General features: G+C 56.6%; 31 protein-coding genes (2 of these 31 running past the window's edge). 22 read left to right on the plus strand and 9 right to left on the minus strand.

Annotated features, from left to right (window positions below; all coding sequences use genetic code 11):
- From nuoG to nuoN, 8 genes are all read left to right on the plus strand, one after another.
- Positions 1–278 carry the end of an NADH-quinone oxidoreductase subunit NuoG gene (gene nuoG / locus GN242_RS06400; protein ID WP_154753936.1) on the plus strand. 2,449 nt of this gene lie to the left of the window's left edge, so 278 of the gene's 2,727 nt are visible here — the last part of the coding sequence; its start codon lies off the left edge, out of view; the stop codon is at positions 276–278.
- The gene (gene nuoH / locus GN242_RS06405) at positions 275–1,252 is read left to right on the plus strand and encodes an NADH-quinone oxidoreductase subunit NuoH (protein ID WP_154753935.1); all 978 of its coding nucleotides are present in this window, start codon (positions 275–277) and stop codon (positions 1,250–1,252) included. The genes nuoG and nuoH overlap by 4 nt, the downstream gene beginning before the upstream one ends.
- Positions 1,253–1,265: 13 nt before the next feature.
- On the plus strand, positions 1,266–1,808 hold the full coding sequence (gene nuoI, locus GN242_RS06410; protein WP_154753934.1) for an NADH-quinone oxidoreductase subunit NuoI: 543 nt from the start codon (positions 1,266–1,268) through the stop codon (positions 1,806–1,808).
- Positions 1,809–1,818: 10 nt separating this feature from the next.
- Complete coding sequence (nuoJ, locus tag GN242_RS06415; protein WP_154753933.1) at positions 1,819–2,373, plus strand: NADH-quinone oxidoreductase subunit J; 555 nt, start codon at positions 1,819–1,821, stop codon at positions 2,371–2,373.
- Positions 2,370–2,672, plus strand: coding sequence for an NADH-quinone oxidoreductase subunit NuoK (gene nuoK / locus GN242_RS06420; protein WP_048915457.1), 303 nt, complete (start codon positions 2,370–2,372; stop codon positions 2,670–2,672). The genes nuoJ and nuoK overlap by 4 nt, the downstream gene beginning before the upstream one ends.
- Entirely contained in the window at positions 2,669–4,507 is a 1,839-nt protein-coding gene (gene nuoL / locus GN242_RS06425) for an NADH-quinone oxidoreductase subunit L (protein WP_154753932.1), read from the plus strand. Before nuoK ends, nuoL begins: the two co-directional genes overlap by 4 nt.
- A gap of 213 nt (positions 4,508–4,720) precedes the next feature.
- On the plus strand, positions 4,721–6,241 hold the full coding sequence (nuoM, locus tag GN242_RS06430; protein WP_154753931.1) for an NADH-quinone oxidoreductase subunit M: 1,521 nt from the start codon (positions 4,721–4,723) through the stop codon (positions 6,239–6,241).
- A 6-nt stretch (positions 6,242–6,247) separates the two neighbouring features.
- The gene (gene nuoN, locus GN242_RS06435) at positions 6,248–7,705 is read left to right on the plus strand and encodes an NADH-quinone oxidoreductase subunit NuoN (RefSeq protein ID WP_154753930.1); all 1,458 of its coding nucleotides are present in this window, start codon (positions 6,248–6,250) and stop codon (positions 7,703–7,705) included.
- Between the two features lie 77 nt (positions 7,706–7,782).
- On the opposite strand, the gene GN242_RS06440 is transcribed toward nuoN, so the two are convergent.
- Entirely contained in the window at positions 7,783–9,441 is a 1,659-nt protein-coding gene (locus GN242_RS06440; protein WP_154753929.1) for a glucan biosynthesis protein D, read from the minus strand.
- Positions 9,442–9,774: 333 nt separating this feature from the next.
- Between GN242_RS06440 and elaB the strand changes: the two genes are divergently transcribed.
- From elaB to GN242_RS06480, 8 genes are all read left to right on the plus strand, one after another.
- Positions 9,775–10,086 carry a stress response protein ElaB gene (gene elaB, locus GN242_RS06445; protein WP_154753928.1) on the plus strand — a complete coding sequence of 104 codons (312 nt, stop codon included), beginning with the start codon at positions 9,775–9,777 and terminating at the stop codon, positions 10,084–10,086.
- A gap of 134 nt (positions 10,087–10,220) precedes the next feature.
- Entirely contained in the window at positions 10,221–11,477 is a 1,257-nt protein-coding gene (locus GN242_RS06450; RefSeq protein ID WP_156287078.1) for an isochorismate synthase, read from the plus strand.
- Positions 11,478–11,562: 85 nt separating this feature from the next.
- The gene (gene menD, locus GN242_RS06455) at positions 11,563–13,230 is read left to right on the plus strand and encodes a 2-succinyl-5-enolpyruvyl-6-hydroxy-3-cyclohexene-1-carboxylic-acid synthase (RefSeq protein WP_154754043.1); all 1,668 of its coding nucleotides are present in this window, start codon (positions 11,563–11,565) and stop codon (positions 13,228–13,230) included.
- Entirely contained in the window at positions 13,227–13,994 is a 768-nt protein-coding gene (gene menH / locus GN242_RS06460; protein ID WP_195918390.1) for a 2-succinyl-6-hydroxy-2,4-cyclohexadiene-1-carboxylate synthase, read from the plus strand. Before menD ends, menH begins: the two co-directional genes overlap by 4 nt.
- A 9-nt stretch (positions 13,995–14,003) precedes the next feature.
- Positions 14,004–14,861, plus strand: coding sequence for a 1,4-dihydroxy-2-naphthoyl-CoA synthase (menB, locus tag GN242_RS06465; protein WP_156287079.1), 858 nt, complete (start codon positions 14,004–14,006; stop codon positions 14,859–14,861).
- Positions 14,861–15,829, plus strand: a complete 969-nt coding sequence (menC, locus tag GN242_RS06470) for an o-succinylbenzoate synthase (protein WP_156287080.1) — start codon at positions 14,861–14,863, stop codon at positions 15,827–15,829. The genes menB and menC overlap by 1 nt, the downstream gene beginning before the upstream one ends.
- Positions 15,811–17,196, plus strand: a complete 1,386-nt coding sequence (menE, locus tag GN242_RS06475; protein WP_309547449.1) for an o-succinylbenzoate--CoA ligase — start codon at positions 15,811–15,813, stop codon at positions 17,194–17,196. Before menC ends, menE begins: the two co-directional genes overlap by 19 nt.
- Positions 17,197–17,281: 85 nt before the next feature.
- Positions 17,282–18,472, plus strand: coding sequence for a nicotinamide mononucleotide deamidase-related protein YfaY (locus tag GN242_RS06480; RefSeq protein ID WP_154753925.1), 1,191 nt, complete (start codon positions 17,282–17,284; stop codon positions 18,470–18,472).
- Between the two features lie 36 nt (positions 18,473–18,508).
- Here GN242_RS06480 and yfaE read toward each other — a convergent pair whose 3' ends face one another.
- The 4 genes from yfaE to ubiG form a co-directional block, all read right to left on the minus strand.
- Entirely contained in the window at positions 18,509–18,766 is a 258-nt protein-coding gene (gene yfaE / locus GN242_RS06485; protein WP_154753924.1) for a class I ribonucleotide reductase maintenance protein YfaE, read from the minus strand.
- Between the two features lies 1 nt (position 18,767).
- Positions 18,768–19,898 (minus strand): class Ia ribonucleoside-diphosphate reductase subunit beta, encoded by a 1,131-nt coding sequence (nrdB, locus tag GN242_RS06490; protein ID WP_154753923.1) that lies wholly within the window; start codon positions 19,896–19,898, stop codon positions 18,768–18,770.
- A gap of 91 nt (positions 19,899–19,989) precedes the next feature.
- The gene (nrdA, locus tag GN242_RS06495) at positions 19,990–22,275 is read right to left on the minus strand and encodes a class 1a ribonucleoside-diphosphate reductase subunit alpha (RefSeq protein WP_154753922.1); all 2,286 of its coding nucleotides are present in this window, start codon (positions 22,273–22,275) and stop codon (positions 19,990–19,992) included.
- Between the two features lie 499 nt (positions 22,276–22,774).
- Complete coding sequence (gene ubiG, locus GN242_RS06500; RefSeq protein ID WP_156287081.1) at positions 22,775–23,506, minus strand: bifunctional 2-polyprenyl-6-hydroxyphenol methylase/3-demethylubiquinol 3-O-methyltransferase UbiG; 732 nt, start codon at positions 23,504–23,506, stop codon at positions 22,775–22,777.
- A gap of 206 nt (positions 23,507–23,712) precedes the next feature.
- Here ubiG and gyrA point away from each other — a divergent pair, with 206 nt between their 5' ends.
- Positions 23,713–26,349, plus strand: coding sequence for a DNA topoisomerase (ATP-hydrolyzing) subunit A (gene gyrA / locus GN242_RS06505; protein ID WP_154753920.1), 2,637 nt, complete (start codon positions 23,713–23,715; stop codon positions 26,347–26,349).
- Positions 26,350–26,422: 73 nt separating this feature from the next.
- Here gyrA and GN242_RS06510 read toward each other — a convergent pair whose 3' ends face one another.
- Entirely contained in the window at positions 26,423–27,430 is a 1,008-nt protein-coding gene (locus GN242_RS06510; protein WP_156287082.1) for an alpha/beta hydrolase family protein, read from the minus strand.
- Between the two features lie 79 nt (positions 27,431–27,509).
- Here GN242_RS06510 and GN242_RS06515 point away from each other — a divergent pair, with 79 nt between their 5' ends.
- Complete coding sequence (locus GN242_RS06515) at positions 27,510–28,493, plus strand: helix-turn-helix domain-containing protein (protein ID WP_156287083.1); 984 nt, start codon at positions 27,510–27,512, stop codon at positions 28,491–28,493.
- 105 nt (positions 28,494–28,598) lie between these two features.
- The gene (rcsC, locus tag GN242_RS06520; RefSeq protein WP_154753917.1) at positions 28,599–31,451 is read left to right on the plus strand and encodes a two-component system sensor histidine kinase RcsC; all 2,853 of its coding nucleotides are present in this window, start codon (positions 28,599–28,601) and stop codon (positions 31,449–31,451) included.
- 47 nt (positions 31,452–31,498) lie between these two features.
- On the opposite strand, the gene rcsB is transcribed toward rcsC, so the two are convergent.
- The 3 genes from rcsB to GN242_RS06535 are packed head-to-tail and all read right to left on the minus strand — an operon-like array spanning position 31,499 to position 35,978.
- Positions 31,499–32,146 (minus strand): response regulator transcription factor RcsB, encoded by a 648-nt coding sequence (rcsB, locus tag GN242_RS06525; protein WP_062742930.1) that lies wholly within the window; start codon positions 32,144–32,146, stop codon positions 31,499–31,501.
- Between the two features lies 1 nt (position 32,147).
- The gene (gene rcsD / locus GN242_RS06530) at positions 32,148–34,808 is read right to left on the minus strand and encodes a phosphotransferase RcsD (protein ID WP_154753916.1); all 2,661 of its coding nucleotides are present in this window, start codon (positions 34,806–34,808) and stop codon (positions 32,148–32,150) included.
- Between the two features lie 15 nt (positions 34,809–34,823).
- Positions 34,824–35,978 carry an MFS transporter gene (locus tag GN242_RS06535; protein WP_154753915.1) on the minus strand — a complete coding sequence of 385 codons (1,155 nt, stop codon included), beginning with the start codon at positions 35,976–35,978 and terminating at the stop codon, positions 34,824–34,826.
- A 799-nt stretch (positions 35,979–36,777) separates the two neighbouring features.
- Here GN242_RS06535 and GN242_RS06540 point away from each other — a divergent pair.
- From GN242_RS06540 to GN242_RS06550, 3 genes are all read left to right on the plus strand, one after another.
- Positions 36,778–54,699, plus strand: a complete 17,922-nt coding sequence (locus GN242_RS06540) for an Ig-like domain-containing protein (protein ID WP_156287084.1) — start codon at positions 36,778–36,780, stop codon at positions 54,697–54,699.
- A gap of 447 nt (positions 54,700–55,146) precedes the next feature.
- The gene (locus GN242_RS06545) at positions 55,147–57,573 is read left to right on the plus strand and encodes a BapA prefix-like domain-containing protein (RefSeq protein WP_154753913.1); all 2,427 of its coding nucleotides are present in this window, start codon (positions 55,147–55,149) and stop codon (positions 57,571–57,573) included.
- A 67-nt stretch (positions 57,574–57,640) separates the two neighbouring features.
- Positions 57,641–57,671, plus strand: partial view of a TolC family outer membrane protein gene (locus GN242_RS06550; protein ID WP_154753912.1) — the beginning only. The gene runs 1,319 nt beyond the window's last position; 31 of the gene's 1,350 nt are visible here — the first part of the coding sequence; it begins with the start codon at positions 57,641–57,643; its stop codon lies off the right edge, out of view.

Below are 57,671 nucleotides of genomic sequence, written 5' to 3' on the forward strand. Positions count from 1 at the left end.
ACCTGTTCGGTAGCGAAGAAATGACCCAACGGGCACCGGTTATCCAGCAGCGTATGCCAGAAGCCTACGTAATGGTGAACCCGGATGATGCCGCCAGACTTGGCGTGAATGCCGGAACGGCGGTTGAATTTAACTGCCAGGGTGAAACGCTGCGTCTGCCAGTTCGTTTCTCCAGCACGTTGCAGGCAGGGCAGGTGGGTCTGCCGCTCGGTTTACCGGGCATTCCACCGTTCCTGGCGGGTAGCGTCATCGACAATCTGCGGGAGGCAGTACAATGAGCTGGCTGACACCGGAAGTTATCGACGTGCTGATTGCCGTCGGCAAAGCGCTGGTTATCCTGTTAGTTGTGGTGGGATGCGGCGCATTTATGAGCTTTGGCGAGCGTCGTCTGCTCGGCCTGTTCCAGAACCGATACGGGCCAAACCGTGTCGGCTGGGGCGGATCGTTGCAGCTGGTCGCTGATATGATCAAGATGTTCTTTAAAGAGGACTGGATCCCACCGTTTACCGACCGTGTGATCTTTACCCTCGCTCCAATGATCGCTTTTACTTCGCTGCTGCTGGCGATGGCGATTGTGCCAGTCACCTCCACCTGGATGGGCGCTGACCTCAATATCGGTCTGCTGTTCTTCCTGATGATGGCGGGTCTGGCGGTATATGCGGTGCTATTCGCGGGCTGGTCGAGTAATAACAAATACTCGCTGTTGGGTGCGATGCGTGCCTCAGCCCAGACCCTGAGCTACGAAGTGTTCCTCGGCCTGTCGCTGATGGGCGTAGTGGCGCAGGCTGGCTCGTTCAACATGGTTGACATTGTTAACAGCCAGGCGCACCTGTGGAACGTGATCCCTCAGTTCCTGGGCTTTATCACCTTCTGCATTGCCGGTGTGGCAGTGTGTCACCGCCATCCATTTGACCAGCCAGAAGCCGAGCAGGAGCTGGCCGATGGTTACCACATTGAATATGCCGGGATGAAATTCGGTCTGTTCTTCGTGGGGGAATACGTCGGGATCGTGACCGTATCATCGCTGATCGTTACGCTGTTCTTCGGCGGATGGTATGGCCCGTGGCTGCCACCAATTTTCTGGTTCGCGATTAAAACGGCATTCTTCATGATGATGTTCATCCTGATTCGTGCTGCGTTACCGCGTCCGCGCTATGACCAGGTGATGTCGTTCGGCTGGAAAGTTTGTCTGCCGTTGACGCTGTTGAATCTGCTGGCTACCGCCGCAGTCATTCTGTACACGGCGCAGTAAGGGGTTAAAGAACATGACATTGAAAGACCTTGTCGTTGGTTTCGGGACAACCGTACGCAGTATCTGGCTGATAGGCCTTAACGCCTTCGCCAAACGCGAAACCATGATGTATCCGGAAGAGCCGGTTTATCTGCCACCACGCTATCGTGGGCGCATCGTGCTCACGCGCGACCCGGACGGACAGGAGCGCTGCGTTGCCTGCAACCTGTGCGCTGTTGCCTGCCCTGTGGGCTGTATCTCGCTGCAAAAAGCAGAGATGGCCGATGGCCGCTGGTATCCGGAGTTCTTCCGTATTAACTTCTCGCGCTGCATTTTCTGTGGCCTGTGTGAAGAGGCTTGCCCGACCACTGCGATTCAGCTTACCCCAGATTTCGAACTGGGTGAGTTCAAGCGTCAGGATCTGGTGTATGAAAAAGAACACCTGCTGATTTCCGGCCCGGGTAAATACCCGGAATATAATTTCTACCGGATGGCGGGTATGGCGATCGACGGCAAAGAGAAAGGCGACGCAGAAAACGAAGCCAAACCCATCGACGTCAAGGGCTTGTTACCTTAAGGAGCCAGGCATGGAATTTGCTTTTTATGTTTGTGGGCTGGTAGCCGTGCTGGCGACGTTACGCGTCATCACACATACCAACCCGGTACATGCGTTGCTGTACCTGATTATTTCTCTGCTGGCGGTTGCCGGGGTGTTCTTCTCGCTCGGAGCGTATTTCGCCGGAGCGCTGGAAATCATCGTTTATGCCGGTGCGATCATGGTGCTGTTCGTCTTCGTGGTCATGATGCTGAACCTGGGCGGAGCGGAAGTTGAACAGGAGCGTCAGTGGCTGAAGCCGGGAATGTGGATTGGCCCGGCCGTGCTCTCACTGGTGTTACTGGTGGTGCTGGTTTATGCCATTCACGGCATTAACGACCAGGGCATCGACGGTAAGATGATCGATGCAAAAGCCGTTGGTATCAGCCTGTTTGGCCCGTATGTTCTGGCCGTTGAGCTGGCCTCGATGCTGCTGCTGGCAGGTCTGGTGGTGGCATTCCACATCGGTCGCGAGCAGCGTTCCGGTGAGGTTCTGAGCAACCGCCCGGGTGATGCGGCGAAAAGTAATAAGGAGGAGCGGGTATGATCCCTCTACAGCATGGTCTTATTCTGGCAGCCATTCTGTTTGTCCTCGGACTGACGGGTGTGGTGATCCGGCGCAATCTGCTGTTTATGTTGATTGGTCTCGAAATCATGATTAACGCCGCAGCACTGGCGTTTGTGGTGGCGGGAAGCTACTGGGGACAGGCGGACGGGCAGGTGATGTATATCCTGGCAATCAGCCTGGCCGCGGCCGAGGCCAGCATTGGCCTGGCGCTGCTGTTGCAGCTCCATCGCCGCAGCCAGACCCTCAACATTGATAAAGTGAGCGAGATGCGCGGATGAACCTTCTCTATTTAACAATCCTGTTTCCGCTGATTGGCTTTTTACTGCTGGCCTTCTCCCGTGGCCGCTGGTCAGAAAACCTTTCTGCCACCGTGGGGATGGGATCTGTCGGCCTGGCGGCGCTGGTTGCTGCCTATGCAGGAATTGACTTCTTCAATAACGGGCAGCAGGTGTTTAACCAGGCCCTGTGGACGTGGATGCAGGTTGGTAACTTCAAGATTGACGTTAACCTGACGCTGGATGGCCTGTCGCTGACTATGCTGTCGGTAGTCACTGGCGTTGGCTTCCTGATCCATATGTTTGCCTCCTGGTATATGCGCGGAGAAGAGGGCTACTCGCGCTTCTTCGCCTATACCAACCTGTTTATCGCCAGCATGGTTGTTCTGGTGCTGGCCGATAACCTGATGCTGATGTATCTCGGCTGGGAAGGCGTGGGTCTCTGCTCTTATCTGCTGATCGGCTTCTATTACACCAACCCGAATAACGGCGCGGCGGCAATGAAAGCCTTTATCATCACCCGCGTGGGCGATGTGTTCCTGGCGTTTGCGTTGTTTATTCTCTACAACGAGCTGGGTACGCTGAACTTCCGCGAGATGATGGAGCTGGCACCTGCGCACTTTGCGGCAGACAACCATATGCTGCAATGGGCAACCCTGATGCTGTTAGGCGGTGCGGTAGGTAAATCTGCACAGCTGCCGCTGCAAACATGGCTGGCCGATGCGATGGCAGGCCCGACGCCGGTTTCGGCATTGATTCACGCCGCAACCATGGTGACAGCAGGTGTTTACCTGATTGCCCGTACTCATGGCCTGTTCCTGATGACGCCGGAAGTGCTGCATCTGGTCGGTATTATTGGTGCGGTAACGCTGGTGCTGGCAGGTTTCGCTGCGCTGGTGCAGACCGATATCAAGCGCGTGCTGGCTTACTCGACGATGAGTCAGATCGGCTATATGTTCCTGGCGCTGGGTGTACAAGCCTGGGACGCGGCGATCTTCCATCTGATGACTCATGCGTTCTTTAAAGCGCTGCTGTTCCTCTCTTCAGGTTCGGTTATTCTTGCCTGCCATCATGAACAGAACATCTTCAAGATGGGCGGCCTGCGCAAAAGTATCCCTCTGGTGTATGTCTGCTTCCTGGTCGGGGGGGCCGCACTGTCAGCGCTGCCGCTGATCACCGCAGGCTTCTTTAGTAAGGATGAGATTCTGGCGGGTGCGCTGGCTAACGGTCATCTGAACCTGATGATCGCGGGGCTGGCAGGGGCGTTTATGACCTCCCTCTACACCTTCCGTATGATCTTTATCACTTTCCACGGGGAAGAAAAAATTCACGCTCATGCAGGCAAGGGTATTACTCACCATCTGCCGCTGATTGTGCTGTTAATTCTCTCAACCTTTATTGGCGCGATGATTGTGCCTCCGCTGAAAGGCGTATTACCGGAAACCAGTGAACTGGCGCACGGTAGTGTGCTGACGTTAGAGATCGCGTCAGGCGTGGTGGCAATTGTTGGCATCCTGCTGGCGGCGGCACTGTGGCTGGGTAAACGTACCCTGGTAACAGCGATTGCCAACAGTGCGGTGGGCCGTTTCTTCAGTACCTGGTGGTTTGCCGCATGGGGCTTCGACTGGCTGTATGACAAAGTCTTTGTTAAGCCTTATCTCGGTGTTGCCTGGCTGCTGTCGCGCGATCCGCTGAATTCATTGATGAATATCCCTGCTTTGCTGGCGCGTGGCGCCAACAAAGGGCTGGTTGTCAGTGAAAACGGCTATCTGCGCTGGTATCTCGCCTCCATGAGTATCGGTGCCGTGGTGGTGCTGGCGCTGCTGCTGGCGATTTAAAGGTTAGTGAGTGGGGTGGGGAGTACGATCCACCCCGGTTTAAAGAATGTTGATAATTACCTGAAGGCTGGGCGTCATCGGCGCAGTTAGTTTTGTCACCGCCAGCGCGGAGCAAGCGCAGCATACTGTTGTATGTGAGCATTGCGAGCACTGCCGGGGGCAAAAATGGCAAGCAAGATAGCCCATTCAGGCTTATAAAGGGAACAAATCGCCATGTTATTACCTTGGCTAATATTCATCCCGTTTGTCGGTGGGTTACTGTGCTGGCAGCTGGAGCGCTTCGGGCCTAAGCTGCCACGCTGGATCGCACTGATCGCAATGGGGTTGACGTTTGTACTCTCTTTGCAACTGTGGCTGCAAGGTGACTACTCTCTCACGCAGGCGGCGGGTATTCCGCAGTGGCAATCTGAGTTCTCTGTGCCTTGGATCCCACGCTTCGGAATTGAGTTCCATCTGGCACTCGATGGCCTGTCGCTGCTGATGGTGGTGCTGACGGGACTGCTGGGCGTCATGGCGATCCTCTGTTCGTGGAATGAGATTGAGAAGTGGCAGGGTTTCTTCCACCTGAACCTGCTGTGGATCCTGGGCGGCGTTATCGGCGTGTTCCTTGCCGTTGACCTGTTCCTGTTCTTCTTCTTCTGGGAGATGATGCTGGTTCCGATGTACTTCCTGATTGCTCTCTGGGGCCACAAAGCCTCCGACGGGAAGACCCGAATCACCGCCGCAACCAAGTTCTTCATCTATACCCAGGCCAGCGGTCTGATCATGCTGATTGCCATTCTGGCGCTGGTGTTTGTGCACTATAACGCCACCGGCGTGTGGACATTCAACTACGAACAGCTGTTAAAAACGCCAATGTCGCACACCGTCGAGTATCTGCTGATGCTGGGCTTCTTTATCGCCTTCGCGGTAAAAATGCCGGTAGTGCCGCTGCATGGATGGTTACCCGATGCCCACAGTCAGGCACCAACCGCAGGTTCTGTTGACCTGGCGGGGATCCTGCTGAAAACCGCTGCTTATGGTCTGTTGCGTTTTGCGCTGCCGCTGTTCCCGAATGCGTCAGCCGAATTTGCACCGATTGCCATGTGGCTGGGGATTATTGGTATCTTCTACGGCGCATGGATGGCGTTCTCGCAGTACGATATTAAACGCCTGATTGCCTATACATCGATTTCCCATATGGGCTTTGTGCTGATTGCTATCTACACCGGCAGCCAGCTGGCCTTCCAGGGTGCGGTGATCCAGATGATCGCTCACGGGCTTTCCGCTTCGGCGCTGTTTATTCTGTGCGGGCAGCTGTATGAGCGTCTGCATACCCGTGATATGCGTCAGATGGGTGGCCTGTGGTCACGTATCAAATGGCTGCCGGGTCTGTCGCTGTTCTTCGCCGTGGCTAACCTCGGGATGCCGGGTACCGGTAACTTCGTCGGTGAATTTATGATCCTGACGGGCAGCTTCCAGACGGTGCCGGTGATTATTGTTATCGCCACCTTTGGTCTGGTGTTCGCCTCGGTTTACTCGCTGATCATGATGCAACGCGCATACTACGGCGCACCAAAATCAGAAACGCCGCTGCGCGGGATGTCAGCGCGTGAGTTCCTGATGATTATGGTGCTGGTGGTTCTGTTGGTGTTGCTGGGTGTTTATCCGCAGCCGATTCTGGATACCTCGCATGCTGCGATGAGCAATATTCAGCAGTGGTTTACTGCTTCAATTTCAACTACAAGGCCGTAATTCGCCATGACAATAACTCCTCAACAATTGATCGCGCTTCTACCGCTGCTGATCGTCGGATTGACGGTGGTAGTTGTGATGCTGTCCATTGCGTGGCGACGCAACCACTTCGTCAATGCGACGCTGGCAGTCGTTGGCCTTAACCTGGCGCTCTGTTCGCTTTACTTTGTCGGCCAGGCAGGGCCAATGGATGTCACCCCGCTGCTGCGGGTGGACAGCTACTCGATGCTGTATACCGGACTGGTGATCCTTGCCAGCCTGGCAACCTGTACCTTCGCCTATCCATGGCTGGCGGGCTACCCGGATAACCGTGAAGAGTTCTATCTGCTGGTGCTGATTGCCGCCCTGGGTGGCGTGGTGCTGGCCAGTGCGAACCACCTCGCGTCGCTGTTCATTGGTATTGAGTTGATTTCACTGCCGCTGTTTGGCCTGGTCGGTTATGCCTTCCAGCAGAAACGCTCGCTGGAAGCTGCCATTAAGTACACTATCCTTTCAGCTGCGGCCTCATCGTTCCTGCTGTTTGGTATGGCGATGGTCTATGCCGATTCCGGTAACCTGGGCTTTGCTTCCCTTGGTAAGAGCCTGAACGACGGGGTGATCAACCAGCCGCTGTTGCTAGCGGGCCTCGGTATGATGATCGTTGGCTTTGGCTTTAAACTGTCGCTGGTGCCGTTCCATCTCTGGACGCCGGACGTATACCAGGGCGCACCTGCTCCGGTTTCCACCTTCCTGGCTACCGCCAGCAAGATCGCCATCTTTGGCGTGCTGATGCGTCTGTTTATGTATGCGCCAATGGCTGATAACGAAGGGGTTCGTACTGTTCTCGGCATTATTGCCGTGGCATCGATGCTGTTTGGTAACCTGATGGCGATTTCGCAGAGCAATATCAAACGTCTGCTGGGGTACTCCTCAATCGCACATCTCGGTTACCTGCTGGTTGCTCTGATTGCGGTGCAAACTCATCAGCTGTCGATGGAAACCGTTGGCGTGTATCTGGCCGGTTATCTGTTCAGCAGCCTGGGTGCATTCGGCGTGGTCAGTCTGATGTCCAGCCCGTACCGTGGCCCGGATGCAGACTCGCTGTACTCTTATCGTGGTCTGTTCTGGCATCGTCCGATTCTTGCCTCAGTGATGACAGTGATGATGCTGTCGCTGGCGGGTATTCCGATGACGCTGGGCTTTATCGGTAAATTCTACGTGATTGCTCTGGGCGTCAGCGCGCACCTGTGGTGGCTGACCGGGGCAGTGGTACTGGGGAGCGCCATCGGTCTCTATTACTACCTGCGTATGACCGTCAGCCTGTATCTGTCACCGCCGGAACTGTTGCAGCGTGATACCCCTGCCAACTGGGCGTTTACCGCTGGTGGTGTGGTGGTGCTGATTTCAGCGATTCTGGTGCTGGCGCTGGGTATCTATCCTCAGCCGTTGATTTCGCTGGTTAAGCTTGCACAGCCGCTGATGTAAGCCAGTGCGCTATGCAAATAAAAAATCGGGCCCTGGTGGCCCGATTTTTTTTGCCTGCATTTCTGCCTGCGACGAGATTAACCGGCGGTCATCACACGGTCATCCACGTATTTACGCTTATCCGGCGGCGGCGGGAAATACTGATATAGCCAGGTTTCGCTTAACGTCTCATCTTTGGTACGCAGGAACAGACGCATATTTACCGGCTCGACCGAGTCGCTGTTCGGATACCAGTCGAACAGAATCCGGTAGCCGTCAATCGGTTCAACATAGAGGATCTCAACCTGCTTCAGCGTGCCGGAGGTGACGTTAATCACCGGCTCAATCCCTTTCGGCGCTGCGGCTTTGAGGTCACCGCCGACAAAGTCCACCGCGAAGCGGCGCGCCCAGACGTTCGGATAGTGCTCGCCCGGTGCCCAGCCTTCCGGGAATCCACCCATACCGGTACGGGTGGCGTTAACGCGTGCCAGACCGCTGCGAACCGGAGGCAGGCCGCTCCAGTAAAGCTTGTAGGAGAAGCTGTGCTCGCTGCCAGCTTTAATCGCCTCAGCAGGCTGCCAGAAGCAGACGATGTTATCCAGCGTCTCACCGGTGGTCGGGATCTCCATCAGGTTAATAGCACCTTTGCCCCATTTCCCTACCGGTTCCACCCACAGACTCGGGCGCTTGTTGTACCAGCCAATCACATCCTGATAATCCTGGAAGTCATGATTGAGCTGCAACATACCAAAGCCGCGTGGATTTTCATCCTGGTAAGCATTGAATGTCAGGCGCTGCGGATTGTTCAGCGGACGGCAGATCCACTCACCGCTACCCGTCCACATCGCCAGACGATCGGAGTCATGGATCTGAGGATGGATAGTGTCACACATGCGGCGTTCATTATTGCCACAGCTGAACATCGTGGTCATTGGCGAGATACCCAGCTGCTGGATATCTTTACGCGCATAGATGTGGTTTTCCACTTCCATCACTACGCGTTTCTCTTCGCAGTGAATGGTAAATTTAAACGCACCGGTGCAGCTCGGGCCATCCAGCAGGGTGTACACCACAAACGTCGTGTCTTCTGCTTTAGGGGTTTCGAACCAGAAGGCGGTAAAGTCCGGGAACTCTTCCTTACCGTTACTGAAGGTATCGATAGCCACGCCACGGGCGGACAGGCCGTACTGGAAGGTTTCATCTACTGCGCGGAAATAGCTGGCCCCCAGGAAAGAGACGATATCGCGCTTTGCCAGTTCAGGTTTTTTGAACGCACGAAAACCCGCAAAGCCGAGGTCGGTTTTCCCTTCGAGCTGTTTGGTATCAACGTGGGCATTGTTGTAGTTGAACAGCTCAGGGCGGAAGTGAATTTCACGCGCTTCACGGCTGGCACCATCAACAGAAAACATGCGAATACGGCGTTTAAAGCCCATGCCCACATGGAAAAACTGAACGTCAAGCTGACGGTTGTCGATGCCGTTCCACAGCGAGTGGTTCGCGTCGTACTGGATTTCGTTGTAAGCCTGCGGCGTCAGCGTTGCCAGCGTTTCAGGCAGCGGAGCGGGAGCGCCACCGTAGGCCTGTTTTGCCATATCGGCAGCCATTTTTTTTAGCACATCAAAATCAAATCGCTTTGCGGAACCATCGGCAATCCCGTCTTCCGCCCAGGCCGCCTGGGAGAACAACGTGGATAAACCCGACATCCCACTGAGGGTTGCGAATGCCATTGACGCTTTCATAAACATTCTTCGATTCATGCCGGAAATAATTTCCTCAGGTGAACGGAGTTTGTAGTGACTGTCGTGCGTTTGCACGCATTCGCTTCACCGGATTTAGCCCGGTTACAGGGAGTTACGACAGCTTGCCTTGGTAATGATTCATTTCACGCAAAATTTATCAGATAAATCTAACAACCGCAGTGGTTTCGCGTGTGAATTAACGTAAATGTCAGAAAAATAAGCACGCTCAGGACAATATGGTATGCCGGGAGTATGTGATTCTCAGTCTATTCCTGGCGGCTTTAATCAAACAGAACGGTTAAAACTGTCTATAGTTACTTAACGAGTATTATTCGCCCAAGGAGACTGGAAATGGCAACAACGACTGAACCACATGAAACCCGCCTGGATGACGATCTGGCGCTGCTCACTGAAACTCTGGAAGAAGTGCTGAAGTCGTCGGGCGATCCGGCCGATCAGAAATATGTTGAGCTGAAAGCAAAAGCGGAAAAATCACTGAACCAGGTGAAATCTCGCATCAGCGATGCCTCGGATACCTACTATGTGCGTGCCCGCCAGGCGGTCACCCGCGCTGATGAGTATGTGCATGATAAACCGTGGCAGGGGATTGGCGTTGGTGCCACCCTTGGCCTGGTCATCGGGCTGCTGCTGGCTCGTCGCTGATTTAGCACCGCAATTCAGCACCACAACAGGCGTCCCTGCGGGCGTCTGTTTCATTTTCTGCCCCTGTTCGATCAATATTCCCCCTTCTTGATATCGTTAATATAAGACTCCTTCCGTTTTCAGCTGAGGTCAGCGTGCCATTTGATCAGGCCATAGAACAGCTACGCGATCGGCTCGCACAGATCGCCGACACCGTTCCCGGAATGCGGCAAATCTGCGTTAATTTCTCCCCCGACACCGATGCGCTGAACTGGCTGGCTTCCCAGCGCTGCTGGCCCCAGTTTTACTGGCAGTCGCGCTGCGGTGAGCAGAGCGTTGCGGCCTGCGGAGCCGTTGAGCGCTATTATTCCATGGCGCAGGCTACCCGGCGCTTAGGCCAGCTCCCGTCGGGGTGGCGACTGTTTGGTGCCAACAGTATCGATGGCGACAGCTACCTGTTTCTGCCCGTACTGCTGTGGCAGCAGGATAGTGACGGACAGCGGCTGATCCTCAATCTGATTAGCGACATTTCAGTGCAGCAGGAGGCAAAGCGGCTGCTGCGCTGGCTGGATGAACTGCGACCGATGGAGCCTGCGGCGCAATTGCCTCACTATCAACGTGCGCATCATGCCCCGGACAAAGACGGCTGGTTGCAGCAGGTTAACCAGGCGCTGAAAGCTATCACGGGTGGTGAGCTTGATAAGGTCGTACTGGCACGTGTTACGGATTTCAGCCTGAGCGGCCCCCTCTCTCCCGCTGCGCTACTGGCCGCCAGCCAGCGCATTAACCCGCGTTGCTACCATTTTATGCTGGCAACTGAACCTCAGCAGGCGCTGGTGGGATCAAGCCCTGAGCGGCTGTATGCCCGGCGGGGTCGGGAGATGGATACTGAAGCGCTGGCCGGAACGGCAGATCTCGATCAGCCGGGATTGCTGGATGATGCGAAGAACCAGTGGGAAAACAGCCTGGTGGTAGCGGATATTCACCAGCGTCTGACGGATATCGTTGATGAAATGGCGGTGATGCCGGTAGAACTGGTGCCGCTGCGCCATCTGCAACATTTACGGCGGCGTATTTCTGCCCGGCTGTTGCAGGCTGATGATGCGCAGTGCGTTGCACGGCTACAGCCAACGGCGGCGGTGGGGGGGCTACCGCGTGCGGCGGCGCTGGATTTTATCCATCAGCATGAACCCTTTGCTCGCGGCTGGTACAGCGGCTCGGTGGGCTATCTGTCGCAGGATGAAAGTGAATTCAACGTGGTGCTGCGCTGTGCGCAGACAGGCGGCGAACAGATTCGTCTCTATGCCGGAGCGGGCATTGTCAGTGGCTCCGATCCTGAGCTGGAGTGGCAGGAGGTGGAGCGCAAAGCCGCCACGCTGGGCACATTACTCACGGCGGAAAACCAGGGCTAAAGCTGGCCCAAATCAAAAAGAGCAGGAAAGCGGCTGATTATAATGGCACGAGGATTTTTGATCTGGAGTGGCTATGCAGCAAGAAATGTCGCACGCAACGTTCAATCGCCGCTGGGCTACCGTACTGCTGGAAACGCTAACGCGCCACGGTGTGCGGCATATCTGCATCGCTCCAGGTTCCCGCTCTGCTCCGCTGGCACTGGCAGCGGCATCCAGCGATAAATGGGTGTGTCATACCCACTTTGATGAGCGGGGCCTCGGATTTCTGGCCCTCGGTCTGGCAAAAACCACCCATCAGCCGGTGGCGGTTATCGTCACCTCCGGCACGGCGGTCGCCAACCTCCACCCCGCGCTGGTTGAAGCGCATCTTACCGGCGAAAAACTGATTGCCATCAGTGCCGATCGTCCTCCCGAACTGATTAACTGCGGTGCAAATCAGGCGATTGAACAGCCTGGTATTTTTGCCCCTCATGTATCCGCTTCACTCAATCTTCCCCGTCCTTCTCCGGCTATACCGGCGCGCTGGCTGGTCTCTGCTGTTGATACGCTGCTGGCACAGCAGCAGCACGGCGGAGTACATATCAACTGCCCGTTTGCCGAGCCGCTGTACGGTGCAGACAGTGCAGATTATCTCTCCTGGCAGGATGAACTGGGCAGCTGGTGGCACAGCGGTAAACCCTGGTTAAGCTATCCGCAGCAGAGTCATGCAGCCACCGAAGAGGACTGGCCGCAATGGCGTGAGAAGCGCGGGGTAGTGATTGTCGGGCGCGTCAGCGCAGAGCAGGGCAAACAGCTGGCCGCATGGGCTGCTACGCTGGGCTGGCCTCTGCTGGGCGATGTGGTATCGCAAACCGGGCAGCCGTTGCCCTCCGCCTCCCTGTGGCTCGCGCACCCGATGGCACAGCAGGCGCTGGCCGATGCGCAGATTGTGGTGCAGTTTGGCGGCAGCCTGACGGGAAAAAACCTGCTCAATTATCAGAACCGCTGCCGCCCGGAGATGTACTGGCTGGTGGATCAACTGCCGGGCCAGCGCCATCCGGGCAGCGTCGGCGGGCGGCGTATCCAGGCCGATATTTCCGACTGGTTACAGCGTCATCCGGCGGTGGTACACCAGCCCTGGTGTCCGCAGCTGGCAACGCTGGCTCAACGTACCACTCACTATCTGCAACAGCATCTGCAACAGTTTGGCGAAGCGCAGCTGGCGCATCGGCTGACGGCGCTGCTGCCAGAAAACGGCGCGCTGTTTATCGGTAACAGCCTCTCGATACGCCTGGCAGATGCTTTTGCGCAGCTGCCTGCTGGCTATCCGCTCTACTGCAATCGTGGTGCCAGCGGCATTGACGGACTGCTGGCCACGGCGGCGGGAGTACAGCGGGGCACCGGCCAGCCGCTGCTGATCCTGCTGGGGGATCTCTCGGCGCTGTACGATCTGAACAGCCTGGCGCTGCTCCAGCAGGCCACCGCGCCGGTGGTGGTGGTGGTGGTGAACAACCAGGGCGGCCAGATCTTCTCCATGCTGCCAACGCCCGTCTCTGAGCGTGAGCGTTTTTTCACCATGCCCCCACGGGTAGATTTTTGCCATGCGGCGGCGCTGTTTGGCCTGCGTTTTGCGCAGCCAGCTGGCTGGCATGAGCTCAGGGATGCGGTTGCTGAGGGTTTCAAAGCGGGCACCACGCTGATTGAGGTGGTGGTAAACGGTGACGACGGGGCGCAAACGCTGGCACGCTGCGCCAGCGAGGTGGTTCATTTATGATGCTGCATGCGCACTGGCAGGGGCACCATCACAGTACGCGTCCGGTACTGGTGTGGCTGCATGGTTTTCTCGGCAGCGCAGCGGACTGGGAGCCGGTGCAGCGCCACTTTGGCCACTGGCCGCTGCTGAGTATTGATCTGCCCGGCCACGGTGGTTCACGTGCGCAGACCGTCAGCGGCTTTGACGATTTATCCCTGCGGCTGAATGCCACGCTGAACTATCACCAGGTCGATCGCTACTGGCTGATTGGCTACTCCCTCGGCGGGCGGCTGGCGCTCTATCACGCCTGCCGCCACGCAGGAGACGGGCTGGTGGGGCTGCTGGTGGAAGCCGGACATTTTGGCCTCAGCAGCGCCAGTGAACGAGCCAGCCGTCAGGCGCACGATCGCGGCTGGGTGCAGCGCTTCCGCCAGCAGCCGCTGGAAGAGGCGCTGAACGAATGGTATCAGCAGCCGGTGTTTGCCGAACTGACCGCCATACAGCGCCAGCGCCTGATTGCCCGGCGGCTGAATAATCGCGGCGAAGATCTGGCGGCGATGCTGGAGGCGACATCGCTCTCAACCCAGCCCGATCTGTTGCCGGAACTGCGCGAAAAAACCTTCCCGTTCCGTTATCTCTGCGGCGAATGGGATCAAAAATTTTTGCAGCTTGCCCGTCAGGCTGCGCTTCCCCCGGCGGTGATCCCCGCTGCGGGTCACAACTCACACCTGGCGAATCCTCAGGCATTTGCCCATCAGCTTGCCCGTGTGCTCAATCATAATTAAGGAGCTTTGATGTTGTATCCAGATGAAAGCCTGCTGTATGCCCCGGCGCAGTGGCGGGATTGCGGCGCTGAGTTCAGCGATATTCGCTATCACAAAACCGATGACGGCATCGCCAGAATCACTATAAATCGTCCGGAAGTGCGTAATGCATTCCGCCCGTTAACGGTGAGTGAAATCCAGCAGGCGCTGGATAATGCCCGGCGCGATCCGGCGGTAGGCGTTATCGTACTGACCGGCGAAGGGGATCTTGCCTTCTGCTCTGGCGGCGACCAGAAAGTGCGCGGCGATTACGGCGGCTATCAGGATGACGCCGGGGTTCATCACCTTAATGTCCTCGACCTGCAACGCCAGATCCGTACCTGTCCAAAGCCGGTAGTGGCGATGGTGGCGGGCTATGCCGTCGGCGGCGGCCATGTGCTGCATATGATGTGTGACCTGACGATCGCCGCAGACAATGCGCGGTTTGGTCAGACCGGGCCAAAAGTTGGCTCTTTTGACGGCGGCTGGGGCGCTGCGTATATGGCACGCATTGTCGGCCAGAAAAAAGCACGTGAAATCTGGTTTCTCTGCCGCATGTATAACGCCCAACAGGCGCTGGATATGGGGCTGGTGAATACCGTAGTACCGCTGGCGGAGCTGGAAAAAGAGACGGTACGCTGGTGCCGCGAGATGCTGCAAAACAGCCCGATGGCTCTGCGCTGCCTGAAAGCGGCGCTTAATGCTGACTGTGACGGTCAGGCCGGTCTTCAGGAGCTGGCGGGCAACGCCACGATGCTGTTCTATATGACTGAAGAGGGGCAGGAAGGGCGCAATGCATTTAATGAAAAGCGCCAGCCTGATTTCAGCAACTTCCGGCGTAATCCATAATGCGCAGCGCCACGCTTTACGGATACCAGGTCGCGCTGGATGCCGGGGTAGTGCTGCGCCATCAGCGGCTCAAGGCGCGTCAGGGGCTGCTGGTTAAACTCTCTGATGAGCAGGGAGAAGGCTGGGGAGAGATTGCCCCGCTGCCGGAGTTCAGCGTCGAAACGCCGGAGCAGGCACAGCAGCAGGCCGTTGTGTGGCTGACACAGTGGTGCGCAGGCAAAGAACCTCTGGAAAGCACCCTGCCTTCGGTGGCCTTTGGCATCAGCTGTGCGCTGGCAGAGCTGACGAACCGGCTGCCTGCTGAGGGGGAATATCGTCTGGCACAATTGTGCAGCGGCGATCCGGATGCCCTGTTCCAGCAGCTGCTGAAGCAGCCCGAGCCGCTGGCTAAAATGAAAGTGGGTTTGTATGAGGCGATACGCGATGGAATGCAGGTCAACCTGCTGCTGGAGGCGCTGCCACAGCTGACTTTACGGCTGGATGCTAACCGCAGCTGGACGCTGGAAAAAGCGCTGAGTTTCGCTCGTTACGTTTCGCCAGAGCTGCGATCACGGATTGCCTTTATCGAGGAGCCGTGCCGGGACAGAGAGCAAAGCCTCGCCTTTGCCGCTGAAACCGGCATTAACATTGCCTGGGATGAAACCCTGCGTGAGCATGAGGATGCCCTGACCGCCGCTCCCGGCGTGGTGGCGGTGGTGATAAAACCGATGCTCACCGGCACTATTCAGCGTGTGCAGCAGCAGGTATTGCACGCGCAGATGCTGGGATTAACGCCGGTGATTAGCAGCGCGCTGGAGTCCAGCCTCGGGCTGACACAGCTGGCGCGGCTGGCACACTGGCTGACGCCGGGCGTGCTGCCGGGGCTAGATACGCTGCAACTGATGCAGCAGCAGGTGCTGCGTGCGTGGCCGGGCAGCCATTTGCCCATGCAGGATCATGAGGCGCTGCAATGTCTCTGGCAGCGATAGCCGACTGGCCCTGGCGCCGCTGGCAGCGCTCTCAGCCTGATGCGCTCGCTATCGACAACGGTGATAAAAGCCTGAACTGGCAGCAGCTCGCACAGGCAATCGACGAGCAGGCAGCGGGCTTTCGCTTGCAGGGAGTGTCTGCGGGTGACCTGGTTGCGGTGCGCAGCGGCAACAGCCTGACGGCGCTGCTGGCGTGGCTTGGGCTGCTGGCCTGTGGGGCGCGGGTGCTGGGGCTGAATCCTCAGCTGCCGGAGCCGCAGTTACACCAGCTGCTGCCGGGGCTGGGACCTGATTTTGTGCTCAACCTGAGTGATTCAGCCTGTCTGGATTTTCCCGCGCTGGCGCTACTTCCGGCAGCGGGTCACGGCTGTGAGCGGTGGCAGCCGGAAAAAATTGCCACGCTAACCTTAACTTCTGGATCTACCGGGCTTCCCAAAGCGGCGGCTCACACCTTTGCTGCTCATCTGCACAGCGCGGCGGCGGTAGTCGGGCTGATGTCATTTACCCGTGACGATCGCTGGCTATTGTCGCTGCCGCTGTTTCACGTCTCCGGGCAGGGAATACTCTGGCGCTGGCTGCTGGCCGGAGCCACGCTGGTGATCCCTGATGATGGCGGATTTAATCAGGCGCTGGAGCGCAGTAGCGTGGCATCGCTGGTGCCGACGCAGCTCTGGCGTTTGCTGCATCAGCCCGCGCTACCCGCCAGCCTGCGTGCCGTGCTGTTGGGGGGCGCGCATATCCCCGCAGAACTGACGCGCCGGGCGGAGGCCGCAGGGTTGCACTGCTATTGCGGCTACGGAATGACGGAAACCGCTTCGACCCTGTGTGCCCGACGTGCGGGCGATCTTCCGGGGGTTGGCGCACCGCTGACGGGCCATCAGGTGCGCGTGGTGGCAGGGGAAATCTGGGTACGTTCGCCGGCGCTGGCTGCGGGATACTGGTTAAACGGATCGCTCAGGCCGCTGGCCGGTGGTGATGGCTGGCTGCATACCGGCGACGTCGGGCGCTGGCATCGGGGCGAGCTGCTGCTGGAAGGGCGGCGCGATAATCTGTTTTTCTCCGGCGGAGAGTCGGTGCAGCCTGAACAGATTGAACGGATAATGCTGACGCATCCGGCGGTGACGCAGGTATTTGTGGTACCCCGTGCCGATAGTGAATACGGCCAGCGTCCGGTGGCTCTGGTGGAAAGCACGGCGTCACTGGAGGAGCTGGCGGACTGGGCTGCGCCAAAGCTGGCCGGGTATCAGCGCCCCGTGGCCTGGTATCCGCTGCCGCCCGCCAGCAGCGGGGGGATTAAACGCTCACGCCATCAGCTGCGGGAGTGGGTGGCAAACCAGGCGCAGCTCTGTTTAAGGTCGCTGGCCTGAACGATTGAAATGAACTGGAAAATCACGTTGTGTTTCTGCCGGGGGCTTTCTACAGTGTGAGGACATGAGTACACCGGAGAATAAGATGATAAGAGTGGAAATGCTCTCAACCGGCGACGAAGTTCTGCACGGGCAGATCGTCGACACCAACGCCGCCTGGCTGGCTGGCGTACTGTTCGAGCAGGGCCTGCCGATGACCAGTCGTCAGACGGTAGGGGACAACCTGCAAGATCTGGTGACGGTGCTGACAGAGCGCAGCAAGGTGGCTGATGTATTAATCGTTAATGGCGGTCTTGGCCCCACCAGCGATGATCTGAGTGCGCTGGCGGCGGCGACCGCAGCTGGAGTTGAGCTGGAAGTTCATACTGAGTGGCTGGAAAAAATGACCGCGTACTTTGCCAGCCGTGGCAAGGTGATGGCCGCCAGCAATCGCAAGCAGGCTGAAATTCCGCAGGGCGCGGAGATGCTCGATAATCCGGTGGGCACCGCCTGCGGTTTTGCGATGCAGCTTAATCGCTGCTGGATTTTCTTCACCCCCGGTGTCCCTTCTGAATATCAGGTGATGGTGAACGATCAGATTTTACCGCGCCTCAAAACCCGCTTTCCGCTACAGGATCCGCCGGTATGTCTGCGCATGACCACTTTTGGTCGCGGTGAAAGCGATCTGGCTTCAGAGATTGAACCGCTGCCGCTGCCGGAAGGCGTGGTGATGGGCTATCGCGCATCGATGCCAATTATTGAGCTGAAGCTGAATGGCCCGGTCTCAAAACTGCCTGAGATGGAGCAGTTCTGGCAGCAGGTGCGGGAGATTGCCGGTGAGAGCGTGATCTTTGAAGGCGTTGAAACACTGCCTGAGCAGCTGGCGCGTCGTCTGAAAGAGCATAAGCTGTCGCTGGCAGTCAGCGAGCAGTTCAGCGCCGGGCTGCTGCAGTGGCAGCTGGTCTCAGCCGGGGCACCGCTGGCGGTAGGTAATGTGCTGCCTGCTCAGAGTGAGTCGCTGGGCCTGCTGGCCGCGCGCAGTCAGCAGCTTGCCAAACAAAACCACGCCCGACTTTCGCTGGTGGTAGGGGGGCTGGACGACGATCGCCTGGGCTTTGCCCTGCATACGCCGGACGGTACCTATGCGCAGAAAGTGAAGTTCAACGTCGGCCGCTATAGCCTGAAAGCCCGTCAGGAGATGGTGGCGATGCTGGCGATGAATATGCTGCGTCGCTGGCTGAATGGTCAGTCGGTCAGTACCGGGCACGGCTGGATCAATGTAGTGGAGACGTTATAAAACGCATTGATGGCGGGGCGGATTTTCCACCCCGTACTACAGTTCGATCTCGATATCCCCGTTAGCTTTGCAGCAGCAGGGTAAAATTTCACCCGGCTGCACAAAAGCCAGCGGTTTTGCGCTGTAGCTGACTTTGCCCTTCAGCAGGCGAGTACGGCAGGAGCCGCAGTAGCCCTCGCGACACTGGTACTCCACGCAAACGCGATGGGATTCCAGCGTGGCAAGCAGGGATAGCTGCTCATCATCGCGGCACTCAATCTGCGTACCTGAAGTACGCAGTTTAATGCTGGCCATCTTACAGCTCGAAGTCGCTGAGGTCGTCGGCGTTGACTTCAGAATCAATCTGACCGACCAGATACGAGCTGACTTCTACTTCCTGCGGCGCAACCTGCACGTTATCGGAAACCAGCCATGAGTTGATCCATGGGATCGGGTTTGAGCGGGTTTTAAACGGCAGATCCAGACCTACAGCGTTCATGCGGATATTGGTGATGTACTCAATGTACTGCCACAGAATGTCTTTGTTCAGGCCGATCATTGAACCGCCGCTGAACAGATATTCTGCCCACTCTTTTTCCTGCTCGGCTGCCAGTACAAACAGGTCGTAGCACTCCTGGCGACACTCGCTGGCAATTTCTGCCATTTCCGGATCGTCTTCACCGCTGCGCAGCAGGTTCAGCATATGCTGAGTTCCGGTCAGGTGCAGTGCTTCATCACGGGCGATCAGCTTGATAATTTTGGCGTTGCCTTCCATCAGTTCGCGCTCGGCAAAGGCAAACGAGCAGGCAAAGCTGACGTAGAAGCGGATAGCTTCCAGCGCATTGACGCTCATCAGGCAGATATAGAGCTGCTTTTTCAGCGCGCGCAGGCTGACTGTAACGGTTTTGCCGTTAACTTCATGGGTACCTTCACCCAGCAGATGCCAGTAGCTGGTCATCTCAATCAGATCGTCGTAGTAGCCGGAGATATCTTTGGCGCGGGACAGGATCTGCTCGTTGGTCACGATATCGTCAAAGACCAGCGACGGATCGTTCACAATATTACGGATGATATGGGTATAAGAGCGTGAGTGAATGGTTTCCGAAAACGCCCAGGTTTCAATCCAGGTTTCCAGCTCAGGAATGGAGATCAGCGGCAACAGCGCCACGTTAGGACTACGGCCCTGAATAGAATCCAGCAGCGTCTGATACTTCAGGTTGCTGATAAAAATGTGCTTTTCGTGATCCGGCAGAGCCTGATAGTCGATACGGTCGCGGGAGACGTCAACTTCTTCCGGACGCCAGAAGAAAGAGAGCTGTTTTTCAATCAGCTTTTCAAAGATGTCATACTTCTGCTGGTCAAAACGCGCCACGTTTACCGGCTGACCAAAGAACATCGGTTCTAACAGCTGATTGTTTTTATTCTGCGAAAATGTGGTGTAAGCCATGATTTATTCCAGATGCGTTCAGGGTCGGGCATGCCCGACCCTACTGAGTCAATGTTGCGCGCAGTAGCCGGGCAGGCCCGGCCTACGGAGATTAGATCTTGCAGGCACCGCTTTCGCAGCCATCATCCTGAATAGATGGTGCCAGGTCTTCCTGGGTATCTTCAGCACCGTCACGCGTGTTCTGATAGTAAAGCGTTTTCACGCCAAACTTATAAGCAGTCAGCAGGTCTTTCAGCAGCTGCTTCATCGGCACCTTACCATTGGCAAAGCGCGTTGGGTCATAGTTGGTGTTCGACGAAATTGCCTGATCGATAAACTTCTGCATCAGGCCGACCAGTTGCAGGTAGCCGTCGTTATTTGGCATATCCCACAGCAGTTCGTAGTTATCTTTCAGACGCTCATATTCCGGCACCACCTGACGCAGTATACCGTCTTTAGACGCTTTAATACTGATATGGCCGCGTGGCGGTTCAATCCCGTTGGTGGCGTTAGAAATCTGCGAAGAGGTTTCAGACGGCATCAGTGCAGAAAGGGTGGAGTTACGCAGACCGTGTTTTTTAACGGATTCGCGCAGTGCTTCCCAGTCGAGCAGCAGCGGGGTATTGCAGATCGCGTCCAGGTCTTTCTTATAGGTATCGATCGGCAGAATGCCCTGTGAATAGGTGGTTTCGTTGAACCACGGGCAGGCACCCTGTTCGATAGCCAGATCGTTGGACGCTTTCAGCAGCCAGTACTGGATCGCTTCGAAAGTCTGATGAGTCAGTATGTTGGCGCTGCCGTCAGAGTAACGCACGCCGTTTTTCGCCAGGTAGTAAGCGTAGTTAATTACGCCAATACCCAGAGTACGACGACCCATTGCACCGCGTTTTGCCGCCGGGATCGGGTAGTCCTGATAGTCGAGCAGGGCATCCAGCGCACGCACCGCCAGCGTCGCCAGCTCTTGCAGATCGTCCAGGCTCTCAATCGCGCCGAGGTTAAATGCTGACAGCGTACACAGGGCGATTTCGCCGTTTTCGTCGTTAATATCCAGCAGCGGCTTGGTTGGCAGGGCAATTTCCAGGCACAGGTTAGACTGGCGCACCGGAGCAATCGCCGGGTCAAACGGGCTGTGGGTGTTGCAGTGGTCAACGTTCTGGATATAGATACGGCCAGTAGAGGCGCGTTCCTGCATCATCAGCGAGAAGAGATCCACAGCTTTGATACGCTGTTTGCGAATGCTGTCGTCTTTCTCATATTTGGTGTAAAGACGCTCGAACTCTTCCTGATTAGCGAAGAAGGCATCGTACAGACCCGGCACATCAGACGGGCTGAACAGGGTAATATCTTCGCCCTTCAGCAGGCGCTGGTACATCAGCTTGTTGATCTGAACACCGTAGTCCATATGACGTACGCGGTTACCTTCCACGCCACGGTTGTTTTTCAGCACCAGCAGGCTTTCTACTTCCAGATGCCACATCGGATAGAACAGCGTGGCTGCCCCGCCGCGTACGCCGCCCTGAGAGCAGGATTTAACCGCAGTCTGGAAATGCTTATAGAACGGGATACAGCCGGTGTGGAAGGCTTCGCCGCCACGAATCGGGCTGCCCAGAGCACGAATACGGCCCGCGTTGATGCCGATACCGGCACGCTGAGAAACATATTTCACAATGGCGCTGGAGGTGGCATTGATAGAGTCAAGGCTGTCGCCACACTCAATCAGTACGCAAGAGCTGAACTGGCGCGTTGGGGTACGCACGCCGGACATAATTGGCGTAGGCAGTGAGATCTTAAAGGTTGAGATCGCATCATAGAAACGCTTCACATAGTCCAGACGGGTGTCGCGCGGGTAGCCGGAGAACAGGCAGGCGGCGACCAGAATGTAGAGGAACTGGGCGCTTTCATAGATTTCACCGCTTACGCGGTTCTGCACCAGATACTTACCTTCTAACTGCTTAACTGCCGCATAGGAGAAGTTCATATCGCGCCAGTGGTCGATAAAGCCGTCCATCAGCTCAAACTCTTCCGCGCTGTAGTCTTCCAGCAGGTGACGGTCATATTTGCCCATCTCAACCATACGGGTAACCTGGTCGATCAGTTTTGGCGGCTCGAACTGACCATACGCTTTTTTGCGCAGGTGGAAGATGGCCAGACGGGCGGCCATATACTGATAGTCAGGGGCATCCTTGGAGATCAGGTCAGCAGCGGACTTAATGACAGTTTCATGGATATCAGAAGTGCGGATACCTTCGTAGAACTGGATGTGGGATCGCAGTTCAACCTGAGAGACGGAGACGTTTTGTAGTCCTTCGGCAGCCCAGTCGAGAACACGGTGGATTTTATCGAGATCGATACGCTCGGTGCGACCATCGCGTTTGGTTACAAGCAGACTCTGATTCATGTCGCGTTTTACCTGTCCTTAACAAATAATCCCCACGTTTATACACAGATTTCTCATTGTGAGTAACTCTGTGGATAAACACTACATATAGGGGGTGAGGGAAATCTTTATAACTAGATGGTGAGTATTCTAGTAATTTCCACGTGCTTAACAAGGCTTGATTTTCACTGAAAACTACTGTCGCAGGGCTGGCCCTTTTCCTAAGTCCGCGTTTCTCAAGGCCCGCAGTCAATGTCAATGGGTAGATAAATTTTTTCGAATTTTGATCGAGCGCGGGTTTCTTGTTCAGCATGAAAACTTCCAGCTTTTAGTTGCTGGAAAAGTACCCATAATAAGACGCCTCACCGCCAGAGTGGCGTGATGCTGCAAGACTAACCTGAACGTCGCGGAAGGGGTAAGATGAAAAAGATATATACCTGTACTCTTCGCACTTCGGGCCCCCGGTGGGAACCCGTACTATTTTGGATATCAGACCCGACTGAAATAGCGCGAACAGCGATTACGCATCAATAGCTCTGTGCGTATGCACCATATAATTCACGTCAACGCCCGGTGCCAGTTTGAAGTGGTTGGTGACCGGGTTGTAGTGCAGGCCGATGATGTGGCGCTCGCGCAGCGGCGTTTCATCAACCCAGTTCAGCAGCTCTGCCGGGCGGATAAACTTTTTAATGTCGTGGGTACCGCGCGGCACCATCCGCAGCACGTATTCTGCGCCGATAATCGCCATCAGCCAGGATTTGCTGTTGCGGTTAAGGGTGGAGAAGAACACCTCACCGCCCGGTTTAACCAGGCGAGCGCAGGCGTGAACCACTGAGCGCGGATCCGGCACGTGCTCCAGCATCTCCATACAGGTCACCACATCGTACTGCCCGGCGAACTGCTCTGCGTGTTCTTCTACCGTCTGCTGCACATAGTCAATAGTGACGCCGCTTTCCAGCGCGTGCAGGCGTGCTATCTGCAATGGCTCTGCGCCCATATCCAGCCCGGTAACATTGGCACCTTCACGGGCCATGCTTTCTGCAAGAATGCCGCCGCCGCAGCCTACATCCAGCACTTTTTTACCAAACAGCCCGTCAGCATGCTGGGCAATCCAGCCAAGGCGCAGGGGATTAATCCGGTGCAGGGGCTTAAATTCGCCTTCCAGATCCCACCAGCGCGACGCTACTGCTTCGAATTTCGCAATTTCACCGTGATCAACGTTCTGCGCGCCCGCGTTTTGTTCTGCTTTCATTGGGTTATTACCATGAGGTTATTACTCCAGCTAAAGTTTGTCGCAGTATACATGTTTACGGGTTGGGGTGGGCAGGGCTGGATATCTGGAAAGCAGCAGAATGCAATAAAGCGGCCAATGCGATGCTTTCCATTCACCACCTGGACGCAATGTGATATACTTTCGCACCTTTGAATCCGGGAATAATACAGAAGGAAAGCGCCTCCATGAGCGACCTGGCCCGCGAAATTACACCGGTCAATATCGAAGAAGAGTTAAAGAACTCCTATCTGGATTATGCAATGTCGGTCATTGTTGGCCGTGCGCTGCCAGATGTCCGTGATGGCCTGAAGCCGGTTCACCGCCGTGTGCTTTACGCTATGAACGTGCTCGGTAATGACTGGAACAAAGCTTATAAAAAATCCGCCCGTGTTGTCGGCGACGTCATCGGTAAATATCACCCTCATGGCGATACCGCCGTGTATGACACCATCGTGCGTATGGCCCAGCCTTTCTCGCTGCGCTACATGCTGGTGGACGGTCAGGGTAACTTCGGCTCCGTCGACGGCGACTCCGCTGCTGCGATGCGTTACACCGAAGTTCGCATGTCCAAAATCGCTCACGAATTGCTGGCCGATTTGGAAAAAGACACCGTTGACTTTGTGCCAAACTATGATGGCACAGAGCAGATCCCGGAAGTCATGCCGACCCGCGTTCCAAACCTGCTGGTTAACGGTTCCTCGGGGATCGCAGTCGGGATGGCGACCAACATTCCGCCGCACAACCTGACCGAAGTGATCAACGGCTGTCTGGCCTTTATCGACGACGAAAACATTACCGTCGAAGGCCTGATGGAGCACATCCCAGGGCCGGACTTCCCGACCGCCGCGATCATCAATGGTCGTCGTGGTATTGAAGAAGCCTATCGTACCGGCCGTGGTAAAATTTACATCCGCGCCCGTGGCGAAGTGGAAGTGGATGCTAAAACCGGGCGCGAAACTATCATCGTGCACGAAATTCCGTATCAGGTGAACAAAGCGCGCCTGATCGAGAAAATCGCCGAGCTGGTAAAAGAAAAACGTCTGGAAGGTATCAGCGCCCTGCGCGATGAGTCTGACAAAGACGGTATGCGCATCGTGATCGAAGTGAAGCGCGACGCCGTTGGCGAAGTGGTGCTTAACAACCTTTACTCGCTGACCCAATTGCAGACTTCTTTCGGCATCAACATGGTGGCACTGCACCAGGGCCAGCCGAAGATTATGCCGCTGAAGGATATTCTTGAAGCCTTCGTGCGTCACCGTCGTGAAGTGATCACTCGTCGTACCATTTTCGAACTGCGTAAAGCGCGCGACCGTGCTCATATCCTCGAAGCACTGGCGGTAGCGCTGGCGAATATCGACCCGATTATCGAGCTGATTCGTCGTGCAGACTCTCCGGCTGAAGCGAAAGCGGGCCTGATTGCACGTCCGTGGGAGCTGGGTAACGTTTCAGCGATGCTGGAACGTGCCGGTGATGATGCCGCCCGTCCTGAGTGGCTGGAAGATCAGTATGGTATCCGCGATGGTCAGTATCATCTGACCGAGCAGCAGGCTCAGGCGATCCTTGATTTACGCCTGCAAAAACTGACCGGCCTTGAGCATGAAAAACTGCTCGACGAGTACAAAGAGCTGCTGGAGCAGATCGCAGAACTGTTGCGTATTCTGGGCAGCTCCGAGCGCCTGATGGAAGTGATCCGCGAAGAGCTGGAGCTGATCCGCGATCAGTTCGGCGATAAGCGTCGTACCGAAATCACCGCCAACAGCGCTGATATCAACATCGAAGACCTGATCAACCAGGAAGACGTTGTGGTTACCCTGTCGCATCAGGGCTACGTGAAGTATCAGCCTCTGACTGATTACGAAGCGCAGCGTCGCGGTGGTAAAGGTAAATCAGCCGCGCGTATTAAAGAAGAAGACTTTATTGACCGCCTGCTGGTGGCCAACACCCATGACACTATCCTCTGCTTCTCAAGCCGTGGTCGTCTCTACTGGATGAAGGTTTACCAGCTGCCGGAAGCCAGCCGTGGTGCGCGTGGGCGTCCAATCGTCAACCTGCTGCCGCTGGAACCAAACGAACGTATTACGGCGATCCTGCCGGTACGCGAGTATGCAGAAGGCTTCAACATCTTTATGGCTACCGCCAGCGGTACCGTGAAGAAAACCGCGCTGAAAGAGTTCAGCCGCCCACGCAGCGCCGGTATTATTGCCGTCAACCTGCGTGATGACGACGAACTGATTGGCGTGGCGCTGACTAACGGTAACGATGAAGCGATGCTGTTCTCCGCTGCCGGTAAAGTAGTGCGCTTTGCAGAGAGCGCCGTGCGTGCCATGGGCCGTACTGCCTCTGGCGTGCGCGGTATCAAGCTGGCTGAAGGCGATCGCGTGGTGTCACTGATTGTACCGCGTGATGATGGTGCGATTCTCACCGTGACTCAGAACGGCTACGGTAAGCGTACCGCTAATACCGAGTATCCAACCAAGTCCCGTGCGACTCAGGGTGTGATCTCGATTAAAGTGACCGAGCGTAACGGGCCGGTCATCGGCGCGGTACAGGTGGTCGACAGCGATCAGATTATGATGATCACTGATGCCGGTACGCTGGTGCGCACCCGCGTTTCTGAAGTAAGCGTGGTCGGGCGTAACACCCAGGGTGTTATCCTGATCCGTACCGCTGAAGATGAAAACGTTGTGGGTCTGCAACGTGTGGCTGAACCGGTAGCGGAAGATGAACTTGATGCTATCGATGGCAGCGTCGCGGAAGGGGATGATGATATTGCCCCGGAAGTGGAAAACGATGACGATGCACCAGAGGCTGATGACGAGTAATCGTTAAGCTCTGCTAAGAAAGCCGGTTCACTGTGAACCGGCTTTTTTTTGTCTGAAAAAGAGTATGTGCTGCTTACTTTTGCTGGCTCAGAAATTCGTGCTGCTGCATAAACTGGCTTACGGCGGCAATAGTCTGAAGGTGAATCGCTGCTCTTTGGGCGTTTGGCGTTTCACAAATAAAACCTTCGCCTTCACCGGCCAGAATCTCCGCAGCCTTTGGTGTGCACAGCGGCAGAAAATCAAAATGACCGGCTTCAGCCAGGGTAAGCAGCGGCAGTTTTAGCTGGTCGACGCCCAGGCGCATCTTCCCCGTGCTGTGAATAAAGTAGCCTGCGGCGATGGTCAATACCGGAATATCGATGGCATCAAGACTGCTGCGTGTGAATACGTAGCTCATGCCAGGATCGAGGGCGACCACAAACCTCACACGGGGATCATGATAGCTGGCCGCCAGCCGCTGATCGCTGGTGTTTTCCAGTCTGATTCCGTCGCGCTGATAAAACTGGCAGTCCGGCATCTGCGGCATAGCCTGGCAGTAATGCGTCAGCCGCTGCCGATTGATGTGGCCTCCCGCCAGCGCCAGTACGCTATAACCGCCCTTAGAGTGACCGATAGCGCCGATTTTTTGCCGATCGATGGCCTGCTGCCAGTGCGGATCGGCAAGGTAATGGGTCAGCATAAAGGAGAGGTCGCCCGTCTGTAAGGTCAGGTCGGTTTTCGGGCTGGAGTCCCCGGTGGTGCTGCCGGGATGATTGGCGGCAATCACGATGGCCCCGCGAGCGGCAAGCGGCACCGCCAGCCAGGCGAGGCTGGCATTATTACCGCCGCTGCCGTGACTGAGAACGATCAGCGGAAACCGTCCCTTCGCCAGCGGAGCATGGGTAATAGCCTTAAATCCAATAAAAACGGCCCTTGCTCCCTGCATCTGCGCAGCCTGATGGCTGTCACTGGGGTAGAAGATACGCACATCAAGCCTGCGCGCGGTGCTGCTATCAACGATAATGTCTTGCTGGCTGCCCACGGAGTAGCTCCAGGCGGGGAAGCTGAATATAAACAACAGGGTGGAGATAATTAAACGCATGCTATTCACTCTGACGGTAAGAAAAGTCTATTATCAGAGGCTTACGGGCGCGTGGCGTCCTCGATCGCGATAGAGTCCTATGCTGATACCGGTTAATTTTTTGCTCAGTCTGGTTTGTGTGCTGCTGCTGGTGCAGCGCCGTGATGGCGGAAGAGTGTTCCAGCTGTTGCTGTGGCTGTGCCTGCTGCACAGCCTGATTGCCGGGCTGGCCATCATGCTGCCGGATGAAAAACTGTGGCACCGGCTACAGCCGATCACTGCCGCCGCACTGCCGCTGATGTGTCGCATGGCGCTGGTGCAGGCGATGGAAGGGAGCGTGCGTATCGTGCGGAGTGCGCTGGTAGTGATTCTGATGATCGTCTGCGTGCTGTTATTGCCGCAGGGCATTGACTGGCTGATGCCCGCAATCTGGCTGGGCTGTGCCGTTCTGATGCTGCGGCGGCTAAAAACGAGCGGTAATCTACCGCCGAAAACAGCACCGACCGACGGTACTCTGACGCTGCGTGGCTGGCAGCTGCTGGCGCTGTTGCTGATCGTCGTGGCCCTGCTTGATGTCGCTATCACACTGCTGATGAGTTTTGCTGAAGGAGCAGGAACCGCGGAATTATTGTTAGCCGGAAATCTGTCCATGGCGGGGGTGATGTCGCTTTTGCTGCTGCTGGGCCACCCGTCCCGCGAACCGGTTGTATCCAGGGTGGCGCGGGAGGTCAGCGCGGCGGATCCCGCCATCATGGCTCGTATTGATGCGCTGATGCAGGAGGGGTTGTACCGGGAACCCCAGCTTAATCTTGCGCGACTGGCACGCAAAGCCGGAATACCCACGCGGCAGGTATCGGCAGCGATTAATGCCCTGCATCAGCAGAGCGTGTCGCAGTATGTGAATGGCTGGCGCATCCGTGAGGCGGGGGAGCGGCTGGCGGGCCGATCTCAGACGGTGATTGAGGTAATGGAGAGCGTGGGCTTCCAGACCAAATCCAATTTTAATCGCGAGTTTCGCCGTATTACAGGTAAAACGCCTTCTGAATGGCGTCGCGAAGCCTGGGAGCAGGCTGAAAATAACTGAAATAGCGGCGCGCAGATACGCTGATAACTGGCTTTTTTACCATGCTGACGCTACTGTATCGCCAATCATTCTCTTTTGTCCGTTATGGCTGCCAGTGGGTTACGCTTGAAATATCTTGTCTCTTTCCGCACGACATTAAAGATCTCCCGCTATCTCTTCCGCGCCCTGGCGCTGATGCTGTGGACGCTTGGCGCGCTGCTGACCACCTTTTATATCATTAACGTTATTCACCAGAGAGAATCACAGGTTCGCCAGGAGTTTAATACCAGCTATGACCAGGCTCAGTGGTACGTGCGCCACTCGGCCGATGTGATGCGCGAGCTGAAATTTATTGCTGAAAACCGTTTAAATAATGTCTCGGGTAATCCTGAAACACTCAATGGTGTCTTTTCTGGCAAAGTGTCACCGCCGCAGTTTTATCCGCTGTATGCGGATTCAGACTGTAGCGCCATGAGTAATACCTGGCGTAATGCGCTGGAACCTCTCAGTTACTTCCTTAACTACTGGAAAGACAATTTCGCCTCCGCCTATGAGCTGAACCGCGTGTTCTTTGTTGGTGGAGACAGCTCCTGTCTGGCGGATTTCAGCCTGGGAACCGTGTCGGTAGATCCTGAACGGGCGCTGAAAACACTGCGTGAACGCATTCTCAAATATCGCAGCAGTAATGATGATGAGCGTAAAAACAGCCTGTACTGGATCTCCCCGGGAACACAGCCAGGCGTTGGCTATTACTATATGTTCACCCCTGTCTATGTGGCGAATAAGGTGACGGCGCTGCTGGGAATTGAGCAGAGTATTCGCATGGAAGACCTGATTCTGCCGGGCAGCATGCCGGTAACCGCTACGCTGGTCGATCAGAATAATCAGCGGCTGCTCTCCTCTGCCCGCAACGGTCCGGATTTTACCGCGGACGATCTGCCGGGTGATGCGTCATGGTTTGGCTATATTTCTGGCTATGACCAGCTGATTATGAAAAAGAATCTGTCACCCTCGTCACTCAGCATCGTCTACTCGGTGCCGACCAATGTGATGGTAGAACGGCTGAAGATTTTGATTATCAACGCGCTGTTGCTCAACCTGATCAGTGCGATTGTGCTGTTTACGCTGGCATGGCTGTTTGAGCGCCGTATGTTTCTGCCTGCGGAAGATAACGCCCACCGGCTGGAGGAGCACGAGCAGTTTAACCGTAAAATTGTCGCCTCCGCCCCGGTCGGCATCTGTATTCTCCGCACCAGCGACGGCACCAATATCCTCAGTAACGAACTGGCGCATAACTATCTCACCATGCTGACCCAGGAAGACCGGCTGCGCCTGACGGAGATTATCTGTGGTCAGCAGGTTAACTTTGTCGATGTGCTGACCGGCAGTAACACCAACCTGCAAATCAGTTTTGTTCATTCACGCTACCGCAATGAGAATGTGGCGATCTGTGTGCTGGTTGACGTCAGCGCCCGCGTAAAGATGGAAGAGTCGCTTCAGGAGATGGCCCAGGCCGCAGAGCAGGCCAGCCAGTCCAAGTCGATGTTCCTCGCCACCGTCAGCCACGAGCTGCGCACACCGCTCTACGGCATCATTGGTAACCTCGACCTGTTGCAAACCAAGTCGCTGCCGACGGGCGTTGAGTCGCTGGTCATGGCGATGAACAACTCCTCCAGCCTGCTGCTGAAGATTATCAGCGATATACTCGATTTCTCGAAAATAGAGTCAGAGCAGCTAAAAATTGAACCCGCAGAGTTTTCCCCGCGTGAGGTGGTGGCTCATATCACCTCAAACTATCTGGCGATGGTGGTGAAAAAGCGCCTCACCCTGTGGTGTTTTGTCGACAGCGACGTGCCTGCTACGCTGGATGGCGACCCGATGCGTTTACAGCAGGTGATCTCCAACCTGCTGAGTAATGCGATTAAATTCACCCATACCGGTGGGATCGTCCTTCAGGTCTATGTGAAAGATGGCTATCTGGCCTTCCGCGTACGTGACAGCGGTGTGGGGATCCCGGCCAGGGAGCTGACGCGCCTGTTTGATCCGTTCTTCCAGGTGGGAAGCGGAGTGCAGCGCAATTTCCAGGGAACCGGCCTCGGGCTGGCGATCTGTGAGAAGCTGATCAATATGATGGATGGCGATATTGAGGTCGACTCTGAGCCGGGCATGGGCAGCCAGTTTATTATTCGTATCCCGCTGTATAACAGCCGGGTGGTGGTGCCTGAATTGCAGGAAGGTTTGCAGGAAAAACGGTGCTGGCTGGAGGTTCGTAACGAGCAGCTGGCGGCCTTCCTGATGCGCCTGCTGAACGATCACGGTATCCAGGTGCGGCGCTACGATGGCGCTGCCGCCGCCGACGATGTGATTATTACCGATTATGATTTCCAGCCCGAACAGAGCGTACGTGCAACTATCCGCTTTGACAGTCGGCATAACGATGCACCCCAGCAACTGTCAGCGGGGCACTGGCTGTGTGCCACCACCACCCCGCATGAACTGCCTTCACTGCTGGCGCGCATTTATCGTGTGGAAGTGGAGCAGCCTGAAGGGCAGCAGGCGGTACTGGCGAAAGAGGCGCAAAACGCCAGTCATGATGACATTCTGATCCTGGTGGTTGACGATCATCCGATCAACCGCATGCTGCTCTCCGATCAGCTGGGATCCCTCGGCTATCGGGTGAAAACTGCCCGCGATGGTCTGGATGCACTTAACGTTATTGCCCGTAACGATATTGATATCGTGCTGACCGACGTCAACATGCCAAATATGGATGGCTATGGCCTGACAAGACGTCTGCGCGAAATGGGCAAAACTTTCCCGGTGGTTGGGGTGACGGCAAATGCGTTAGCAGAAGAGAAGCAGCGCTGTATCGATGCCGGTATGGATAACTGTCTGTCGAAACCAGTGACAATGGATACCCTACAGCAGGCATTAGCTTTATATGCAGAATGGGCGAGGAAGGGCAGGGAGAGCAGCTAAAAATATAAAGGCTGGCCGAGAAACAGGCCAGCCTTTAGCAGATATAATTAATCTTTTACGGGTGACATGCTGACGGAAGAGAGATAGTTCAGCAGAGCAATATCATTATCGACACCCAGTTTCATCATGGCTGATTTCTTCTGGCTACTGATAGTTTTGATACTGCGATTCAGTTTCTTGGCAATCTCAGTGACGAGGAAACCCTCAGCAAAGAGACGCAGAACTTCGCTCTCTTTCGGTGACAGACGTTTGTCGCCGTAACCGCCTGCACTGATTTTTTCCAGCAGTTTTGCCACGCTATCTGGCGTGTATTTTTTGCCTTTCTGCAATGCAGCCAATGCCTTAGGCAGGTCAGTTGGCGCACCCTGTTTCAGCACAATACCTTCGATATCGAGATCCAGCACCGCGCTGAGAATCGCCGGGTTATTATTCATGGTCAGAACAATAATCGACAGATCAGGATAATGACGCTTGATATATTTAATCAGCGTAATGCCATCACCATATTTTTCGCCGGGCATCGAAAGGTCTGTTACCAGTACGTTGGCATCAAGTTTGGACAAGCTGTTAATTAACGCTGTGGAATCTTCGAACTCACCGACAACATTGACCCATTCAATTTGTTCTAGCGACTTACGAATGCCGAACAGAACAATGGGATGGTCGTCGGCAATAATGACATTCAGGTTATTCATATTATTGGTTACCTTGCTGCAGCAGTTCGTTGACGTAATTGTCAACTTCACTGGTGGTATTTTTAATGTTTGAATCGTCACACTGTTGAATGTGATGTTCTAACGTTTCACAAAGCTGCTTGCCTGGTAGCAAATTTAACATGGCAAACACGCCTTTCAGCCTATGCGCAGTCTGAGCAAGCGCATTAAAGTCCCTGTTTGCGGCCTCATTATACAGTCTCTTTACATCATCTGGTACTGTATCGACGAAAAGCTGGAAATAGCCACTGGCGAAAAGTTGAGCCGTGTCCTGCTGTTCAGCATTTCCGTCATCCAGCCCGTCCTGGGCCAATTGTTGTTCAATCAACGTCAGCAACGCATCCTGCATCGCGCTGCCGATATTGAAGTTTACCCGGTACTGGTTGGATGAAATCTGGCTGAAACCAGGCTCATCGCCCACCAGAAGCAGTGACCAGGGCGTTAAACGCTCCGGATCATCCGTGACCAGTACATCGTGTTCCTGACCGGAGAAACGCTCATCTGGCGTAATACAGTTCGCGCCCCAGTCTTCAAGCTGATGAACAACGATTTTACGTACATCATCAACCGTAATATCAATCAGGGCATTGACACCCTCCAGCAGTTTCTCCTCCTGATCCAGCTGTGGTTCCACTGGCGCATGAAGCTGAATGCTGTAACGCGTGCCGATATCCGGGCTGGCGCTGATTTCCAGGTGACCGCCCAGCTGTTTGCACAGCTGTTTACACAGGAAGAAGGCCATCCCTGATGCCTGACCATAGCGATCCTGGTGGGTTTCACCCAGGTACGGGAAGTCAGTATTGGACATCTCGTCAGCGCTAAGACCGGCACCGGTATCAACAATCTCGATCGACAGGCGATCCTGGCGATCTTCAGGAGCGCTGACGGTCACGCTTACACGTCCCCATGTGGTGGTGGTTACCGCATAATGCAAGAGCGTTGAGAGGATTTTTCCGATTGCCCGACGGTCACCAAAGCGTGTTTCATCGCTGCTGCGCTGGTTGGCTATCATCAGCGTCAGACCTTTGCGGCGCGTGGCTGGCAGCAGCTCAATCACCAGCTCATCAAGCAAGGATTGCAGATTGAAACTGCCAGCATCTGGCGCCCAGTCGAGGGTCTCAAGCTGGTTCAGCAGCACAATATCATCAACCAGGCGACTCAGTGCCTGCGAGGCTTCAAGGGAACTGTGCACCTGCTCTGCCGGCTGAGTCTCTGCCAGCGCTTGCAGGCTGGAGATCACTTCAGCCAGCGGACGCTGCAACGCATGGCCCAGGTTTTGTAACAACTGCTGGCGTGACTGGTGGTTTTTATCCAGCACCTGCTGCGCTTTTTGCAGCTTTTTATTCACCAGCAGCTCGCGATCCTGGTCGCGCATCATAAACACCTGGGTATTCGGTGAAATCATGCTGCGTGCATGGCGGATCTCATACACTTCATTGTTGACCGTTGCCTGAAGAACGCCCTGATGCTGGTCGGACATATTGATGATCTTTTGCAGATTCAGGTGAGGCAGCAAATGCTCGGCAATTTTATTACTGATAATGGTTCGGTTATTGGCAAAATCATACACCAGCAGCCCCACGGGCAGCGTGCCGACAATCTCTTCATTCAGCAGGCGCAGCGACTCAAGCTCGGCGCTCTGGTTTTCACTCGGGCGCAGCGACTGCTGGCGCAGCAGAAACAGGCCCGCCAGTGACATCAGCAGCAGCGCCAGATTAGCCAGCAGCGGCCACAGCAGATTGTGCAGTGTATCCACCACCAGGCCGGTAATTGGCACGCGATAGACCAGCTGTAAAGGGGTGCTCGCCAGCGAACCGGCGATCTCAATATTAGGGTTTACCCAGCTGATGCGGGTACTGCTGCTGCTGTCCTGATTATCATCCCCTTCGGCAACCGGGGTGGTGTCCTGCTTTAACTGGAAATTCTCCAGCGGCATATTCAGCGGAATAATATCGTTTACCGGCAGGTCAAAAGCCACCACCGTCGCCAGGTGTCCAGGCTGATTAAAGGTGGTGCGCACGGTGAAGTAGTGATCGTTCTGCCAGGTGAAACGACGCAGCGGCGAGAAACTCTCACGCTCATCCAGCGCATTGGCCTGTTGCAGCATCTCGGCGCGGCGCGCCTCAACGATATTACTGATCGCGCTCTCTTTGTAACGGGATGCCATATCCTTCAGCGGCAGGGTAGAGACCAGAATCATACTGTTGTCCTGGCCGTTGAGGAAATACATCGACCAGGTGCTGTTTTCTGCGCCCCACAGGGTGTCGAGATAGTTCGACATGCGCAGCGTCATATCCAGCGTACCGCTATCGTGTGAGCCAAAAATCAGCGCTTCGGTCTTACGCCGGGTTTTTTCCAGATAATAGACATCCGGACGCAGACGGGTTTCCTGCAGGCTGTTAGAGGCACTGCCTGCTGCATTAGCCGCCAGGTTTTCATAAATCTGCCAGGTGGCGAAACGATAGGTATCAATACGCTTCTGCATCGCATGGGTGATATCGGCCATTGCGTAGCGCTTTTCTGTCAGCCAGGCGTTAACTGAATTGTGGATCATAAATCCTGATGCCAGCAGCAGCATCAGAATAAACAGCGCGAAGAAGCGCGTAACATTGCCGGAAGTCAGTGGAAATTTATATGCCAACATGCGGTGAAACCCCGGTTAACGAGTAATCTGTCGGGCGCTGGCGGCAACCACTAACAGCAGCGCTGCGATGCCGCTGAATGCAACGGACAGGCTGGACAATTGTGAAATAAAGCCGACCAGCGCCGGCCCCGCCAGAATGCCCGCGTAGCCGATGGTGGTCATGGCAGCGATCGCCAGATTGGCTGGCATCACCTGCTGTTTGCCTGCCGCACTGAACATAATAGGCACGGCGTTGGAGGCACCAAAACCCACCAGCAGGAAGCCGATTAAGGTGCAGGTAGCATCCGGCACTACCACGGCCAGCACCAGGCCGCCAGCGGCACACAGTGACCCACAGAACAGCGTTGCCGTGCGGCCGAAGAAGTTAACGATGCGGTCGCCAAACAGGCGGCCGATGGTCATGGCAACGGAAAACACCGCGTAGCCCAGGCCGGCCTGCGAGGCGGGCAAATCGCGCGTATTGGTAAGAAACAGTGCGCCCCAGTCAAGAATGGCACCCTCGGTTAAAAACAGAATAAAACAGAGCACGCCAAGGAACAGTACCCAGCCACGCGGTACGACAAAAAGTGGCGTATCCGGCTGATGCAGGCGCTGACTGAGCAGATGGCCTTGACAGTAGATCCACAGCAAAACCAGCAAAAAGTTAATAATCAGTACCGACACCAGCGGGGAAGCCCCCAGCGCCAGCGCAGCGCTGACCAGACCCGCTCCGACAATGCCGCCTGCGCTAAAGAAGCCGTGAAATCCGGACATCATTGCTTTCCCGGCGTTTTTCTCAACCTCAACGGCCTGGATATTCATCGCCACGTCGACCAGACCGATAGCGGCACCAAACACCATTAAAGTCAGTGCCAGCGTGACAGGGGTGGAGAGCGTTGCCAGCAGTGGCAACATCAGCAGCAGCAGCAGGCTGCCGGAGGCAATAACGCGTTTGCAGCCCAGGCGGCCTACCAGCATTCCGGTCAGCGGCATAGCCACCAGCGAGCCTAATCCAAGAAACAGCAACAGGGTACCGAGGGAACCGTCACTCAGCAGAGCGCGATCTTTGGCATAGGGAACCAGAGGAGCCCAGGAAGCCATGCCAATACCGGCGATTAAAAATACTGCGCGCGTGGCACGCTGTGTTGCCAGCGCTTTCGTCTCTGAGGCTGAGTCTTCCAGTGTCGTCATTTTTTCCATTTTGCCTGTCGCGTAATCAACCCCATTTTTTACCACAATTAGTGCCAGTTAAGAAGCTAAACCACTACCGGTGGAGCCCCGGGCTGCGGGATGCCAAAAGACTAAAATGCGGGAAGGGCATGGTTAATAACCTGAATAAATAAGGCCGTTAATCGGAATTGTCCCTTAAAGCCAATTTTTAAGAGGACTCCTGGCTTAAGCCATCACGGCGTTGCTTAACTCAAATTATTGGTGAAAAAGATAAAATAGCCACTAAAAGTCTCATTTCCCCTACACTTTTGCGGGTTTTTTAACCGTCTCAGGCCTGTGCGTACTGTCACGAATCAATATGAAATTTTCGCGTAATTAACCCGACGTTATTATCCGTGTTTTAACCGCTGCCAGATGCAAAGTTACAAATATTGCTCACTTCGCACCATTTTTTCCGATAAATAAATCAAATCATTAAGCAGCCTGTGCACTTTTTTTAAACACTATTTGGTGATTTGCAACTTTATGAAGTAGAACCTATGATTAAAAAATATTATCTTACCGATAAGTTTTAATCAAATCACACATTCACTTTATTAATTATATGTGAATGAGTAATTAAACAAAAAAGTCGCAACTACTCTTTAAAAGCCATTTTTTGGGAGAATCGCTCCCCTTACGTTACATCAGGTGAAAAGCCGCGCTGAGGCAGCGTGGAAATATTTTGTTGAATGCGTGGGTTAATGTGAAGTTATTTTTCACATTCGCTCTCGTGTTGAACCTTTTAATCCTGTTATCTGGTGTACATGAGGTTACTAAAATGGCACAGCTCAATGATGGCCGCGTTGACATAATTTCACGCGACGACGGCAAGATTCTTTCTCAGGCCAATGCGGGCTCGTCCAGAAGCGTTCTGCTTAATCAACCCAGCATCGTAAAAATCCACGGCACCCGTGAAATGGTGGGCGAATACGAGCGCCAGGGTAACGACCTAATCCTGCATATGAAAGACGGCACGACCGTGCGCTATCAGCAGTTTTTCTTCGATGATGTGGATGGTGACCACAGCGAGCTGGTGTTTGACGATGGTGACAAACCAGCGGAGCATGTGTTGTTTCCGTTAACCAACGAATTTGCTGATGCCCAGACGGCGATGGTTGTCACCCCGCAATATGAGTCTCTTGGCAGTCTTGAACCGCTGCTGCTGGCTGATACGGGGGCGGGCAACGGAGTAATAACTGCGGCCGGTCTTGGTGCGCTGGGCCTGGTGGGTGTGGGAGCAGCGGCATTCGGCGGCGGTGGTGGCGGCGGCGGTGGCGGAGATGATGGCGATAACGATGGCGGCACCACCACTCCTCCGGCGACCCGGCCAACGCTGACCATCGGTGCTTTTGCCGGTGATAACACTCTGACAGCGGCAGAAAAAGAGACCAGTCAGCTGCTGAGTGGTTCCACCACTAATGTGCAGGCCGGACAGACGGTGACTATCGTACTTAACGGGGTCACCTATACCGCCACGGTTCAGGCTAACGGTAGCTGGAGCGTCTCCGTGCCGTCCGGTGCTTTAGAAGCGCTGGCAAACGGCTCGGCGACCATTACAGCCAGCGTCAGTAACAGCGCGGGCCAGGGGGCCAGCGACAGCCATAGCTTCACCGTTCAATCCAGCACCATTGCGGTGACTTCACCGGTCAGCGGCGACGGCTATCTGAGTGCCGGAGAGGCAGAAGGCCCGTTGACTCTGAGCGGATCCACCGTGGGTGTTGCTGCGGGTACCGCCGTCTCTGTGACCCTGGGCGGGCACAGCTACAGCGGCATTACGCTGGCTGACGGTAGCTGGACGGTGACGGTGCCTTCCGCTGACCTGCAACAGCTCCCGCAGGGATCTAACCTGATCGTTGCGTCCATCACGCCGGTGAACGGCGACCGAATTGAAAACAGCACCTCCGTAACGGTGAATGTCATCACCACTCAGCCGACCGTGGCAATTGACCTGCCGTTTGGCGACGGCGTGTTAAGCGGGCAGGAAGCCGGTCAGCCGCAGACTATCACCGGGCGTACCGGCGTCAGCGGCCCTGGTCAGACAGTTTCTATCGACTTTAATAACAACACCTATACCGGAACGGTTAACAACGATGGCAGCTGGAGCGTTACTCTTCCGGCTAACGCGGTGACGGGCCAGCTCGACACCACACTGCCGCTTAAGGTGAATATCACCGATCCGGCGGGCAACTCCGGCACCAGCACTATCCAGGTGACAGTGGCAACCCAGGCACCGGTTGTCTCAAATATTAATTACGACAGCACGCTGAATGCCAGCGAGGTCAACCAGCCGCTGACGGTGACCGGTAACAGCGCAGGCGGCAAGTCAGTTACGGTCACGCTGGACGGGCAGAGCTATACCGCCACGGTTAATGAAAATGGTAGCTGGAGCGTGAATATTCCCTCTTCGGCGCTGCAACAGCTGGGCCAGGGCGAACACGACCTGACGGTCACTTCTACCGATAAATATGGCAACGTTTCCGCACCGGCCACCGCTGAACTGAACGTTGATACTCAGCCTCCGGTGGTCACACTCTCGGCGGTAACGGGCGATAACTATGTTTCACCCGGTGAGCTGGCTACGCTTGAAATCAACGGTACGGCACCGTCGGGAAGTATTATCCGCGTCACCATTGGCGACCGGGAACTCAGCCTGACCGCTACGGCTAACGGCAACAACGAGTGGAGTATTCTGCTCTCCCCTGAGGACAAAGCCGCGCTGGCCGACGGCAGCTATCCGATTACGGTGAGCGTGACCGATGCCGCAGGCAATGAGGGGACGGCATTCGGTAATGTTACCCTCGCCGTTGAGCCGGGCAGCCAGCCGTCAATCAGCCTGAATACCTTTGCTGGTGACAATATTCTGCAAGGTGCGGAACTGGCGGTAAATCAGGAACTGAGCGGCACCACGCTAAACGTGCAACCGGGTCAGGCTCTGGTGGTGACCTTCAACGGCGTAGAGTATCCGACCACGGTACTGGCGGGCGGTTTGTGGCATGTGATCATTCCGGCGTCAGCGCTGGAAAATCTGCCTGACGGCCAGCCAGTGTCGTACAGCGTCACGGTATCCAATGCGGCCGGAATTCCTGCCCAGCCGGTTACCGGCAGCGTTGATGTGATTAACGATCCTCTAGCCGTCACTTTGGCGATAGCGCCAGTGAGTGACGATAACTGGATCAATGCTACGGAAGCACAGTCAGCGGTGACCGTCAGCGGCAGCAGTCAGAATCTGCCGCTGGGCACTGCGTTAACCGTGACGTTTAACGGCAAAACCTATGCTGCCACGGTGGATGGCGACGGTAACTGGAGTACTCAGATCCCGGCTGCGGATCTGGCGGGCGTTGCCAACGGCAGCTATGACCTGGTAGTGACCGATGCGGGTAATACCAGCATCACCGCTACGCTGAACGTCGGATTGCAGGCAGACTTCCCGGATAATGTGATTGTTAATGCTGCCTTTGGCGGTGACAACATCCTCAACGGGGCTGAAGCGCTTTCGCCGCAGACGATCACCCTGACCACCGGGCTGGCGCTGTCGGATCAGAATGTTTCCGTTGAGTTAAATGGCAAGTCCTATACGGCGACGTTTAACAGCGTCAACGGAACCTGGAGTATTATCGTTCCACCGCAAGATCTGCAAGATTTGCCGCAGGGATCTAACACCCTTGCGGTGACGGTAACCGATGCCGCAGGCAATACGCTGACTCATAATGCCAGCGTAAGCGTGGACACGGTTAAGCCGGATCTGGATGTTGGCCCGGTGGCCGGGGATGGCATTATCAACCGCAGCGAGCAGGGGCAGCCGCTGGCGCTCTCCGGTACCGCAGAAGCCAACAGCACCATCACCGTGGTTCTGAACGGGGTGACCTATCGTGCCGGAGCGGATGGCGATGGCAACTGGAGCGTCAGTATTGCGCCGTCGACGCTGCAAACCCTGGCTGATGGCAAATATGATATCAGCGTTACCGCCCGTGACAGCGGCGGTAATGAAACCACCACTCAAATCCCGGTGACTGTCGATACTTCCGCGCCGCCTGTCACGGTGGCTCCGGTCTCCGGCGATGGCTACCTTAATGCGCTGGAGCATAATGCCCCGCTGGCGATAACCGGTACCACTGAGCCGGGTTCCACCGTAGTGGTTAGCGTGAATAACGTGAACTACACCGCCACAGTCGACGCCAACGGCAACTGGAGCGCCACCGTACCTGCCAGTGTGGTATCGGGCCTGGCAGATAACACCTATACCATCACCGCTACGGCCACGGATACGATTGGTAACACCGGCACCAGCAGCCAGCCGCTCACGGTGATCGCCGCCAGCGGTGCGCTGCCGACGGTGGCCGTCAGCGCATTTGCCGGGGATAATATTCTCGACGGTGCGGAAAAAGGGCTGTCACAGCTGGTCACCGGCACCACCACCCACGTTCAGGCAGGCCAGGTGGTTACGGTCACCCTGAATGGCGAGAACTACACCGGACTGGTGCAGAGCGACGGCAGCTGGAGCGTGCTGGTACCGGCATCGGCGCTGTATAACCTCACTAACGGCACCGATAACTACCTTGTCAGCGTCAGCGATGTCGCCGGAAATCCGGCCAGCACCAACGGCAGCTTTACCGTGGATAACACCTTCAGCGCCATCGCTATCGGGGTGATCAGCGACGATAATATGCTGAACGCCACCGAAGCATTGCAGCCGCTGGCCATCCACGGCTTCAGCCGCTTTGTCGCCTTTGGCAGCCGCGTAACGGTGTCGTTTAATAATAAAGAGTACCTCACCACCACCAACAGTGACGGCAGCTGGACGGTCACTGTCCCTCCGGCCGATCTGGCTGGCCTGCGCAATGGCGATCTGACCGTGACCGCCAGCGCGGTGGATGTAAATGGCAACACTATCACCGTCCAGCACTCACTAAACAGTGAGGTTACCCCGGGCTTCCTGCCAGAGGTGAATACGCTGTTTGGTGATGAGTATCTTAATGCTGCCGAGGCGGGCAGTGCGCAAACCATCAGCGGTTCGTCGGGCGTGGAAGGCGCAGGTCAGACGGTGAGCGTGCTGATTGGCGGCATCGTCTACACCGGTACGGTAGATTCGCAGGGTAACTGGAGTGTTTCTGTTCCTGCTGCCACGTTGCAGAGCCTGCCGCAGGGCAGTAATACCCTCACCGTAACCCTGGGCGATGGTGCGGGCAACAGCGTGAAGGTGGACGCGGGCTTTACCGTTGATACCGCCGCGCCGGCTGTCTCTCTCGATGAGGTGGCAACGGATAACAGTATTAATCTGGCAGAGCAGAATGAAGTACAGACCATCAGTGGTTCAGGCGGAGTGGGCGATCGCATCTTCGTCACCCTGAACAACGTCACCTATGACACGGTGGTGGATGGCACCGGCCACTGGAGCATCGATCTGCCGGTGAACGCCCTGAAAGCGCTGACCACGGGCAGCCATGATTTGCAGGTCACCAGCATCGACGCTGCGCAAAATAGCACTACCGTGGTGCGTACCATTGATGTGGATACCACGCCGCCGCCGGTGAGCGTCAATCCGGTTTCCGGTGGCTATATTAATGCCGCCGAGTCCCATCAGCCGCTGACGGTGAGCGGTACCGGCGAAGCGGGCAACCTGATTCGTGTCGAGCTGGGAACGGCGACCATTACTGCGGTAGTTGGTCCGGACGGCAGCTGGTCTGCGGTGATCTCCGGCGATGCACTGGCAGCGGTAACCGATGGCTCTTACACCCTCAATGTCACCGCTACCGATCCGGCGGGTAACACCACGACCACCAGCACCCCGCTGGAGATTGATACCGGTGTACCTTCTGTCTTTATCGACAATATCACGGCGAATAACAGTATTGATGGTGCTGAACAGCAGGTGGATCAGATTATCCAGGGCACCGCAACCAATGTTGAACCCGGACAAACGCTGCAAATTACCGTCAATGGCCAGGGCGCAACTTATACCACCACGACCACCATACAGTCCGGTGGCGGATGGCAGGCGAACCTCCCGGCCAGCTTCCTGGATGGCCTGGCGAATGGTTCTTACACCCTGACCGCTAACGTGACGGATAAAGCGGGCAATACCGGCACCACCAGCAAGCCGTTTAGCGTGGATGACACGCAGCCCGCCATTGCGGTCAGTCCGATCAGTGAAGATGGCTACCTCAACTTCAATGAGTCTCAGGCTGCCGGCGGGCTGGATATCACGCTGACCACTGCGAATATCCCGGGCGACAGCACGGTGACCTTTGAGCTGGGCGGTAAAACATATAGTGCGGTGATGCAGCAGCCGGGTTCCTGGATCGTCAATATTCCACGCGCCGACGTAATTCTGCTGACCAACAACACCTACACGGGCGTGGCGACGGTGACCGGCCCTGATGATCAGCCGGTCGCAACCAACAATGCTTCGCTGATCGTACATGTGACCAATCTGCCAGAGCCAACCCTGAACACCCCGTTTGCAGATAACGTACTGGATAATACTGAAGCTTCTGCATCGCAGACGCTGACCGGTTCCACCGGGGAGTCCGGTAACGGTCAGAGTGTGAAGGTCAATATTGGCGGTACCGATTTCGATGCCGTGGTCAACAGCTCCGGGGCCTGGACTCTGACCTTAACCTCCGATCAGCTGCTGGCGCTGCCTGGCGGATCGCAAACCATTACGGTTACCGCTACCGATGTGGCGGGAAACAGCGCTGCTTCAGCACCTGTCGCGGTCAATATTGCCACCGGACTGCCGCCGCTGACGCTGGAACCGATTGCCGTCGACGGCACCATCAATGCCACTGAACAGCAGTCACCGCTGGTGATTGAGGGAACCACCGCCGCAGGGAATACCGTGGTGCTGACCCTGGATGGTAAAACCTATAATGCCGTGGTGGACAGTAACGGCAACTGGACGGCGACCATTCCGGCGGCGGATCTCGCTCTGCTGGATGACGGCGGCTACGATTTGACCGTCACCGCCACCGATCCGGTGGGCAACAAAACCGTTAATACCGAAGCGGTAGTGGTTGACACCGCCGCGCCAGCTTACACCCTCGATCCGATCGGCGGTGACGGTATTATCGATAGCGTCGAGGCCGCGCAGCCGCTGGATATTAGCGGTACCGGTACCACCGGTGACAGCGTCAGCGTCACCATTGGCGGAACCACGCTCACCACCACGGTAGATGGTGATGGAAAATGGGCAGTTACCGTACCGGTTAACACGCTGGGTAATCTCGACCAGGGGCAGAACCCGGTTTCAGTGGTGGTCACTACTCCGGAAGGTAATACCGTCACGCAGAACACCGCGGTGATTGTGAATAGCGCAATCTCTGATGCGCTGCTGGTGAACCCGGTGGCAGGTGACGATGTGGTGAACGCACTGGAAGCAGCCGCTGGCCTGACGATCACCGGCAGCGTTCCGGACGGAACCACCGCCGTGGTGGTCACCTTTAACAACCAGTCTTACACCGCCACCGTTGGCAGTAACGGTCTCTGGAGCGCCAATATTCCGTCTTCCGCCCTGGCGGGGCTGGCGGATACCGGCTATAGCCTGACCGTAGTTGCTACACCGCAGGTGGGAGACAGCGTCACGGTTACCCATCCGATTGTGCTGGATACCACCGTGCCGCAGTTTGATATTGCCAGTATTTCTGATGGCTATCTCAGCGCGGCTGAACAGGGAGCGCCGCTGGGTATTAACGGTACCGGCACCACGGGTGATACCGTACGCGTAACTCTGAACAATAAGGTCTATCTCACCACCGTAGATGGTGACGGAAACTGGACGGTCAACGTCCCGACCGGGGATCTGACTGCCCTGAGCAACGGGAATTACAGCGTCAGCGTGGTGGTGAAAGACCCGGCGGGCAATACCACCACCAAAACCAGCCAGCTGACAGTTGATGTGAATGCCCCGGCTCTGACGCTGGATGCGGTCACCGGCGACAATATTATCAATGCCAGCGAGCAGCAGAATGGTGTTGCTATCACCGGTACCGGTGAAAATGGCTCTTCTATCGTGGTGACGCTGAACGGCAAAGATTATCTGACCACCGTTGGCGTCAACGGCCAGTGGTCGGTGGATGTCAGCTCAACCGACCTGGCCGAACTGACGGGCAGCAGCTATCCCATCAGCGTGACGGAAACCGATCTCGCGGGAAATAAAAGCACCCAGGGCAGCACGCTCCAGGTGAATACCGCACAGCCGACTATCACCATCAATCCCTTTGCCGGTAACGATATTGTTGATGGCGCAGAACAGCATGTCAGCCAGAAACTGACTGGTACCACTACCAGTGTGGAAGAGGGCCAGCAGATTACTCTGACGCTGAATGGCGTGACCTATAGCGGCCTGGTGCTGGCGAGCGGCGCATGGAGCATCGATATCCCGGCAGCGGCGCTGGAGGCGTTAAGTAACGGGCAGCAGACCTACACCGTTTCTGTCAGCAACGGCGCAAATACCCTCACCGAACAGAACGGCAGCTTCGAGATCAATAACCTGCTCTCCGGCCTGGCGATCGATCCGATCGGCGGCGATGGCTTTATTAATGCACAGGAAGCACAGCAGCCGCTGGTGATCAGCGGTACCTCCGCCAACTTTAACGTCGGCGATCCGCTGACAGTGACCGTTGGCGGCGTTGACTTCCCGGTCACCGTGGGGGCCAGCGGTGAGTGGACTTTAACGCTGCAACCCGGAGATATCACCTTAGCTGACGGGCCGCTGGTGGTCAGCGTCAGCGGTAACGATGCAGCGGGGACGCCGGTCACCGGCACCAGCAGTGCCGAAGTACATATCACTAATCTGCCTGATGTCAGCGTCGATGCACCGTTCGGCGATGGCTTCCTGAACGGGCAGGAAACCGGGACGGCGCAAACCCTGACCGGTACCACCGGGGTTAACGGCGACGGGCAGACCGTAACGGTCACCCTTGAGGGCATCACCTACACCGGCACAGTGGACGGCAACGGCAGCTGGAGCGTGACCATCCCGTCTGCTGCGCTGGCGGCATTACCGCAGGATAGCAACAGCATTCAGGTGGTGGTCAATGATGCGGCGGGTAACCCGTCCGCGCTGAACGTACCGTTTACCGTGGATACTCAGGCACCGGCGGTGACCGTGGCGGCAATCTCCGGCGACGGCATGCTCAATGCTGGCGAACAGAGTGACACCCTGGCGATTACCGGTACGGGCGAAGAGGGCAGCAGCATTGCGGTGACGCTTAACGGTGTCACTTATCCGTCGGTTCTGGTCACTGGCGGTCTCTGGACCGTCAGCATTCCGTCGGCAGATTTACAAAATATAGCGGACGGTAGCTATCAGGTGAGCGTGACGGCAACGGACGCGGCGCAGAACAGCACCACGGTTACCAGTCCGCTGGTGGTCAAAGCGGAAGCGGCAGATCTGCCGACCATTGCCATCGATACTTTTGCGGGCAACAACGTTATTGACGGTGCCGAGCAGCAGTCAAATCAGCTGTTGTCGGGCACCACCACCCATGTTGAGCAGGGGCAGACCGTCACCGTCACCATCGGAACTGAGGCTTTCTACCCGGTAGTACAGGCAGATGGTAGCTGGAGCGTCAGCATCCCGTCCGATACGCTGACGGCGCTGCAAAATGGTACTTCAACCATTCAGGTGGCGGTAGCCGATGCGGCGGGCAACCCGGCCAGCAGTACTCTCCCGATCACCATCAATAACCTGGCCTCGGGGATCAGTATCGATCCGATTAGCGGCGGCTATCTCAGCGCTGACGAAGCGCAGCAGACGCTGATTGTCACCGGACATACCGCCAACGTGAACCCTGGCACTCCGCTGTCGGTGTTTATCAACGGCCAGAACTTTACCGTCAATGTTGGCAGCGGCGGCGTATGGAGTGTGCTGGTGCCGGCATCAGCGCTGGCCGGGCTGAATGATGGCAAAACCATCGTTACTGCGAATACGGTTGATGCCGCCGGAAATCCGGTTTCCAGCAGCTCTGCGCTGAATGTGGTGGTGCATAACGTGCCGCAGATCAGCATCGATACGCCGTTTGGTGATGGCGCGCTGAACGCCAGCGAGGCCGCGCAGGGGCAGACTCTGAACGGTACCAGCGGTGTTGCGGGTGCGGGGCAGACGGTGTCGGTGACGATCGGTGCTAACAGCTATACCGGTACCGTTGATGCGGGCGGTAACTGGAGTATCAACCTCCCTGCTGACGTTCTCCAGGCGCTGCCGCAGAACAGCAACAGCCTGGCTGTTACCGTCACTGATGCGGCGGGTAACAGCAGCAGCCAGACGGTCAACGTAACGGTAGATACTGCCGCGCCGACCATCACGCTGAATCCGATAGCGCTGGATGACGTGATTAACGCCACCGAAGCACAAAGCCCGGTGACCATCAGCGGCGGAAGTACCGGAGCGCAGGATGGGCAAGCGGTTAATGTGGTGTTTAATGGACAAAATTACAGCACGACCGTTGATGCTCAGGGCAACTGGACGCTGGCGATCCCGGCGGCAGCGCTGAATGGCATTGCTGACGGCAGCTATACGCTGACCGCCACCGTTACGGATGCGGCAGGGAATCCGGGCACCGTCAGCACCAATGTGTCGCTCTCAACCGCTTCATTGCAGCCAACCATCAACACTCCGTTTGGCGATGGCTACCTCAGCTTTGATGAAGCCCATGACCCGAACGGCCAGTCAATTACCGGCACCACCGGGGCCACTGGCAGCGGGCAAACGGTAGTGGTGACCGTGGGTGGCGTTGAATACGATATTACCGCCGACATCAACGGTAACTGGACGCTGTCGCTGCCAACCGCTGTGTTGCAGGATCTGGGTGAGGGGCCTCTGACGATCACCGCAGATGCCACCAATGCTCAGGGTAATAGCGGCAGTATCAGCAGTTCCGCCACCGTCGATCAGATTGCCCCGTCCCTGACGCTGGATAAAGTGGCCGGTGACAACGTGATCAACGGAACGGAAATCAAGCAGACCATCGCGATCACCGGCAGCACCTCAGCAGAGGAGGCGGGCCAGCAGGTCACGATTACCTTCAATGGCGATCAGCCGGTCTACACCACCATTGTGCAGAGCGACGGCACATGGCGCTTTGACCTGCCGGGCAGCGTCACGCAGAACCTGAGTGATGACAGCTATATTGTTACCGCCACCCTGACCGACAAGGCAGGAAACCAGACGACTCAGACCGAAACGGTGGAAGTGAGAGCGGCCGCAGCCGATCTGCCGCTGATTACCATTAATACGGTATCAGGTGATGACTATCTCAACACCAGCGAGCTGGGACAGCCGTTGCAGTTAACGGGTACCACCAATGCAAACGTTGCTGACGGTCAGCTGGTGACGATCACCATTAACGGAAAGACCTACACCACGGGTGTGGAGGGCCAGGCATGGAGCATCGAAATTCCTGCCGGTGATGTGGCAAATATCCAGGATGGGCCGCAGCAGGTCAGCGTTTCGGTCAGTGATATCTATGGCAACGTTGCCAACGCCACCCATGACTTTACCGTAATTGCGCGCGGCGACGATCTGCCTTCGATCACTATTAATCCGGTCACCAGCGATGACATGGTGGATTACAACGAATCGCGTAATCCAAATGGCGTCACTATCACCGGTAGCAGTCAGCATATTCCGGCGGGTGAAACCATAACCGTCACCGTTAACCAGAAAGAGTATACGGCCACGGTTGACGCTAACGGCAACTGGACGGCCACCATCCCGCAGGCTGATGCGCAAAATCTGCCGCAGAACAGCAACACAATTACTGCCACAGGTAATGATGTGGCAGGTAATACGGCTAACGCTACTGATAGCTTTACCGTACACAGCCAGCCGCCGCTGCTGGAGATTGATGCCAGCCTGGTATCGGATGGTATTCTCAGCCTGGCGGATGCCCTGACCGGACTGGTACTGAGTGGTACCACCGGGCCGAACCTCAGCGTTGAGATCGGCATTGGTACCAAACTCTACAGCGTGGTGGCCGACGAGAATGGAGAGTGGAGCACCGCCATTCCGAGTGCCGATCTGCTGGCGCTGGTGGACGGCGATCTGGATATCAGCGTGTCTGTTAAGGATGCGTACGGCAACACCACGACCAACATTATCGACGTTAATGTTGATGTTCATGCGGTGACTGAGCTGGGCCTTGATACGCCGTTTGTTGATGGCCTGCTTAACGGCGCAGAAGCTGCCGCCGCCCAGCTGATCACCGGTACGGTGGAAAATCTGCCGGATGGTGCCAGCCTGGTAGTGAATGTCGGTACGCTGACCGGCCTGCCGGTAACGCTGAACGGCGATGGCACATGGACGGCCACCATCCCGGCGGGAGGGCTGGTGGCTCAGGGGAACGGCATCATCCAGGTCACCGTTTCAACCGTGGATGCGGTTAACCCGGTCAGCGTCTCCGCCAGTGCCGAACTGGTGCTGACCACGACGCTCAATCCGGTTATAGCTACGCCGTTTGGCGACGGCCTGCTGGATGTGGCTGAAGCGGCGCTCGGGCAGACGCTGACCGGTACCACCGGAGTGATTGGAGCAGGGCAAACTATTACCCTGACGATTGATAATCAGCCCTTTAGCGCCACTGTGGATGCCAACGGCGTCTGGCAGGCGACGCTAACTCCGCAGCAGCTGGTGGATCTCGGCAATAACCCAAACCACGTAATTAAGATAGTGGTGGGCGATGAGGCGGGGAATACGGCTGAAAACTCGCTGAGTTTTGGTGCAATTGTCAGCGGTCTGCCAACGGTAACCATCGATCCGGCGTCACTGGCTGGTAACGGAATTCTCACCCAGAACGAAGTGGCAGCCGGTATTACGCTGACGGGAGCGGTAACCTTTAGCGGTGCTGCGGCCAATACCCATGTGATCGTTAACGTTAACGGCACGCCGATTGAGGCGACCATTAACGGCGATGGTACCTGGAGCCTTGCTCTGCCAGGGAGCGTGCTGTCGACGCTGCCGGACGGTGACTGGCCGGTTACGGTCAAAGTGACCGATGGTGTGGGCAACACAGGAAGCGCCGATTCGTCACTGATAGTGGCCATCAATGAGTTACCGGCACCGACCATTACCACGCCGTTCCTCGATGGTCTGCTGAATATTACCGAAGCGGGTCTGGATCAGGTACTCAGCGGTACGACGAAAGTCACCGGTGCGGGGCAGACGGTGACGGTCAGTATTGACGGCGGCGCCGATCTGGTGGCGACGGTGAATGCCAACGGTGACTGGTCACTGAACCTCAGCAGCGCCCAACTGACGGCGCTGGGCGGCGGTGAACACACCATCAAGGTGACCGCTACTGACGCGTACGGCAATAGCGCCCTGGTTGACGGCAGCTACGATGCGCTGCTGACTCTGCCGCTGCCGACTATTAATAACCCGTTCGGTACCGGGCTGGGTATCACTGAAGCGGCGAATACTATCGTGGTGACCGGTACCACCGGCATTCCGGTAGTGGTTGGTCAGGATCAGAGCGTTCAGCTGAAAGTGGATATTAACGGCGTGATTTACAACGGCGTGGTACAGCCGAACGGTGACTGGTCAGTGACGCTGCCTGCGGGAGCGCTGAACGGCCTGAGCAACGACACCCATCAGATTAACGTGACGGTAACCGATGCGGCAGGCAACGTAGCGACACAAGAGCTCGACTTTAATGCCTACCTGACATTACCGCAGCCAACGTTGTCGGTGCCGTTTGATGATGGTTACTTCAATATTGCTGACCTGGCGGGTGCGGTACTCAGCGGCACCACCGGAGCGGTGGGCGCAGGGCAAACCGTCACCGTGATCTTTAATGGCAACATCCCGGTTCCTGCGGTGGTTGACGCCAACGGGAACTGGACGGCAACAATCACTCAGGGTGAAATTGCCGATTTCGCCACAACCCAGGGTGAGCACTCAATTCAGGTCACCGTGACCGATCCGGGCGGTAACACCAATACCCTCGGTGAAACCTTTATCGTGGATACCGTCGCGCCGCTGATTAGTAATCTGACCTTTGCCGGGGACAATATTCTTGATTACGCGGAAAGCCTGAGTACGCAGACCCTGAGCGGCACCTCCAGCGCTGCCGATGCCGGGGCGACGGTGACCCTGACGATTGGCGCACGAACCTTAACCGGTCTGGTGGGAACCGATGGTAAATGGAATATTAATGTCGGGGTGACCGATCTCGCTGCACTGGTTGCGGCGGGTGGGGCTTACACCGTGTCAATCACTGACGCAGCGGGGAACAGCAACCAGGCCACCGGCAATGTGACGTTAAATGTTAATCCAACCCTGGACGCCTATATCACGCTGACAGCGGTAAACGGTGACAACATTATCAACGCCACCGATCCGGTCACCACCACCCTGAGCGGCGCGCTGCACAATGTGCCACTGACGGTGGGAGGCGTGATTACCATCACGCTGAACGGAACCACGCTGGCGACCATCCCGGTTGATGAACTGCGTCTGGATAACAACTTCACCTCTCCGGCACTGGCCAACAGCGTGTTCGGGCAGGGATCGCCAAATGTGGTGGTCACCTTTACCCCGGACACCGGTAGCGCAGTTTCCGCCAGCAGCACCCTGCTGGTGGATACCGTGGCACCGACGGTGAATATTACGCAGTTTGCCGGGGATAATATCCTCAACGTCACGGAAGCTGCCGGATCTCAGACCATCACCGGCACCGCATCGGATATCGGCAGCACCGTATCGGTGACGCTGGGTACCAAAACCTATACCGCCGTGGTGCAGGCAGGTGGAACATGGACGGTGAACGTGCCGTCTGCCGATTTGCAAGGGCTGGCACAGAACGTTACCAGCATTTCCGCCACCGTGAAGGATGCGGCGGGTAATACCGGATCGGCAACGCTGCCGGTGGTGGTGGATACCGTCGCGCCGTTGCTGGATGTGGATGCGCTGCTGGGTAACAACGTTATCAACCTGGCGCAGTCGGCGGTCACCCAGGTGCTCACCGGCAGGACAGACCTGGCTGACGGGCAAACCGTCTCGGTATATCTGGGTAACAGCAGCAGCGCGCTGGCGCAGGCAACGGTGCTGGGCGGTGCATTTTCGCTCGCACTGTCGCCAACGGCCATCGGCAGCCTGCTCCAGGGCGGTAACGTACTGACGGTCAGAGTGCAGGATGAGCACGGTAACCAGACCAGTGCCGCCATTACCGTCAATAAAGTATTTAACAGCCTGTTGGGACTGACGGTTGATTCGGTATTTGGTGATAGCGGCGTGGCCGGATACCTGAACGCGGCTGAAGCCGGGTTGAACCAGCTGATTACCGGTACTGCCGTCTCTGCTGCCGGGGGGCTGGTCTCCCTGACGCTGCTCAACGGCCAGATACTGACGGCGAACGTGGGTCAGGACGGCAAATGGTCGCTGCTGGTACCGCCTGCGGCGCTGGCCACTCTGAATGAAGGCACTAATACGCTGAATCTGCTGGTCACCGATGTGGCAGGAAATACTGCCGGTGCTGCCGCCTCGGTGAATGCAATTGTTGCTAATCTGCCGACGGTGGGGGCGCTGACCAACCTGTTTGGCACCGACAACCTGATAAACGTACTGGAAGCTCAGGCCGGACAGACCATTGGCGGAAACCTTAACGCGGCGGTAAATTCCGTGGTTACCGTGACGCTGGGGGCTAAATCCTATACCACTACCGTGCAGGCGGGGGGAGCCTGGAGCCTGAACCTGCCGTCAGCCGACCTGCTGGCGCTTGCCAGCGGGGGCAACGTGTCGCTGGGGGTGAAAGTGGTGGATCCGGCGGGTAATACCGCCAGCAATACCGCGACGATTGGCGTCTTCACCGCGCAGCCGGTGATTACCCTCGACACCATCTTCGGTGACGGCGTGCTGAATATCGCCGATATCACCAACTTCGCCAGCCAGCTGATTAGCGGAACGGTGAAAAACGTGGCGGCAGGCACCGTTATTTCGCTGAATATTGGCGGGCTGGTGCAGGCGCAGGCAACGGTCGATGCCAGCGGTAAGTTCAGCACTAACTTAACGCTGGCCCAGCTGCAGCAACTGAGCGGAACATCGCTTACCGTTACTGCGTCGGTCACGGATGCGGCGGGTAACCATGCTGAAAACACCAGCGGCTTGCAGTTAAGCCTGACGCCGCCAGCCCTGACTCTTAACCAGCCGACGCTGTTTGGCGATGGTCTGCTGAATGCAGCGGATGCGCTGACCACTCAGCTGATTAGCGGTACCACCAGTGCAGGCTCGCGCGTGGTGGTGACGGTGGGGAACAGCACCACACCGCTGGTTTCAGCCACCGCTGATGCCAACGGGCTGTTCAGCCTGGCGCTCACGCCATCCATCCTCGCCAGTCTGGGGGATGGCAGCCTGTCGCTGAAGGTAACCACCACCGATCCTGCGGGCAATACCACTAACACCGCACTGAGTGCGACAGTGGGGATCCACGCCCTGCCATCGGTCACCCTTAACCCGCTGTTTGGGGACGGCGTACTGAGCGTGGCAGAAGCACTGTCATCCCTGGGGCAGGTACTGAGCGGCCATGTGAATAATGTGCCGACCGGAACGCGCGTCGATATCAAACTGGGGGCGCTGGCGTTGCAGGGATCAACGGACAGCAGCGGTAACTTCAATGTGACGCTCACCTCAGCGCAGCTGCTGGCACTGACCACCGGCAGCCTGACGGTCTCGGCGACGGTAACGGATACGGTGGGTAACGTGGCGAGCAGCAGTGCGGGCATCACTATTGGTGTCCAGGTGCAGCCAACGGTGACGGTGGGAACCCTGTTTGGCGATGGCATCCTCAATGCTGCCGAGCTGACAACCACGCAGACCATCAGCGGCACCACGACCAATGCGGTGGCGGGATCCACCGTCAGCTTCACCGTTAATGGCCATCTTTACAGCACCACCGTGGGCAGTAACGGCAGCTGGAGTGTCAGCATTGCGAAATCCGATCTCAGTGCGCTGCCTGACGGCACGCTGACGGTCACCGCCACGCTGGCCGATCCGTATGGCAACACCGCGCAGGGTAGCAATAGTGCCAACGTGATTGCCCATATCACGCCAACCATCACTATCGGGACGCTGTTTGGCAATGGCGCGTTAAATGCGGTGGAGGCGCAAACTGCGCAGACTATCTCTGGCACCACCACCAATGCTGAAGGTTCGACCATCGCTGTTCATATTGGAACCACAACCATTACGACGGTGGTGGGGGCTGACGGCAGCTGGAGCGTATCGGTGCCGTCTGCCATCCTGAAAAACCTGCCGGATACGACGTCATCTATCTCCGCCGATCTGGTTAATGGCGCGGGCATCAGCGGCACGGTAACGGTTCCGGTCATTGTCGGAACTCATACCACGCCAACGGTCACGCTAACCAGCACCGCCGGATTTAGCGACGGTTACCTCAACCTGGCTGAGTCGGGCACCGCACAAACCATCACCGGTACCTCCACCAATGCGGCAGGGGGCAAAGTTGCAGTGACGATTGAAGGAACAACCTACAACGCGACTATTGCAGCCAACGGTAGCTGGAGCGTGACCGTGCCTTCTGCCGGGTTAACCTCTCTGGCTGACGGTGTACACAATGCGACCATTGCGGTCAGCGATCGGGCAGGTAACGTGGCAAGTACCAACGCCAGCTTTAATGCAGTGACGCACAATCTGCCGGTCATCGGGGTTGACCCGATTGCCAGCCTGTTAAGTGTGCTGCTGACGGGCCTGACCATTTCGGGGGGAACCCTGCGGCTACCGGCAGGTACCACGGTAAATGTCACCCTGACGCAGAGCGGGCAGAGTCAGACGTCGACGGGTACCGTCGGTACCGACGGGCGTTACAGCGCCAAGTTTGTTGGGGGCTTGCTCAGTACGCTAAACCTGAATTCGGTCGTCACCGTAACGGCAGTCGATGCGGCGGGTAACCCGGCATCAACGGTTACCACGCTGCTGCTGGGTTCACTGCTGCCGCTGGGTACCGCCTCCGTAATGATGGCCGTGGCGTCCGATGAATCACTGGCGGCAGCCTCAACCGATACCAGCACCAGCCACACTACCACTGCCAGTACCACGGAAGAGAGCAGTACTACCGCTGCCGCCCATACGGCGACGACGGCTGACTCTACGCTGGTTACCGGCAGCGATACCAGCGCTACGGACAGCGTGACAACCAGTGCAGCAGTCAATACTGCGGCGGCCAGTGAAACGGCGACTGCGGCAACGGATGACGGCAGCTACACCATTGGCGGGGTGACCATTGCCCTTGCTGACGGCCAGACTGTGCACGGGGAGTCGGTTACCGGTAGCGTTGGCAATGACACGATTACGGTTAACACCATGGACTTTTCCCATATTGACGGTGGCGCGGGAACGGATACCCTGGTGCTGAACGGTGAACATATGGTGCTGGATCTCACCGCGCTCGGTCTGAAAGTCGAGCATGTGGAGATTATCGACCTCGGCAACTCGGGCAATAACAGCATCAAGCTGGACTTGAACGAAGCGTTGAATATCACCGATAAGCAGACCGATGACCTGTTGATCAAAGGAACGCTGGGCGATCAGGTTACCCTTGCCAATAGTGATGGCGGGGTCTGGGCAACCACCGGGCAGCGCACTGTCGATGGAAATACTTTTGATGTCTATCACAACTCTGCGCTGTCGTCGGATAACACCCTCGGTGATGTACTGATTCAGCACAATCTCCAGGTCCATGTCGTATAACGAAAAAATAACCCCTGTGCGGGTCGCATTCCCGCACAGGACGTCTAAAGTTAAGTAGAAGTGATAGATTGGTAGCAGAATACTCCAACAGCGGCTTCGGCCGCTGTTGTTCGTTCTGGTACTAAATAAGGCAATAAAGCAATTATAAAAGTAAGTGATGCACCAATAACAGCAAGATATAACGGGCATGGATCGGCGTAAATCCAGATTATGACCAGTAGTAAAGCGCTGATGACAGGTCTAACGTAGGCCGCGCCAGCGTTACTATAATAGCAATTTTAATTATGTTTCCTTGTTATGGATCACATTGTGATCCGTTGTACACCGGGTGAAGCTCGGCGCTATTTTTGTAGCGCTGGCTGACGTCATGCGTGGAAAAAACTGCCTTCGGCGGTCGGTTTCTGCGCGGACTCTTACTCACTTTCCGGGTACACAAGGGGATACACCATGACTCAGCCTGCATCTGGCTTCGTCGAAATACTTTCTCGCGACAGCGGGAAACTGCTGTCTCAAAGCCAGCCACATACATCTGATACCGTCATCCTTAGCCAGCCCTCAGTGGTAAAAATTCACGGTCTGCCTGCCTCAGTAGCTGACTATCAGCAGCAGGGCGACGATCTGATCCTGCATATGCGCGATGGCAGCACGGTACGCTATCAGCACTTCTTTACCGCCTCTGACGGCGAACAGAGCGAACTGCTGTTTGATGACGGAGTGAATCCACCACAGCATGCGCTGTTCAGCAGCGGGCTGCAAACCACCGATGCCGCCACGCCGCTCACCCCGGCGTTCCAGGCGATGAGCAGCGCCGACCCGCTACTGACTGCGACAGCTGAAACAGAGAGCGGTGGCACCATGACCGCAATGGGGCTGGGGCTGCTCGGCCTTGCCGGGATTGGCGGCGGCGTTGCGCTTGCCAGCAATCACAGCGGCAGCGATGACAGCAGCAGCCAGAGCACCTCTGCCAGCGGCGGTGAAACGCCGGTGGTCACCGTACCGGATACCGGCACCAGCACCGACCCGGATAGCGGCACGGGCAGCGGAACCGGTAGCAGTACGCCTTCACTTACCGTTACGCCGCTAACTGGCGATGGTGTGATCAGTGCGGACGAGCGCCACAGCGATCAGACCTTTGGTGGTACCTCTGCCAATATTGCCCCTGGCAGCGCGCTAACCATCACGCTTAACGCCCATACCTACAGCACGCAGGTTGCCAGCGATGGCAGCTGGAGCGTTACGCTGCCTGCCGCCGATCTGGAAGCGCTGCCCGATGGCAGTAATACCGTCAGTATCAGCTTCGCTAACGCCAGCGGCGGCACCTCCACCGCCAATAAAACCATCACCGTCGAGCCACTCAGCCCCATGGGCGAGCCACCGCACCCTACCATCGACCTACCGTTTGGCGATGGTACCCTTAACTCTGCCGAACAGGCGGTACAGCAGACCCTCACCGGCACTACCGGTTCTACCGGTAGCGGGCAAAAAGTCGTGGTCACGCTGGGAGAAGAGAGCTACAACGCCACGGTGGATAACGACGGTAACTGGACGCTCAACCCCGATCCTTACACTCTCTATCAGATGGGGGAAGGTGAGCGCACGATTGAGGTCACCGCCACCGATGCATGGGGCCAGCAGGGCAGCACCAGCACTCCGGTGATTATTGACCTGACCGCGCCAAACATCTCCATCGATGATGTCTCCGGCGACAACGTGATTGATGCCAGTGAAATTCATTCCGACATGCTGGTTGGCGGCAGCACCACGTTAAGCGAAGCGGGGCGCAACGTCGATCTGCTGTTTAACGGCGTCAGCTATCATACGCAGGTCAACAGCAGCGGTGACTGGCATCTGGCGATCCCGGCCAGCGCATTACAGGGGCTGGAAGATAAAGCCTATCGTCTGGAAGCCAGCATCAGCGATGAAGCCGGTAACAGCAGTAAAACCACGCATACCGTCACCCTTGCCGCCTCGGCAGATACGCTACCTTCACTCTCGATTGATCCGATCTCCACCGATAACGCCGTCAGCTACCGCGAGGGGATCTACGGCCTTGAAATGTGGGGCACCTCCAGCCATCTGCCCGCCGGAACCGTGGTGACGCTGGATATCGCCGGAAAAACCTACACCGGTGGAGTAGGCAGCGACGGTATCTGGCAGGTGATGATTCATGACGATGAGCTGGCGGCGATTACTGACGGGAAATATACCTTCAATTTCAGCGCCACCGACCCGAACGGAAACAGCACCAGCGCCTCGCGCGATGTGCTGCTGCTGACGCACTACAGCAGCAAAATCGGTTACACCGTCGATGATATTACCCCGGCGGATGTCAGCGTGGTTGACGGCCAGGAGTATGTCACGATTAGCGGCACCTTCGCGGATACCTTCCCGATCAATCTGATCAGCATTAAGGTCGATGATTACCCCAACTACAGTGCCACCCTGACCAATGACGGCCACTGGAGCGTTACCGTGCCGCTTGCCGGCTCCAATATTCATGACGGACTCAATTTTATTATTTTCGGCACCTCGGATGGTGCGGGTAACTGGGTTGAACAGACCAATCAGATTCATGTTGACCTGGGCCAGGCGACGGACAGCAGCTCGCTGAATCTTGCCACGCTCGGGCTGAGTCAGCAGCAGGATGACGCGCTGGCGATTGCCAGCACGGCGGAGGATCACTCCACGCTCACCGCGCTGGCACTGTCCGATGTTTCGCCCGTCACGCTCAGTACCACCGGGAGCGGCGTCTGGTCGCAGCCGGTTTCACGGGTGGAGAGCGGGCAGATCTCTGAGGTCTATCACGCCCCTCTGCAAGAAAGCACCCTGGCAGACGTGCTGACGCAACATCAATTGCAGCTACATAACGTTTAATTGTGGGGCAGAAGAGGCGGCTGTTACGCCGCCTCTGGCCCTGAATTTCAGGAACACAGGTGTCTACATGAAGAATAGGGTGTTATTGCTGTGTCTCA

Origin of the sequence: Erwinia sorbitola (assembly GCF_009738185.1) — a bacterium.
Taxonomy (GTDB): domain Bacteria; phylum Pseudomonadota; class Gammaproteobacteria; order Enterobacterales; family Enterobacteriaceae; genus Erwinia; species Erwinia sorbitola.

Excerpts from the sequence above, each read along its gene's own strand:
- nuoH (WP_154753935.1), top strand. The coding sequence starts at position 275 with ATGAGCTGGCTGACACCGGAAGTTATCGACGTGCTGATTGCCGTCGGC.
- nuoI (WP_154753934.1), top strand. The coding sequence starts at position 1,266 with ATGACATTGAAAGACCTTGTCGTTGGTTTCGGGACAACCGTACGCAGT.
- nuoJ (WP_154753933.1), top strand. The coding sequence starts at position 1,819 with ATGGAATTTGCTTTTTATGTTTGTGGGCTGGTAGCCGTGCTGGCGACG.
- nuoK (WP_048915457.1), top strand. The coding sequence starts at position 2,370 with ATGATCCCTCTACAGCATGGTCTTATTCTGGCAGCCATTCTGTTTGTC.
- nuoL (WP_154753932.1), top strand. The coding sequence starts at position 2,669 with ATGAACCTTCTCTATTTAACAATCCTGTTTCCGCTGATTGGCTTTTTA.
- nuoM (WP_154753931.1), top strand. The coding sequence starts at position 4,721 with ATGTTATTACCTTGGCTAATATTCATCCCGTTTGTCGGTGGGTTACTG.
- nuoN (WP_154753930.1), top strand. The coding sequence starts at position 6,248 with ATGACAATAACTCCTCAACAATTGATCGCGCTTCTACCGCTGCTGATC.
- GN242_RS06440 (WP_154753929.1), bottom strand. The coding sequence starts at position 9,441 with ATGAATCGAAGAATGTTTATGAAAGCGTCAATGGCATTCGCAACCCTC.
- elaB (WP_154753928.1), top strand. The coding sequence starts at position 9,775 with ATGGCAACAACGACTGAACCACATGAAACCCGCCTGGATGACGATCTG.
- menD (WP_154754043.1), top strand. The coding sequence starts at position 11,563 with ATGTCGCACGCAACGTTCAATCGCCGCTGGGCTACCGTACTGCTGGAA.
- menH (WP_195918390.1), top strand. The coding sequence starts at position 13,227 with ATGATGCTGCATGCGCACTGGCAGGGGCACCATCACAGTACGCGTCCG.
- menB (WP_156287079.1), top strand. The coding sequence starts at position 14,004 with ATGTTGTATCCAGATGAAAGCCTGCTGTATGCCCCGGCGCAGTGGCGG.
- menC (WP_156287080.1), top strand. The coding sequence starts at position 14,861 with ATGCGCAGCGCCACGCTTTACGGATACCAGGTCGCGCTGGATGCCGGG.
- menE (WP_309547449.1), top strand. The coding sequence starts at position 15,811 with ATGTCTCTGGCAGCGATAGCCGACTGGCCCTGGCGCCGCTGGCAGCGC.
- GN242_RS06480 (WP_154753925.1), top strand. The coding sequence starts at position 17,282 with ATGATAAGAGTGGAAATGCTCTCAACCGGCGACGAAGTTCTGCACGGG.
- yfaE (WP_154753924.1), bottom strand. The coding sequence starts at position 18,766 with ATGGCCAGCATTAAACTGCGTACTTCAGGTACGCAGATTGAGTGCCGC.
- nrdB (WP_154753923.1), bottom strand. The coding sequence starts at position 19,898 with ATGGCTTACACCACATTTTCGCAGAATAAAAACAATCAGCTGTTAGAA.
- nrdA (WP_154753922.1), bottom strand. The coding sequence starts at position 22,275 with ATGAATCAGAGTCTGCTTGTAACCAAACGCGATGGTCGCACCGAGCGT.
- ubiG (WP_156287081.1), bottom strand. The coding sequence starts at position 23,506 with ATGAAAGCAGAACAAAACGCGGGCGCGCAGAACGTTGATCACGGTGAA.
- gyrA (WP_154753920.1), top strand. The coding sequence starts at position 23,713 with ATGAGCGACCTGGCCCGCGAAATTACACCGGTCAATATCGAAGAAGAG.
- GN242_RS06510 (WP_156287082.1), bottom strand. The coding sequence starts at position 27,430 with ATGCGTTTAATTATCTCCACCCTGTTGTTTATATTCAGCTTCCCCGCC.
- GN242_RS06515 (WP_156287083.1), top strand. The coding sequence starts at position 27,510 with ATGCTGATACCGGTTAATTTTTTGCTCAGTCTGGTTTGTGTGCTGCTG.
- rcsB (WP_062742930.1), bottom strand. The coding sequence starts at position 32,146 with ATGAATAACCTGAATGTCATTATTGCCGACGACCATCCCATTGTTCTG.
- rcsD (WP_154753916.1), bottom strand. The coding sequence starts at position 34,808 with ATGTTGGCATATAAATTTCCACTGACTTCCGGCAATGTTACGCGCTTC.
- GN242_RS06535 (WP_154753915.1), bottom strand. The coding sequence starts at position 35,978 with ATGACGACACTGGAAGACTCAGCCTCAGAGACGAAAGCGCTGGCAACA.
- GN242_RS06540 (WP_156287084.1), top strand. The coding sequence starts at position 36,778 with ATGGCACAGCTCAATGATGGCCGCGTTGACATAATTTCACGCGACGAC.
- GN242_RS06545 (WP_154753913.1), top strand. The coding sequence starts at position 55,147 with ATGACTCAGCCTGCATCTGGCTTCGTCGAAATACTTTCTCGCGACAGC.